Source organism: Rhodovulum bhavnagarense (assembly GCF_004343505.1).
GTDB lineage: Bacteria > Pseudomonadota > Alphaproteobacteria > Rhodobacterales > Rhodobacteraceae > Rhodovulum > Rhodovulum bhavnagarense.
In genome coordinates this window covers 57,004-106,548 of the sequence record NZ_SLXU01000010.1, presented here as the reverse complement: position 1 = coordinate 106,548, position 49,545 = coordinate 57,004, and the positions used below count along the sequence as shown (strand labels likewise).

Sequence of the window (49,545 nt, the reverse complement as noted above, 5' to 3'; positions counted from 1 at the left end):
CGAACGGCCATCCCCAAAGCCGGCTCGACGAACTGCTCCCGTGGAATTTCCGGCCGTCAAGCTGAAAGCCGGGTGACCGTCAGACGACGCTTACGGGCCATCCGCGCCACGTAATGGAAGTAATAGGCCAGCGTGTAGCTGGCCCGCGTGGCGGTGACATAAACGTTGCGCGCCGCGGTCAGATCCTCCGTCACCGCGGCGGCTAGTTCCGGGCGCAGCAATTGCAGCGAGCGCCCGACGATGTCCAACTCGTTGCGCGCCACCCTGGCCTGCGCCGCGCCCATCGGCCCTGCGGCGGCCATCCGGCGCAGCCAGGTCTCGCCGCTGTCGCTGTCGTGCCGTTCGACCAGGGCGGTACGGAAGGCGGCGCGCAACGCGTCGAAACTGTCGAAGCCCAGGTGCCGGGCCAGCCGGACCAGCGTGTTGGGGCTGACCCCGATCTTTTTTGCGCTGGCGCGGATCGGGTCCAGGCCGAAATCGTTGCCATTGTCGACAACATATTTGGCCGCCGCCTGCATGCGGGGCGGCAGAGTCTCGATCTCATCGACAAGGCGCGCGCACAGGCGCAGTCGCAGCGTGGCATCCATGATGAAACACGGACATTTGTTTTTCAAACTTCCAATGAAAAACCTTTGTGTCTTCGCGATCCTATGGGGGATCGGACAGGAAACGCGGAACACCCCCCATGACATACGAAACCCTCCAATGCGAAACCCACGGCCCGGTGGCCGTGATCAGGTCCAACCGGCCCGACCGGCTGAACGCCTTGGTGACAGGGCTTTATGCCGAAACCCTCGCAGCCCTCGATGCGTTCGCAGAGGACGACGCGATCCGAACGATCGTTCTGACCGGCGCGGGCCGAGCGTTTTGCGTCGGTGAAGACCTCAAGGAACACGCCGCCCGTAGCCTCTTGCGTGAACCCGGTCGATGTTGCCGGCGGCACCGATGCCGATCCGGGGCTTTTTGCGACCTGCGCCGAGGTGATCCTGCAGGATGCCGGTGTCGACCTTCTGCTGACCGTAGGCATGTTCGGGGGCTATGCTGAACGTTTCGATACCTCGCTGGGCAAGGCGGAACAGGCCGCGGCGCGGCGGTTGGCCGATATCGCCGCCAAGACGGGCAGGCCCCTGATCGTGCACAGCGTCTATGCGGGGCTTGGCACCGCGCCGCTGATCCTTCACGCCGAGCGCGGCGCGACAACGCACCAGATCGCCGCATGGAGCGGGCATGAATCCCTGAAAGAGGTTGAGCGTTACACGAAGAGGGTAAACCGGCGCCGCTTGCTGACACCGAGTCCTTCGGTCCTGGAGACTGGGGAGTTCTTCTGACCAGTTTCATCGACCGACCGCCTTTTAGGGGGCCCACCACGTTGTGGTGGGCCCTCTTCGTATTCAGAACCTCACGTGGAGGTTCGCGATCAAATCAGAAAGCGCGAGGTTACCGAAACAGGATGATCGTCAGATCGAAGCCCCAACCGCCGCCATTTTCGACGTGCCCGCAACAATCTCCGGCCGTTACAAAATGGCCACGTGCAAGCGAATTTCTTATCCGCGATTCCACGCCCAACAGCGGCCCTCACGGCACGGAAGAGGGGGAGCATTGTCTAATGGCTGAATGGCCTTAGACAAAAACGGCAGAAAACCGTTGTTTTTAAATAGACTTTAGAGGGGAGTGGCGCGCTGGGGAGGATTCGAACCCCCGACCCCTTGATTCGTAGTCAAGTACTCTATCCAACTGAGCTACCAGCGCGTGGGAGCTTTCGTCTATCGCCGCGGGCGGGGCATTGCAAGGGGAGAATTTGCATTATCGCAGCACGGCCGGATTCACCCTGGCGAAAGGGTCGCGCCGAGCAGGGTCGCGCCCTTTGGCAGGCGGATGGCAAAGACGGTGCCCTCGGCCCCGGTGCGCACGAGTTCAAGCCGCCCGCCATGCCCGCGCACCAGCTCGGCCGAGATTGCAAGGCCCAGACCCGTGCCGTCCTTGCGCGTGCCGCCCTGGAACGGCTGGAACAGGTGTTCGCGCGCCTTGGGCGGCAGGCCGGGGCCGGTATCGGCGATGCGGATGGTCCAAGTATGTTCGTCTTCGTCGGCCTGGATCGCGATCTCACCCGGCCGGGCGCTGGCGGCGATCGCTTGCCGGGCATTGCGCAAAAGGTTCGACAGAATACGGTATAACTGTTCTGGATCGGCTCGGAGCGTCAGGCCGGCAGGCACATCCTCGGCAAAGCTGATATCGGCATCTGCCGCCGCCATCCTCTCGGCCTCTACCGCCTCGGCCACGATCGGGGCTAGCGAAAGGCGTTCCAAGCGCGGCGGGGGTTCCTGCGCGCGGCCGAACGTCAGTGTCGTCTCGCAAAGATTCACCGCCCGGCTGATCGAGCCGACAAGCTTGGGCGCGGCGCGCATCACCGAAGGATCGTCGCTCATTTCCATCCGGTCCGCGAAAAGCTGCGCAGTGGACAGGATATTGCGCAGGTCGTGGCTGATCTTGGCAACCGCGCTGCCCAGTTGGGCCAGCCGGTCCTTCTGGCGCAGCGCGGCGGTCAACTCGGTCTGAAGGGTTTGCAGCGTCGTCTCGGCCTCGCGCAATTCGCGCACGCTTGCCCGCGGCGTGATGATCCGTCGGTTATCCTCGGGTGCCTCGGCATAGACCTGCATCGCCCGGACCACCCGCTTGATCGGAACGACCAGCAAACGCCGCACCGCCAGAAACAGCAACAGCGCCGTCAGGACCGAGATCACCGCCGACAGCAAAAGAATGCGCAGGCCGTATTCGATCATTGCCGCACGCAATGGCGCGGTGTTCATCGTGACCTCGATCAGTTGTCCACCCTCGCGCACCGGCGCGCCGATCACACGGATGATGCGCGGGGCCGGATCGACGAGCCGGTGCAACGCGTCGGAAACCAGCTCGAGGGGGCCTGCATCGCGCAGGTCGAAACTGTCGCTGATCGCCTCCGGGATCGGCGAGGACAGCATCAGTTCGCGCGCCTCGTCGCGGCGCAGCACGACGTTGTAGACGCCCGCATTTTCCAAAAGTTCTGACTCGAGCCCCTCCTCGATCATCTCGTCCGTGGTCAGAACCGCAAGCGAGGCGATCTGCGCCCGTTCCAGCCGCGACAGCAGGAAATCGACGCGGAACCGCGCAACCGAGGGCACGAAGATCAGCACCTCGGCAAGCATGACGAAGGCGACAGTCAAGAGCAGGAAACGCCCGGAGAGTGAATTCAGCACCATCGTCGCCTCAATCGCCCGCAGGCTAGGGCAAGAGGGTCTGAACCAGCCGCACCCCCCGTTTCACCCACGGGTTTTCAAACAGTTTGGGAGAAAAATAGGCACCCACGACGCGCTTGTTAACCTCGGAAAGCGTCGGATAGGGCGCAACCATGCCGGCAATGGCACTCATTGTCATTCCATTGGCAAGGGCCAGCGCCCACGGGGCGATCAATTCCCCGGCCTCGGGCCCGGCGATAGAGACGCCGATCGGCCGCCCCTTGACCACCATGACCTTGATAAGCCCCTTGGCCTGGCCGGTGGCGATCACCCGGTCATTCCCGGCGAAATCGAACCGGGCAACGCTCAGCGCGCTGCCATGCGTTTCGCGCGCCTCGGCTTCGGTCGGGCCGATCTGGGCAAGCTCGGGCTCGGTATAGGTGACGCGCGGAATGTGATCAACCCGCGCGCGGGCGGGCAGTCCCAACAGGATCGGGCGGATCACCACCCCCGCCTGATAGCCCGCCAGATGGGTGAATTGCGCGCCACCCGCCGCGTCACCGATGGCATGGATGCGGCGGTTGGCGGTGCGCAAGTCGGGACCTAGAATGAGACGCCCCTCTCGCATCGTCACCCCCGCGGCATCTAGGTTCAGCCGCTCCAGCGCCGGTTTGCGCCCGACCGCGACCAGAAGGTGCGACCCGGCAAACACCCCGCGCCCCGTCTCGACCGTGATCGCTCCCTCGCCTCCGCCGACGCGCGCAACCTGCGCGTCCTCCACGATCTCGACCCCCTCGGCGCGCAGGCGCTCAAGCACCAGCGCGCGCAACTCGGGGTCTTCGCGCCCAAGCGCCTTGCCCCTCTCGATCAACGTCACCCGCGCCCCCAGCCGGGCATGGGCCTGTGCCATTTCCACCCCGACGGGGCCCGCCCCGACGATCAGTAGGTGATCGGGGCAGTTGCGCAGATCGAACAGCGTCTCGTTGGTCAGGAAAGGCACCTCACCCAGGCCGGGGATGGGCGGGACCACCGAACGCGCGCCGGTGGCGATGACGTAGCGGCGGGCGCGAATCACATCGTCGCCGACGGCCAGTGCCCGGGGGCCCGTAAACCGCCCCCAACCCAGGATGACCTGCACGCCCAGCTCTTCGAATCGGTCCACGCTGTCATGGGGTGCGATGGTGGCGATCGCGTGTCGAACATGTCCCATCACGGCCGCGTAGTCCACTTCGGGCGCCATGCCCCGGATACCACAGCCCCCCGCACGCATGGTTTGCGCAGTCCTTGCAGCCGCCAAAAGCGCCTTTGACGGCACGCAGCCATGGTTCAGACAGTCGCCGCCCATCTTGTGGCCCTCGACCAGCACCACCCGCGCGCCCATCTGAACCGCCCCCGCAGCCAGCGACAGCCCGCCCGAACCCGCGCCGATGATACAAAGATCGGTTTTGACAATCGCCATCGTCTACCTCTCCTGCCGGATCGCCCTGACCAGGATCGGCAGCGCCGCAAGCGCGGCCAACGCCAGCAAAGGCCCCAGGATCCGCGGCTCGAAGATGAGGCCCAGGTCAGGCCGCGCGCCGCGGGCAAGAACCTCGCCAAGCCCTGCCCCCACCCACGTGTAGACAAGCGCGCCCGGCATGATCCCGAAAAAGGTGGTGAACGCGAATCGTCCCAGCGACACGCCAACCAGCGCGGGCAAAAGGTTGGCGACGAAGAACGGCACCACGGGCACCAGCCGGATCACGAAAAGCACGGATAATTCATTCGCGCGCAGCCCCTCCCTGAGGCGCCTGATACGCCCCTCGCCTGCATCGATGCGAGCGGATAGCCGCGCTCCCAGCCCCCAGCGCGCAGCAAGAAAGATCACCACCGCGCCAAGGCTCGCCGCCGTGACGTTGTAAAGAACCCCGGGGAACACCCCGAACAGGAACCCCCCGGTCAGCGTGGCCACCATCGCCCCCGGGAGCGAAAACGCCACGATCACGACATAGGCCAGCACGAATCCCAGCACCGCCCCCCCGTAATTGGCATCCCGAAACGCCAAGAGTATCGCGCGATTCTCGGCCAGCGCCTCGAAAGATAACCGCTCGCGCAGCATGATCGTCCCGAACAGCGCAACGGCAAGGATCACGATCAGTGGCAACCGCTGCCAGATCCCGCTCCCGTCATGTCGCCGCGTATCGTCCATCGCCCCCTCGCCTCTCGGCCTGCGCGCTTTCGCCATAAGATGCAGCCCGCAGGCCCTTTGGAAAGGGCACTCACGCCGGGTTCATCGGAAATTGAGACATGACCTCCCGCCACGCCTGCCGCGCCGACGTTTCGCGCTGGCCCTCCGCTCCAGTCGCAGGCGCGATTCAAGAAAAGCACCGCTGACGAATTGACTTCGCCCTGCCAAGCCCCTAGTAAGCGGGCTTCGAACACAATGGGGCCGTCGAATCCGCACAAGGGTCAGGCCTGATCTGACGGAGCGAAGCGCGATGAAACGCACCTTTCAACCCTCGAACCTGGTCCGCAAGCGGCGCCACGGTTTCCGCGCGCGCATGGCCACCAAGGCCGGCCGCAAGATCCTGAACGCCCGCCGCGCCCGCGGCCGGGCCAAGCTGAGCGCGTAACTCCAGCGCCAGCGTTTGCGATCATGACATCGCCGGGCGCAGGTGAGGTATCCGACAGGCCGGACACCGCACCTGTCGTACCGGCGATGTATTCTGTGCAGATACTGCGAAAGCGCAGCGATTTCCTTCGCGCGGCCCATGCCCGGCGGCAGGGAATGCCAGCGTTCATGCTGCAGGCCCGCCAGCGTGCCCCGGACGAGGCCATCGGTATCCGCGTCGGGTTCACCTGTTCGAAAAAGGTCGGCAATGCGGTCGCGCGCAACCGCGCCAAGCGACGCTTGCGCGAAGTCGCGCGTGCCGTGCTCCCGATCCACGGGCGGCCGGGCTGGGACTATGTGCTGATCGGCCGCCGCGACACCACCGCAACGCGTGACCTCGCCCGGATGCAGGATGACCTGCGCCGCGCCCTCGCCAAGGTCCACGGAAACAGCACATGACCCCGCTCGCCCGCCTTTTGGCCCTGCCGATCCGCGCCTACAGGCTGGTGTTGAGCCCCTGGATCGGGTTCAACTGCCGCTATCAGCCCACCTGCTCCGCCTATGCGCTGGAGGCGCTGGAAAAACATGGCGCGATCCGGGGCGGCTGGATGGCGGCCAGACGCATCGCGCGCTGCAACCCCTGGGGCGGCTGCGGCTACGACCCGGTACCCGATCCCAAGGACAAGCGCTGATGTTCGACAATACCGACGACATCCACCCGATCTTCGAAGGCGCGCCATCCTCCACCGAGTTCAAGAAGCTGCGCAAGCGGATAGTGCGCCAGACCCGCGAGGCGATCGAGCACTACGGCATGATCGAACGCGGCGCGCGCTGGCTGGTCTGCCTGTCGGGTGGCAAAGACAGCTTCACCCTGCTCGCCGCGCTGCACGAGCTGAAATGGCGCGGTCTCTTGCCCGTCGACCTGCTGGCCTGCAACCTCGACCAGGGCCAGCCGGGTTTCCCCGCAACCGTCCTTCCCGAGTTCCTGACCCGCAGGGGCGTGCCGCACCGGATCGAGTACCAGGACACCTATTCCATCGTGATGGACAAGGTGCCCCAGGGCCGCACCTATTGCGCGCTCTGCTCACGGCTGCGGCGCGGCAACCTGTACCGCATCGCGCGCGAAGAGGGCTGTTCGGCGGTGGTGTTGGGCCATCACCGCGACGACATCCTCGAAACCTTCTTCATGAACCTCTTCCACGGCAGCCGGCTGGCCACCATGCCGCCGAAGCTCGTGAACGAGGAGGGCGATCTTTTCGTCTACCGCCCGCTGGCCCATGTGGCCGAGGCCGATTGCGCCCGCTTCGCCCGCGCAATGAACTACCCAGTCATCCCCTGCAACCTGTGCGGCAGCCAGGACGGGTTGCAGCGCATGCAGGTCAAGGCATTGCTCGACCAGTGGGAGGCCAACCACCCCGGACGCCGGCAAAAGATGTTCCGCGCCCTGATGAACGCGCGCCCCAGCCACCTGCTCGACCCCAAGCTCTTCGATTTCGCGGGGCTTTCGCGCGGCACGCCACCGGTGGAGAACGATCAGACAAGCCCCTGATGTTTCTCCGGTCGTCCCGTCAGGATGATGGGTATTTTTTCCAAGAAGAAAGGCCATGGACCTTCTTCTTGGCTCAAATACCCCCGGCACGGAGGGCGCCAGGCGCGCGCAATGCAGGCAAGGGAGGGCGTAAGCCCCATGCGTCGGGAAAACAGCTTGACCTCGCGGGCCGCGTTCTGTTGAACCAACCCGACCTTCCTCAGGCAAAGGCTGGCGGCCCGTCATGGACGATCAGAACAAGAATCTCATCCTCGCAACCGCGCTCAGCTTCCTGGTGATCCTGGGCTGGTTCCTGCTGTTCCCGCCCCCCGAACAGGAGCCCGCCATCGAGACCGTGGCCCAGATCGACAGCGCGGAACCTCAGGTTGCCGCTGTTCCGGGTGTGGCGCCGGCGCCGCCTGCCGCGCGCACCGGGGCGTCGCCTGGCGAGACCACCGCGCCGGGCGCGAGGGCGCCCCGACTGGTGATCGACACGCCGCGGCTGACCGGCTCGATCTCGCTTTTGGGGGGGCGGATCGACGAACTGGCGCTGAAGGATTACCGCGAGACCATCGAAACCGGTTCAGACCTCGTCAATCTGCTGTCTCCGGTCGGCAGCGCGCAACCTTATTACGCGCTTTACGGATGGGCGCCGGCGGGCCAGCTCGCCTATGAGGATGTACCGGGTGCAAACACGGTCTGGGCGGTCGAACGCGGCGAGCGACTGGACGTGGACAGCCCCGTCACCCTAGTCTGGACGAATGGCGATGGTCTGACCTTCCGCCGTACCATTCGGGTGGACGAGAATTACCTTTTCACCATCGAGCAGAGCGTCGATAACGCGACCGGCGAGACCGTGCGCCTTGCCCCCTATGGCATCGTTGCGCGCCACGGCGAACCCGAGACCAGCCGGTTTTTCATCTTGCACGAGGGCGTCGTGCGCCAGACCGACAAGGAATTGTCGGAAATCGATTACAAGGGCTTGCGCAAGCTTGACTATGTCGATCGCGAGGCCGCCCTGGCCGAGATCGCGCCGGTAGAAGAAAACGGCTGGATCGGCTTTACCGACAAGTACTGGATGACCACGCTGATTCCTGCACCGGGCCAGCGTTTCACCAGCGTCACGAAATTCGTCGAAAGCGCGAATATCTACCAGGTCGAGTCGCGCATGCCGCTCGTCACGGTCGCCCCCGGCGCGCAGGCCAGCACGCGAAGCATGTTGTTTGCCGGTGCCAAGGAATGGGAAACGATCCGCAATTACGAGCGTGAAGAAGGCATATTCCGGTTTATCGATTCCATCGACTGGGGGTGGTTCTTTTTCTTCACCAAGCCGATTTTCTGGCTGCTCCACTGGCTGAACGGGGCCTTTGCCAATCTCGGCATACCCGGTTCGATGGGCTGGTCGATCATTGGTCTGACGCTGATCATCAAGGCGCTGCTGCTGCCCTTGGCCTACAAGTCCTACAGTTCCATGGCCAAGATGAAAGAGCTTCAGCCCAAGATGGAAGAACTCAAGGAGCGCTGCGGTGACGACCGCCAGAAGCTTCAGCAAGAGATGATGGCACTCTACAAGAAAGAGCAGGTAAATCCGGCAGCGGGCTGTTTGCCGCTCTTGGTGCAGATCCCGGTCTTTTTCTCCCTCTACAAGGTCATCTTTGTAACGATCGAATTGCGCCACGCGCCTTGGATTGGCTGGATCAAGGATCTCTCGGCACCGGACCCGTCCTCACTGTTCAACCTGTTTGGCCTGCTGCCATGGGCTGCGCCGGTTCCCGGGTCGTTCCTGGCCTTGATCTTCATCGGTGTGTTCCCGCTCTTGCTGGGGATATCGATGTGGTTGCAGCAAAAGCTGAACCCGACCCCGACGGACCCGACCCAGGCGATGGTCTTTGCCTGGCTCCCATGGGTATTCATGTTCATGCTGGGCGGGTTCGCAAGCGGCTTGGTGCTGTACTGGATCGCGAACAACGTGATCACCTTTGTCCAGCAATACGCGATCATGCGCAGCCATGGTTACAAGCCGGACGTGTTCGGCAACATCAAGGCGGGGTTCAATCGCCGCAAGGCCGGGGCCGACCGGAAATGACGGCACGCCCGGCAGTGCCACGGCACCCATCCATCGCGGGCCATTGCGCGCAACCGACGTGCGCCATCGGAACCTGTCGGGTAGGCATGGCACCGGGCGGCTTTCGGATACTGACCCGAAAGGCGCACGCCGCCCTGCCCCTCATGCTGGAGTCGTCGTGAACACCCTGCCCTTTCCCCTTGCCTCTCCCCCCGACGCGCTGGCCGCGGAGCGAGGAAGAAAGCTGTTCGCCGGGCCTGTCGATTTCCTCAAGGGCGTGGTCGCCATGGAGGGTTTACCCCCCGATGACCGGCCCGAGATCTGCTTTGCCGGCCGGTCCAACGTGGGCAAGTCGTCGCTTATCAATGCGCTGACAAACCGCAAGGGGCTGGCCCGGGCATCGAACACGCCGGGCCGGACGCAAGAGATCAACTATTTCACCCTCGGCGACGGCCATTACATGGTGGATCTGCCCGGCTATGGCTATGCAGAAGCCCCCGTCGCGGTGGTCGAGAAATGGCAGCGCCTGTTGCGGACCTATCTGGCCGGGCGAGCCACGTTGCGCCGGGCCTTCGTTCTGATCGATGCGCGCCACGGCATCAAGCCGGTGGACGAGGATATCATGGCGCTTCTCGACACGGCGGCGGTCAGTTTCCAGGTGGTTCTGACCAAGGCCGACAAGATCAAGGACAAGGACCGCGAGCGCGTTCTGAAACAAGTGCGCGAGAAACTTGCCGCACACCCCGCCGCCTATCCCGAACTGGTCCTGACCTCGTCGGAAAAGGGCGAGGGAATCGCCACGCTGCGCACGATCATCGCCGGGATCGACTGACCCTCAGACATGTTGTCCGCCATTGACCTCGATCTCGGCGCCGGTGACGTAACTGGCCTCGTCCGAACAGAGGAAATGGATCACGTTGGCCACCTCTTCGGTCCGGGCCAGGCGGCCCAGCGGCAATTCCGCGACGATGCGGTCGGTCTCTGGCCCGGGCGGGATACCCTCGACCTCGCCGGGGGCGATGGCGTTCACGCGAACCCCCAGCGGGCCGAAATCATGCGCCATCTCGCGGGTCAGCGCGGCAAGGGCCGCCTTCGAGGTGGCATAGGCCGCACCCGCCACCGGATGAACACGACTTCCCGCGATCGAGGTGACGTTGACGATCGCACCACCGGCCGCCACCAATTCATCCTGCAACCCGCGCGCCAGGACGATCGAGGCAAAGAAATTCACGTTGAACACCTGCCCCCAACTGCGCATGTCGGTCTCAAGTGCGCTCAACCGCGCGCCCTCTTCGTCGCGGGGCAAGATCGCGGCGTTGTTGACCAGCGCATGCAGCTTGCCCGCCTTCAGCTTGCCGCGAACGACCTCTATCCCCTTCAGCGTCGCGGCCGGGTCGGACAGGTCGATCTGGATGTGATCCTCCGCGCCCCCGGGCCAGGGACAGCGCGGATCGAAGGGACGGCGCGAACAGGTCAGCACACGCCACCCCTCGGCCGAGAACCGTTTGACCGTCGCATGCCCGATACCCCGGCTCGCCCCCGTCAGCAGCAGAATCTTGCTCTCCATCACGCGACCTCCTTTCGAGCGCACCCTATGCGGACCCGTGGAAAAGACAATCACTCTTGGCACAGGCGTCCGCAGGGGATAACACCGGCTGTCAGAAAACGGACAGACCGGATGAAAAAGCAGACCGCCATGAACCGCGACTGGATCGCCACGGCCCGGACCCTGTCCGAGGCGCTTCCCTATCTTCAGCGCTATACCGGCGCCATCGTCGTGATCAAGTTTGGCGGCCACGCCATGGGCGACGACGCGGAAATGGAAAGCTTTGCCCGCGACGTGGTGCTGATGCGCCAAGTGGGGGTAAACCCGGTGATCGTCCATGGCGGCGGTCCGATGATCAACGAGATGCTGGCGCGCCTTGGGGTCCAATCGCATTTCGTGAACGGCAAGAGGGTGACCGATGCCGCCACCGTCGAGGTGGTGGAAATGGTGCTGTCGGGCCGCGTGAACAAGCGCATCGTGCAGGCGATCAACGACCAGGGCGGGCGCGCGGTGGGGCTGTCGGGCAAGGATGCCGGGCTGATGACCTGCGTGCAGACCAATCCCGATCTGGGTTTTGTCGGCACGCCGACCGAGGTCAACCCCGCCGTCCTGCGCCAGCTGTTCGAGGCCGGGATGATCCCGGTCGTCGCCCCCCTGGGCGCCGGCGGCAAGGGCGAAACATTCAACGTCAACGGCGATACCGCCGCGGGCGCCATCGCCGCTGCGCTCAAGGCCGACCGGTTGCTTCTTCTGACGGATGTCGCGGGCGTCAAGGATGCGGGCGGCGAGGTCGTGACCGAACTGACTCCGGATCATATCCGCACCCTTACCGAACAGGGCGTTATCGCGGGCGGCATGATCCCCAAGACCGAAACGGCGCTTTCGGCCATTGAAGGTGGGGTGCGCGCGGTGGTGATCCTGGACGGGCGCGCGCCCAATGCCTGCCTGCTGGAACTTTTCACGGATCACGGGGCGGGCTCCCTGATCCGCACCCCACGGACCTAGGCAGCGGAGACGAGCTGTGACAGGATATACTGGCGCCCAATCCCGCAGAGCCCCGCAATGACCCTGCGTCTGATCCTCGTCCGCCATGCAAAGTCCGGCTGGGACGATCCCCTCCAGGACGACCATGATCGCGTTCTCAACCCCCGCGGTCGCGACGCCGCGCCCCGAATCGGAACCTGGCTGGCCACGCGCGGCTACCGCCCGGCAGAGGTTGTCAGTTCGACTGCGCGGCGGACACTGGAAACCTGGGAACGCATGGCGCCGCTCCTGGGCGAGGGGACGGTGATGCGGCGCGATCCGGGCCTCTACCATGCCGGTGCCGAGCGGATGCTCGAGACCCTGAACGGTTGTGCTGTCAGCCCCGTGCTGATGCTGGGGCACAATCCCGGTATCGCGGATTTCGCCGCGCGGCTCTTGCGCAAACCGCCCGACAGCCCCCGCTTCGCCCGATACCCGACCTGCGCCACGCTGATTGCCGATTTCGACACCGATGACTGGAGCATGGTCGCATTCGGCACCGGCACCGTCATCGACTTCATCACCCCGAAAGACCTCGAGGGCTGACGCCGCTTCTTCTTGGTCCAAATACCCGATCGTCCGGCCGCACCCGCGGCCGGACACCGAATTTTCGCAGGAAATTCGTCCTTCAGTCAGACCCGCCAGGCGTGCCGGTAAAGGTGATCGTGACATCCTCGTCGCGGGCGATGAACTGGCAGGCCAGCCGATAGCGCGGCGGCATGTCCTTGACCTCGGCATTCTCGATCTCTTCGGCGGTGATCTTGCCCAACTCCTTCAGCGTCGTCTTTTCCTTGTCGGTCAACATGATCGCCTTTTTCTTCTCGGGGTTGTCATAGCTCACCTCGATCAGGCACGAGCCGCAATTGCCATCGCGGCATTCAAAGGGAATCGGGATCCTGTTGTCCTCGGCAAGAGCCAGGATGGTCTTGGTATCGCCCGCCACGGCGTAGACCGCCTTGTCCTTGTGCATCATGGGGGAGGTGAAGGTCACAATTGCCATATCGCGTCTGTCCTTGTCTGGCCGCCCGGCCGGGGCGGCGGGATGGGTTCGAACCGGTTGCACGTCTCCATCCCGGAAAAAGCACGGACCATGCCACGCGCCCCCGGCAGGCGAAATCGGACCAGTGGTGGGAAAGACGACATTTCAGAAGGAACAAAAACGACAAGGGGCGCCGCGACCGACGCCCCTGCCCCGCCGCCGATGGCACGGGTTCAATGCCCCAGGATCTGGCTGAGAAACAGCTTTGTGCGCTCCGATTGCGGGTTGTTGAAGAACGGTTCAGGCTCGTTCTGTTCGACGATCTGGCCCTGGTCCATGAAGATCACCCGGTTCGCCACCTGCCGGGCAAAGCCCATCTCGTGGGTGACGCAGATCATCGTCATGCCTTCCTCGGCCAGTTCGATCATGGTGTCGAGCACCTCCTTGATCATCTCGGGGTCCAGCGCAGAGGTCGGTTCGTCGAAGAGCATGATCTTGGGCTTCATGCACAGCGAGCGCGCGATCGCCACCCGCTGCTGCTGACCGCCTGACAACTGGCCGGGATACTTCAGCGCCTGTTCAGGGATCTTGACCTTTTCGAGGAAATGCATGGCGGTTTCCTCGGCCTCCTTGCGCGGCACCTTGCGCACCCAGATCGGGGCCAGCGTGCAGTTTTCAAGGATGGTCAGATGCGGGAACAGGTTGAAGTGCTGGAACACCATGCCCACCTCCGAGCGGATCTTGTCGATGTTCTTCAGATCGCTCGTCAACTCGATCCCGTCCACCACGATCTGTCCTGCCTGGTGTTCCTCCAGCCGGTTGATGCAGCGGATCAGGGTGGATTTCCCCGAACCCGAGGGGCCGCAGACCACGATCCGCTCGCCTTCGTAGATCGTCAGGTTGATATCGCGCAGCACGTGGAACGCGCCATACCACTTGTTCATGTTGGTAATCTGGATCGCGACATTTTCCGAGACCGACATTTTAGACCGGTCGATCGCGCGTTCTGTTGCAAGTTCGGACATGACGATAGCCTCCTCAGCGGTGCCCGGTCCGGAGCTTACGCTCCAGGTACATCGAATAGCGGGACATGGAGAAACAGAAGACGAAGAACATCAGCGCGATAAAGCCATAGAGCTCCCAAACGATGCCGTTCCAGGCGGTGTTGGCGCGGATCGCGTTGGACAGCCCCAGCGGATCGAGCAGCCCGATGATCGAGACCAGCGTGGTGTCCTTGAACACCCCGATAAAGGTGGACACGATACCGGGGATCGAGATCTTCAGCGCCTGCGGCATGATGATCAGTCGCTGCGCCTTCCAGTAATCGAGGCCAAGCGCATCTGCCGCCTCGTACTGGCCCTTGGGCAGCGCGGCCAGCCCGCCCCGTATTACCTCGGCCATGTAGGCCGAGGCAAAAAGCGTCACCATGATCATCACCCGCAAGATGATATCGAAACTGGTGCCCGGCGGCAGGAAATAGTTCAGCAGTACCGAGGCCACGAACAAGAGCGTGATCAGCGGCACGCCGCGGATGAACTCGATGAAGCCGACGCAAATCGCGCGCAGGATAAGAAGGTCGGACTGTCGCCCCAGCGCCAGCATGACCCCGATCGGCAATGACGCGGTGATCGCGACCAACCCGATGGTGATCGACAGCATGAAACCGCCGAACCTGCGGCTTTCCACCGGGATCAGACCGACACGCCCGACCTCCTTGACCACCGAGGCGATGCGATTGTCGACCGTGGCGAGCCGCGCCTCAAGATCGCCGCGCGCGGCCCCGGTCGCGTTGGCAAGCTGCGCAAGCAACGTCTCGCGAGTGGTCCGGTTCTCGGGCAATGCCTCCAGCCCCGCGAGCAGGGTGCGCGCGCGGCTCAGTTCCTCGTTGCGCACCAGCCGTTGCTTTTCCAGCGCGGCAAGCGCGTCTCGTGGGCCGCGCAACTCATGGATCGCGGACAACACGGCGGTGCGTGCCGCCTCGGTTTCAGCCGCTTCAAGGGCCGACACCAAGGCATCCTTTTCGGCCTCTGCCCTGCCAACCGTCTGGCCCAGGGCCGCGATCTGCGCATCAAGCGCGGCGATCTCGCCGGGCAAGATCTCGACCTTGTCGCGCATGTCGGCGCTGACATCGGGGATGCGTTGATTGGCGATCATCGCCGTGACCGCGTCATTGACCGGCATCACGGCATAAAGCCACCACAAGATCGCCACCAGAGCAGCGACCGGAACCGCCAGCAAGCCCGAGACATGGCTGGAAAGGACGCGCGTAACGACGTAAGCCAGCCCAAGGCCCGCAACCACCAGAAGCGGCACCCACACCGTCCCGCCCCATAACAGCCAGGGCACGACGAAGGGCGCAAAAGGCGAAAGCCACAGCATCTTGCGCGGCAACGCGGTAAAGAGGATCGGCGCCAGCGCGACAAGCGTCAGCCCAAAGGCGAGGATCGGTCGCCAGTAAAGTTCCGAAGGGTAAAAACCAAAGACAAGCTGGAGGTAACGCTCGCGGATGACGGCCCAGCAACCGCCCTCTGCCGCCATCCCATAAGCGGCATCGACCTGTGCGCGGCATTCCTGCAACGAATTGGCCGTCCAGCTTGAATGGATCAACCATGGCAAAATGGCCGCGAAGACCTGGTAGATGAAAACCAGCGAAACCAGCGTCAGGATCGTGTTCAGCCAGTTGGAAAACAGGTTTGCCCTCAACCAGCCGACGATGCCTATGGCCGTGCCCGGTGGCGATTGTTCACCCAGCATTTCGGTGCGGACGTAAGACAGGTTGCTCATCTTACCTCTCCACCAGTTTGACGCGGTCGTTGTACCAGTTCATCACCAGCGAGATGATCAACGATATCGTCAGGTAAACCAGCATCAAGAGCAGAACGCATTCGAGTTCGCGCCCGGTCTGGTTCATCGTGATCCCCCCCAGTGTTCCGGTGATGTCCATATAGCCCACCGCGATCGCCAGGGACGAGTTCTTGGTCAGGTTCAGATATTGCGAAATCAGCGGCGGGATGATGACGCGCATCGCCTGTGGCAAGATCACCAGTGACATGATGCGCTTGGGGCGCAGGCCCAATGCCGCGGCGGCCTCGCTCTGACCCCTTGAAATCGCCAGGATACCGCCACGCACGATTTCGGCGATAAAGGCCGCAGTGTAGAAGCTTAGCGCCAGCCACAATGCGATCAGCGACGTCCGCATGTGAATACCGCCCTGGAAATTGAACCCTTTCAACTCGGGCTTGCCCACGTGGAAACCCAGTGCGATCAGCACCGCCAGCACCGGCAGAACGATGACGACCAGCCGCAGGTACCAAGTGGTCGGGCGGATGCCCGTTTCATTCTGGATACGATCCGCGCGTTTGCGGATCACCCCCGAAACGAAGAACGACACCACCAGCACGGCGACGATGACCAGGAATTCAAGACTGACGTTGAACGCACCAAGGACCGACAAATCGCCCAGCGGGCGACTGAACAGCGGCTCTGGGATGTAAAAGCCCCGGTTGGTTAGCGCCACGCTGTCGCCGAACAGCATCGAGGCTTCGGGATTTTCCCCTCGAAAGGCCCGCGGTTGTGGCAGGCTTTCGATCAGGATCGCCATGACAAAGACGATCCACAACAAAACCGGAACGTTGCGGAACATCTCGACATAGACGGTCATGATGCGTGCCACCAGCCAGTTCGTGGATAGCCGCAACACCCCGATCAATACACCCAGCACCGTTGCCAGCGCACAGCCCAGCACCGCGACCAGCAATGTGTTCAACAGCCCCACGACCGAGGCGCGCAGGTGGCTGTCCTGATTGTCGTACTCGATCAGGCTCTGGTTGATATCGTATTGTGCGGATTCGGTGAGAAATCCGAACTGGATCGGTTTGCCCAGATCGGCAAGGTTTTGCGCGGTATTATTTATGATCCACGCGGCCATCAACATGAAGGCCATCAATGCGACCACCTGGATCGTCATCGATCGGTAGCGCGTATCATATATCAGCATGCTCAGCCGAAACTCAGCTTTCGGCGAATTGGAAATCGTCGACATCAGGGTTCTCCCCCGTGGCTGTCGGACCGGCGGTCGAATAAAAGAAACGTCCTGCGTCCGCCCGTGGCGGCGCATCCGGTTCCGCGCGAATTGCTTTGTCTCGGGCGTTCGAAACAACAAGGGCGCGAAGCGGTGCTTCGCGCCCTTGCCGTTGTCTTAGCGGAACGGCGGGGCGTACATCAGGCCGCCGTTGGTCCACTGCGCATTCAAGCCGCGCGCCAGGCCGACCGGAGTGGTCTCGCCGATATATTTCTCGAAAATCTCGCCATAATTGCCACCGGCCTTGATCGCCTTGACGGCCCAATCCGCCGGCAGGCCCAGCATTTCACCCATGTTGCCCTCGGTGCCGAGCAGGCGGTTGATCTCGGGGTTGGAGGTGGGCGCAGCCGCCATCTCATCGATATTGGCCGAGGTGACGCCAAGTTCTTCGGCGGCAATCAGCGCGTTCAGCGTCCAACGGGCGATATCGGCCCACCCATCGTCACCGTGCCGGACCAGCGGGCCCAGGGGCTCTTTCGAGATGATTTCGGGCAGAATCGCGTAATCGCCCGGATTCTCGAACGTGGCGCGGGTCGCGGCCAGGCCAGAGGCGTCGGTCGTGTAGACATCGCAGGCACCGGCAAGGAACTGCTGCTGCGCCTCGGCATTGGTCTCGATCGGAACCGGCTCATAGCTGATATTGTTGGTGCGGAAGAAATCCGCGAGGTTCAACTCTGTCGTGGTACCGGTCTGGATGCAGACCGTCGCGCCATCAAGTTCCTTGGCCGAGGTCACGCCCAGCGCCTTGGGAACCATGAACCCTTGACCGTCATAGTAGTTCACGCCGACAAAGGTGAACTTGAGGTCAACATCACGGGTCAGGGTCCAGGTGGTGTTGCGCGACAGCGCGTCGATCTCGCCCGAGGCCAGCGCGGTAAAGCGCGTCTTGCCGGTCAGCGAGACGAACTCGATCGCGCTCGGATCGCCCAGAACAGCCCCGGCCAGCGCCCGGCAATAGGCAACGTCAAAACCGCTCCATTCGCCGTTGGCATCGGGCGCGGCGAATCCGACAAGACCGGTATTGATCCCGCAGTTCAACTTGCCACGGGCCTTGACATCGTCCAGCGTCGCGGCGCCCGCCGCGCCAGCAAGCAGACCGGCAACAGTCAGCGCGCCGAGAATTACCGATTTTTTCATATTTACCTCTTCCTGATGCTCCGCCCGTGCGGACGGTTTTAATTATCTCCTGCCCGTCAGGGCATGGGACGACGCGAGAGACAGGCAACGCCCCGATCGATGCCGCAAGTTTGGGCAAAATCCCGCCAATCCGTCAAGGCTGCACTGCCCCGATGGACGTCGGAAGTCAGATCGTCGGATGTGGGAAACAAAATGTCTAGATTTTAGGCAATCCGGCCCACCCCTCGGGCATCAGGCGGATATCCGCGCAAGATCGTAAAAACGTCTCGCATGCAGGAAATCGCGCCGTTTCAGTCCGGCGGCCTCGGCGGCCTCGGTATCGACACCCCATTGTTCTTCCTGCCAAGTCTCGTCGATCCGCGAAATTTCCCAAAGCCGCTCGATCGGGGCGACGGCATGGATCGCAGCAAGCCCGATAACCAAGGACCCGGACAACCCCACAAGATCGTACAGCGCCGTAAGGCAAAATATGTCCTGTCCCGACACCTGTGCGCGCAGGGCGGCAAGGGTCGCATCCGGCTGAGGACAGGGCAAAACACCGCAGATCACGTTCAGCCGCGCGTCCAGCGCCGTTCCCGCCCAATCCAATAGCGGGTCCCAGGCCTGCGCCTGACGCGCGGCCAGTTCCGCGGGCGTATCGGCACGGTGACACAGCAGATCGCTTTCACCATAGGCCGCGATCAAGGCCACGACCTCGGCCTTTTGAGTGGCCACCTTGTCAAGCGCCGCATTGACCGAGCGGGTCACCGGCATGGTCAACGGGTTTATGAGATCGCCTTGTGCATCCCATTCGGTGGCGGCGGCCTCGGCCATGGCGCGGGTCGGCACCACGAAGGCTGCCTTGGCCGGCGTCTTGACCGGCCGCCCGTCCAGATGAACGGTGAAACCGCCCTCGGTGCCGACCACCTCCGTCGTCTTCCAAAAACGTTTGGGCGCCCATTCGACCATGTCTAACCCTCCCAAAATTCCGCAAGCGCAGGGCCAAGCGCGGCGAAATCGTCGATCACGCGATCCACACCGGCGGCGTGCAACGCTGACACCGGGTGATAGCCCCAGGCCACCCCGATGGTGCGATAGCCCGCGGCCCGGCCCATCTCGATATCGAAACTCGTGTCGCCGATCATCACCGCGCGGCCCGGCGCGACCCCGGTCTCGGCCAGCGCAGCCTCCAGCATCGCGGGATGGGGCTTGGAGGGATGTTCGTCGGCGGTATGCGTCGTCTGGAAATATCCCTCCAGCCCGTGCGTCTCGACCATGTGGACGAGCCCACGCCGGGCCTTTCCCGTGGCCACCCCCAGCAAAACCTCGTCACGCATATGCAACGCATCCAGCGCCGCGCGCGCCCCTGGAAACAGCGCCGCCGCCGCCCCGTCAGTGCTGCGCATCGCAAAGAACGAGTCGCGATAGGCTGTCACGGCATCATCCAGCCGGTCAGGAACCAGCGCAGGGGCCAGGCGCGCCATCGCCTGCGGCAGCGACAACCCGATGATCGACAAGATCTCGGGCCGCGCGGGTACCGGCAGGGCCAGCGCCTCGAACGCATGTGTCATTGCGCGCACGATCATGTCCTGGCTGTCGACAAGGGTGCCATCGATATCGAACACCGCCAGCTTGAGGTCGGTCATTCCAGGTCCTCGAACGGGTCGGCGGGCACATCGGCCGCATTCCAGCCCAGCATGTCCCATGTGCGCTGCATATGCGGCGGCAGGGGCGCGGTCAGGCGCAAGGTCGCGCCCGTGACCGGATGGGCCAGCACAAGGTGACGGGCATGCAGGTGCAGCTTGCGGCTGATCTCACCGCCCAGCTGCGCGCCCCAGCCCTCGCCCAGGTTTTCCTGACCCGAACCACCGTATTTCCCATCGCCCACGACGGGGTGACCGATCTCGGCCATATGCGCGCGCAACTGGTGGGTGCGCCCGGTAACGGGCACAAGCGCGCACCAACTGACCCGCCGCCCCAGTGAGGACAGCACCGCGTAATCGGTTACCGCCCGTTTTGCCCCCGGCGTCGTATCCACGGCGCCGGGATGCACGCAGCGCATCTTTTCGCCCTCGCCGCCAGCGCCATGGCCCGGCGCCTTGACCAGCCCGAAGCGAATCGTCCCCATCGCGGGGCTGGGCGTGCCCGCCACGGCGGCCCAGTAGATCTTGCGCGTTTCGCGCGCGCGAAACGCGGCGGTAAGCGCATTCGCCACCGCCCGCGTGCGCGCCAGCAGCAAGACACCAGAGGTATCCTTGTCCAGCCGGTGAACCAGCCGGGGCTTTTCGTCGAGGTCGAAGCACAGCGCCTCGGCCAGCCCATCGACATGACGCGCCTGGCCGCTACCGCCTTGCACAGGCAGGCCCGGCGGCTTGTTCAGCGCGATGATGTGGTCGTCGCGATAAAGCACGCATTCGCGGATCATCGCCGCGTCGGCCTCTGAAACGCGGGGACGGTCGTGCAGGGGCGCCGCGCTCGCGGGCAGGGGAGGGATTCGGACGCTTTGCCCCTCTTGCAACCGGGTTGCGGTTTTGACCCGCCCGCCATCGACTCGGATTTCACCCTTGCGGCACATCTTTTCGATCCGGCCCTGCGGGATATGGGGGAACCGGCGACGGAACCAGCGGTCGAGTCGTTGATCGCCTTCGCCCGCCTCGACCGTCAAGGTTTGCACGCCACTCACGTTATTTGCCCCCATAAAACCGGCATCAAGCCCACCGCGGCGGAACCATTGAGATAGGTCGCCGGGTGACGCCCCGCCGCCCGCACGCTGCTCGCCTGGGTGATCCTTGGAAATGTCATTGTCCGTGCTGTGTCGCCTCGGGCTTCGGGTGTCAACCATCCTGCCGCTTTGCGCGCAGTTTGGTGAAATAGTCCAGCCGCCTCTTGAGTTCGCGCTCGAATCCGCGTTCGACCGGGATGTAATAAACGCCCCGTTTCATCGCCTCGGGGAAATAGTCCTGCCCGGAAAAACCAGCCTCGGTATCGTGATCGTATTCATAGCCCACGCCGTAGCCCTGATCCTTCATCATCTGCGTCGGCGCGTTCAGGATGTGTTTCGGCGGCGGCTCTGACCCGCTGCGCCGGGCCGCAGCACGAGCATTCTTGTAGGCGGCGTAACCCGCGTTCGATTTCGGCGCCAGAGCAAGATAAAGAACGGCCTGCGCCAGCGCCAACTCGCCCTCTGGACTGCCCAGCCGTTCATAGACAGCCCAGGCATCAAGGCATACTGTTTGTGCCTGCGGGTCTGCCAGGCCGATATCCTCGATCGCCATGCGGGTGATCCGGCGGGCCAGAAAGCGGGGGTCTTCGCCCCCTTCCAGCATCCGGGAGAACCAGTAGAGCGCGGCGTCCGGGTCGGACCCCCGCACGGATTTATGCAGCGCCGAGATAAGATTATAGTGCGCCTCGCCCGACTTGTCGTATTGCGCGGCGCGCCGTTGCAGGCGGCGCGCCAGGTCGGTGGGCGACAACGCCCCCTCGACCGTCCATGCCGCGACCTGCTCGACCAGGTTCAACAGCGCCCGGCCATCGCCATCGGCCATTTCCAAAAGGCTATCGCGCGCCGGACCGGTCAGCGGCAGCGCATGGCCCAGTTCGTGTTCGGCCCGTTGTGCCAGAAGCTCCAGATGCGCAAGATCCAGTCGTTCGAGTACCAGCACCTGTGCGCGCGACATCAGCGCGGCGTTCAGCTCGAAACTGGGGTTCTCGGTGGTCGCACCGACCAACAGGATCGTGCCATCCTCCATATGCGGCAAGAATCCATCCTGCTGGGCCTTGTTGAAGCGGTGGATTTCATCCACGAACAAAAGCGTCCCCTGACCGTTGGCTTGGCGCATCCTCGCGGCCTCGAACACCTTTTTCAGGTCCGCCACCCCGGTAAAGATCGCGCTGATCTGAACGAAATGCAGGTCGGTCTCGTCGGCCAAAAGCCGCGCGATGGTGGTCTTGCCGACGCCCGGCGGCCCCCAGAAGATCACCGAGGACAACGTCCCCGAGGCCAGCATCACGCCCAGCGGCGCATCGCGGCCAAGGATATGATCCTGCCCGATGACATCGGCCAGGCGTTTGGGCCGCAAGCGGTCGGCCAGCGGTCGGTGGCCCGACGGAACATTGGAACCATTGCTCTGATCGAAAAGGTCAGCCATGGGCCAACCCTATCCCAGCCGGCCTAGACACGGAAGCGCAGCACGCCACGCCGTCCACCGCGCAGGTATTCGATCTGCCAGTTTGGGCTCTGAACTGTCGCCGCCCGTTCGACATCGCCGGTATCGTCAATCTCTCGATCATTGATCCGCAACAGGATATCCCCGGCCCTCAGTCCGACACGCGCACCCACGCTACCCGGATCGGCAACCAGGACACCCGCGCTGTTCGCAGGCAGATCGTAATCCTGCACCACGGCAGGGTTGATGTTGATCGCACTGAGCCCCGCGAGAACCCAGCGGCGCCCGATCGTTACTGGATCGCGGGCAGGGATTTCGGGGGGCGCGACCAGGGCCAGGCGCACGGTACGGTCCCGGCCGCCGCGCAGATAGGTCAGAGGCAACACGCCGCCGGTCCCCTCGGCCGCCAGGCGGAAAAGCATCTCTTGCGGGGTGTTGACCGGCGTTCCGTCCAGATCCAGCACCACGTCGCCGACATCCAGCCCGGCCTTGGCAAAGGGACTTTGGGGATGAACCGCAGTCAGAACCAGGCCGCGCGGCCGTCCCATGCCCAGCGCATCTGCCAGCGCGGCATCGACGGGCTGGCCCGACACCCCAGCCCATGGTCGCTGGAACCGGTCATGCCCGGCCTCGGCCTGTTCGACGAAACGGGCAACCAGGTTCGCCGGGATTGCAAAACCAATGCCGTTCGACCCGCCCGAACGCGACAGGATCGCGGTGTTGATCCCAACCAGCTTTCCGGCCATGTCTACCAGCGCGCCGCCCGAATTGCCCGGATTGATCGCCGCATCGGTCTGGATGAACAATCCCCGCCCGCCACCGATAGACAGGCCCGACCGTGCCAGCCCCGACACGATACCGGAACTGACCGTCTGGCCGATGCCGAAAGGGTTGCCGATGGCCAGCACCAGGTCGCCGACCTCGACCATATCGGACTCGCGAAAACTTAGCGCGGGCAAGTCGCGCGCGTCTTTGAGGCGCAGGACGGCAAGATCCGCCTCTTCGTCACCCAAAAGAACCTCGGCGTCATATTCGCGTCGATCATTCAGAACCACGCGGATCTCGGTTGCCTGGCCGACGACATGGTAATTCGACACGACCAACCCATCAGGCGACACGATCACGCCCGAGCCCAGGGAATTTTGCACACGCGGCTGAACCCGCCCGAAATCGCGGAACAACTCCGAGAAAAAAGGGTCCGCGGCAAATGGGCTTACCCGGTCGGCAACGATCCGGCGGGCATAGATATTGACCACGGCCGGGGCGGCCATGCGCACCACGGGCGCAAAGCTGAGACCGATCTCGGCCTGGCTGGCGGGCACGCGCGGCTCTGCGCCGGCGGGCGGGCCCAGCAGGCAAAGGCAAAGGATCACGGCAAGACGGGTCATCGACGGTTCCTTTCCGGGACGCTGCCCAGATATGGAAAGCGGCCGATCGTGCGTCAACGGTGCGAAATGCCCCCGCCCCGAAAGGCGGGGGCCGTGGCACTCAGTGCAGGTTCGACGCAAAGTTCATCGACACCACCTGGTTGTTGATGCCGTCGATTTCCATCACCGGGCCCATGGCCGTCATGTCGATGCCAACCCTCTTGTTCCACAGGTGCCAATTGGCATTCAGCAATGTCAGGCATTGGGTCGCGCCCAAGCTGCGCGCGGCCTTGGCCAGTTCCTGCACAAGGTTGAAATAGATCGGACGACGCTGCATGAGCGGTACCTTCTGGCTGACGAACAAGCGCGAGCTTTCCCAGACGGTTTCCGCCACCGGTGCCTCGGCATAAAGCAGGTTGGAAGGTATGGTGTCCAGCAAGCCAAGCTGCGCATCGCGGATCATGTAGGTATAGATGCCGCAACGCGCGGTGGTGGGCGTCAGGCGGTTGCCGGCCAGAACCTCGCCCAATTCGTCATGAACGACGACCCAGCGGCTGGCCGGCGTGTCGTACTGATCGTACTCCATGCCCAGCGCCTCTGGCAGTTTCCACTTGTTACGCTCGATGAAAAGTTCGCGCCTTGCGCGCAACATGTTCGCGAATAACTCGCCATGGTTGTGAAGATTTTCGAAAGAAAGGGTAGTGGTCTGCATTTGAGCCTCCTGCAGGGTTGGTGGTGGGTAAAAAACCTTGCGGAAGGCGTTTGCTCTTCAGAGCAGTCCGTAATCCTTTGCGCGCTGAATCGCTTCGGCAGTGGTGCGCGCCATGAGACGCTGACGGGCAGATGTCAGGCGAGCCTTGAGCGCACTTTCCGAAATCCCCAGCTTGCAGGCCGCGGCCGCATGCCGGTCGCCATCCGCAATGCACTTCAGCGCCTCGATCTGAGCCTTGGTCAGCTCTTGCGGTGGCTCGGTCATGTCATGAAGCCGACGAACGAGGGCCTGGATCCTGTTGATCTCTGCATCCTCGAATTCCCGATCTGCTCGTGCCACACTTGCAATGGTTCTGGAGGAAATCTCCCCCCAGGAGATCGTCACGCCGAACCTCAACCCGAATCGTTCAGCTTCCGCGAGGATGCCGAACGGGTCGGGAATGTCTTTGTTGCTCCACCGGGTCGCGCCGGTGGTTGAAAAGCCCCACGCGACCATGGGATCGCGAAGGACGTAACCGTTTTCGGTGTAATGCGTCAGCCATTCTGGGCTGTAGCTTTGAAAAGTCATCAACGGTGAGGTGAACCGGATATGAAGGCCGATATTGTAGCCCATCGGGGCCAGTGCCTCCAAAGTCTTGAGTTCGCGATCGAAGACAGATTTTTCAAACATGGTTTTTTTAGACCGTTGAGCAGTGTTTTCGTCAACCTAAAATTGCATCAGGCGCGATTTGGGCCATGAAAGGCGAGCACGCCCTCGTCCCCGTGCCGGGAACAAGAAGGGGCCCCGCCATTCCTGGCGGAGCCCCTTTCCATCCAGCGGTGGCCGTGATCAATCCTCGGCAGCCTCTTCGGCGGCAAGGCGCGCGCGGTCGGCCGCGCCCTTGGCTTCGGGATCACGGTCCACGAATTCGACGATGGCCATCGGCGCCATGTCACCATAGCGGAACCCGGCCTTGAGAACGCGGGTATAGCCACCCTGCCGTTCGGCATAACGGGGGCCAAGAACCTCGAACAGCTTGGCAACCAGGACATCCTGCTTGAGCTGGGCGGCAGCCTGTCGACGGGCATGCAGGTCGCCGCGTTTGCCCAGCGTGATGAGCTTGTCAGCAATTCGCTTGAGTTCCTTGGCCTTGGGCAGCGTGGTCTTGATCTGCTCATGCTCGATCAGCGAGCCGGCCATGTTGGCAAACAGCGCCTTGCGGTGCTCGTGCGTGCGGTTCAGGCGGCGATAGCCGCGGGCGTGACGCATGTGTTTTCTCCTTCTTTGCCCTCTACGGGCGATTTTGCTTTGTCTGGCCGGCGATGCGTGTCACCGGCTCTCCTTGGGGCGGGTGCCCGGTGTTGTGGCGATGGAAACCCCCACCCTGCGCCAGATGGGCAGGATGGGAACCCACCGAATCTCAGAACTGGTCCTCGAATTTCTTGGCCAGGTCCTCGATATTTTCCGGCGGCCATTCCTCGACATCCATGCCGAGGTGCAGGCCCATGCCGGACAGCACTTCCTTGATCTCGTTCAGCGACTTGCGGCCGAAGTTCGGCGTGCGCAGCATCTCGGCCTCGGTCTTCTGGATAAGGTCGCCGATATAGACGATATTATCGTTCTTGAGGCAGTTGGCAGAACGCACCGACAGTTCGAGCTCATCAACCTTCTTGAGAAGGAGCGGGTTGAACTCCAGCCCGTCATCCTCTGCCTCGCGGCCAGCGGCCTCGGGCTCGTCGAAGTTGACGAAGATCGACAACTGGTCCTGAAGGATGCGCGCGGCAAAGGCCACCGCGTCCTCGGGAGTGACAGAGCCATCGGTCTCAATCTTCAGCGTCAGCTTGTCATAGTCAAGAACCTGGCCCTCACGGGTGGGCTGAACGTCGTAGGCCACGCGTTTGACCGGCGAAAAGATCGCGTCGATCGGCATCAGCCCGATCGGCGCATCCTCGGGGCGGTTCTTGTCGGCAGCGACATAGCCCTTGCCGGAGTTGACGGTCAGTTCCATGAACAGATCCGCACCGTCGTCGAGGTGACAGATCACGTGATCACGGTTCAAAACCTCGATACCGGCCGTTTCCGAGATATCGCCGGCGGTCACGACCGACGGACCCTTGGCCTGGATCGACAGCCGCTTGGGCCCCTCGACCTCCATCCTGAGGGCAACGCCCTTGAGGTTGAGCACCACGTCGGTCACGTCTTCGCGGACTCCGGCGATGGACGAAAACTCGTGCAGAACGTTGTCGATCTGGACACTGGTGATCGCGGCACCCTGCAAAGAGCTCATCAGAACGCGGCGCAACGCGTTGCCCAGGGTCAGACCGAAACCCCGTTCAAGCGGTTCGGCGATGACGGTGGCCTGGCGCGCGGGATCGTTGCCCGGCTTGATCTCAAGCTGGGTCGGCTTGATCAATTCCTGCCAATTCTTGTGGATCATGCCTGTCTCCTCAATTCCTGCCCGCCGCCCATGTCCATAGCGGCAGACGCCCGAGGGAAAATACGACGGACTCGGGCCGCGACACGTTCACGGCCCGAGCCAAGAATCCCGGTCAGACCCGGCGGCGTTTCGGCGGACGGCAGCCGTTATGCGCGATCGGCGTCACGTCACGGATGGACGTGATGTTGAAGCCTACGGCAGCCAGGGCGCGAAGCGCGGATTCGCGGCCCGAACCGGGCCCCTGCACCTCGACCTCAAGGGTCTTGACGCCATGTTCCTGCGCCTTGCGGCCAGCGTCCTCGGCGGCCATCTGCGCGGCATAGGGCGTCGACTTGCGCGAACCCTTGAACCCCATGGTGCCCGCAGAGGACCACGCGATCGCGTTGCCCTGAACGTCGGAAATCAGGATCTTGGTGTTGTTGAAGGACGAATTCACATGCGCCACACCTGCGGCGATGTTCTTGCGTTCCTTGCGGCGGATACGGGTCTTGTCACGTGCCATTGGTCCTGCCCTCCCTTACTTCTTCTTGCCGGCGATGGGTTTCGCCGGGCCCTTGCGGGTGCGGGCGTTGGTATGGGTGCGCTGGCCGCGCACCGGCAGGTTGCGGCGATGCCGCAGGCCCCGGTAACAACCGAGATCCATGAGACGCTTGATGTTCATCTGCACCTCGCGGCGCAGGTCGCCCTCGACGGTGAAATTCGCGTCGATATGTTCGCGGATGGCCAGAACCTCGGCATCCGACAGCTCATTGACGCGACGGGTCGCATCGATGCCGACGGCCTCGCAGATCGAGCCGGCGGCGGCCGGGCCGATACCGTGAATGTAGGTCAGGGCGATGGGGACGCGTTTCCCGGTCGGGATGTTGACGCCAGCGATACGTGCCAAACGTATGTTCCTTTTTGTTGCGATTCCGTAGTTCCGGAACCTTTTTTCACAACTGAGGCCCGAAAGCATCCTGCCTTCGGGCCGCTTTGCCTCTGCCGGCGATTGGCCTGCGGCCTGCGGCAAAAGGTCGGGTCTCTGTCGAGACGCTGTGCCTAGGGCGATTCTTGCCCGGCGTCAAGGCACATCACGCCTTGTCAAGCACCGCGTTGATGGCACCCGCGACATCGTCGATCTCGGCCAGCCCGTCCACACCCGAAAGCTGGCCCTTGGCATAGTAATAACCGATCAACGGCGAAGTCTTCTTGTAATATTCCATCAACCTCTGGCGCAGGCTGTCCTCGTTGTCGTCGGCGCGGCGCTTGAACTCGGTTCCACCGCACTTGACGCACTTGCCATCCGCGGGGATCGGCCGGGTGATGTCGTTATAGACCTCGCCACAGCCCGCGCAGGTCGAACGCGCGGTGATCCGGCTGACCAGCGCCTCGTCATCGACCCGCATCTCTATAACCGCGTCCAGCCTGGCGCCGTGACGATCCAGAAGGGCCCCCAGCGCATCGGCCTGGGCCAACGTGCGCGGGAACCCGTCAAAGATGAAGCCACCCGCATCGCCCGCGTCCAGCTTTTCCTCGATCAGCCCGATGACGATCTCGTCGGTCACCAACTCGCCCCGCGCCATCACCTCGGCCACGCGCTTGCCCATTTCAGTGCCCGATTTCTGCGCCTCGCGCAGCATGTCGCCGGTCGATAACTGCACCATGCCACGCTCTTCGACAAGCTTGCGGGCCTGGGTTCCCTTGCCAGCCCCCGGGGGGCCCAGAAGAATGATATTCATCGACGCGCGGGTCCTTTTCTCTTGGTCTTGCGTTTCCGGCCGAGTTGGGATTTCTCGATCAGCCCCTCATACTGGTGCGCCAGCAGGTGAGACTGGATTTGCTGGATCGTATCCATCGTCACCGACACGATGATGAGCACCGAGGTACCACCGAAATAGAACGGTACGCTCAACTGCGAACGAAGTATTTCCGGGAACAGGCAAACCAGCGCAAGATAGCCAGAGCCGAGCACCAGGATACGGTTGACAACGTAATCCAGATATTCCTGCGTCCGCTTGCCCGGCCGGATGCCGGGCACAAAACCATTCTGGTTCTTCAGGTTCTCGGCCACATCCTCGGTCTTGAAGGCGACGTTGGCCGTATAGAAATAGGTAAAGAACACGATCATGATCGTGAAGAACGCCAGGTAAAGCGGCTGACCAGGCCCGAAATAGGCCATGACCGTCGACATCACCGGCCCTGACTGACTATGCGAGAAGGTCGATATCGTCGTCGGCAACAGCAGCAGCGACGAAGCAAAAATCGCCGGAATGACACCCGCCGGGTTAACCTTGATCGGCAGGTGTGACGATCCCCCATCGTAAACCTTCATGCCGACTTGCCGGCGCGGGTACTGGATATGGATCTTGCGCAGGGCGCGTTCCATGAACACCACGAAGGCGATCAAGACCACGATCATCGCGAACACCCCGATGATCACCGCGGGCGACACCGCGCCCGACCGCCCCTGGCTGAGGAACTGCGCCAGTGCCGCGGGCACCTCGGCGATGATGCCGACGAAAATGATCAGCGAAATGCCGTTTCCGACACCGCGCGCGGTGATCTGTTCGCCCAGCCACATCAGGAACATGCATCCACCCACGATGGTAATCACCGTCGAGGCGCGGAAATACCAGCCCGGATCGGATGCAAGGCCGCCGGCCTCCAGGCTGACGGCCAGTCCATAGGCCTGGAAAGTCGCCAGGAACACTGTGCCGTAGCGGGTATACTGGTTGATCTTCTTGCGCCCCTGTTCGCCCTCTTTCTTGAGCTGCTCAAGCTGGGGCACCATCGCCGCCAATAGCTGGACGATGATCGAGGCCGAGATGTAGGGCATGATACCCAGGGCAAAGATACCCATCCGGCCCAGCGCGCCGCCGGTGAACATCGACAGGATGCCCCCCAGCCCGGCCGAGGCCTGCTCCATGAAATCGCGCAGCGCAGCACCGTCGATTCCGGGTACCGGAATATAAGTGCCCAGCCGGTAAACGATCAGAAGCCCGAGGGCGTAGAAAATCCGCTGACGCAGCTCGGTGGCCTTGCCGAAGGCCCCCCAGCTCATGTTTGCAGCCATTTGCTCTGCTGCTGATGCCATGCTGAGCCTCTATTCAGGACAACGCCGCCGAGACCGTTTTCCGGCTCGGCGGCGCAAAGGGAAAACTAGGGGTGGTGTAAGCGGCACGAGGCCCGCGAACAATCCCTTATTCGGCCGCGGCCGCCGAGGGTGCGATCTTGAGCGTGCCGCCCGCCTTTTCGACCATGTCGATCGCCGATTTCGAAGCACCGGTCACGTCCAGGTCAAGCTTGGCCGAAAACTCGCCCTTGGCCAGGACGCGTACCCCGTCCAGCTTGCGGCGCACAAGGCCCGAAGCCACCAGCGCATCCTCGGTGATCGGTGCCTTTGCATCCAGCTTGCCAGCATCGACGAATTTCTGGATCAGGCCAAGGTTGACCACGGCGAATTTCTTGCGGTTGGGCTTGTTGAAGCCGCGCTTGGGAAGCCGCTGGTAAAGCGGCATCTGCCCGCCCTCGTAGCCGTTGATGGCCACGCCCGAACGCGACTTCTGACCCTTGATACCACGGCCGGCCATCTTGCCCTTGCCAGAGCCGGGACCACGGCCGACCCGCTTGGCCTTTTTCGCCGCGCCTTCGTTGTCGCGCAATTCGTGAAGTTTCATATCGCTTCTCCTGACGCCGGATGTGACCCCCGAAGCGGATGGGACCAACCACGGCATTTTTCGATGTTATATACTGCGGCCCGCCGGACCACCGGGCGCGTATAACGGCCGCCTGTCATGGAATCAAGCCCCGTCGCGAGACCCGGCACGCCGCAACTGGCCTGCGCCCTTGGGCACGCATCGGGCACGCGAAACCGCACGCCGCGCGCTTGCCGCTTGGCCTTGCGACCGATTTGTGGCATCGGACAGGGCGACCGTCCGGGCCATCACCGCCCGAACCGGCGCCAGCATCAGCGATCGAGACGTGTTTTGAACGACATCCCCCAGAAGAACGGAACCGATACCCCGTCAAATGAGCGCCCTGTGGGAAATCCGCCAGGCACGGGGCCGCACCGGGGGTCGGGGACGACGATGCCCACGGCCGGGCCCGCGCGACTGAAACTGCGCCATGTCGTCCTGATGATCACCTTCCTCGCCTGGGTGGTCGTGCCATTCATCGGGGCCGCCTATTACCTTTTCAGTATCGCCAATGATCAATACGCCTCGCGCGTGGGGTTCGCGGTGCGTACCGCCGACACCGGGTCGGCGATCGAACTTCTGGGCGGGATCAGCGAGTTGTCGAGCGCCAACTCATCGGATACCGACATTCTTTACGAATTCATCCAGTCGCCGCAGATCGTGCGCGCAGTGGACGAAAGGCTCGGCCTTGCCGGGATCTATCGCCGTGACAACGATCCGGTTTTCGCACTCGGCGAAGACACGCGGATAGAGGCGCTTTCGGCCTATTGGCGGCGCATGGTCAAGGTATTCTACGACCGCTCCAGCGGTTTGATCGAGGTGCGGGTGCTGGCCTTCGACGCTGCAAGCGCCCATGCCATCGCTGTCGCGATCTTCGAGGAAAGCAACGGCATGATCAACGAGCTGTCGGCCATCGCCCAGGCCGACACGCTCCGCTATTCCGAACAGGAACTGGCCCGAGCGCAGGACCGGATGAAACAGGCCCGGCAGGCATTGACGAGTTTCCGCAACCAAAGCCGGATCGTCGATCCCACCGCCGATATCCAGAGCCAGATGGGTCTGATTACCTCGTTGCAGGCGCAATTGGCAGAAGCGATCATCGAACGCGACCTGTTGCTTGAAAACGCGAGCACCAACGATCCGCGCCTTGCCCAGATCGAACGCCGGATCGAGGTGATCCGCGACCGGATCGAGCGCGAACGCGACCAGTTCGTCGAAAGCGGCGAACGCAAGGATGACGCCTTTTCCCGCCTGCTGGAGGAATACGAGGCCTTGTCGGTCGATCTCGAATTCGCCGAACGCGCCGCGATCTCGGCACGTACCGCCTATGACCTTGCCCTGTCCGAGGCACAACGCAAGTCGCGCTATCTTGCCTCCTATATACCACCCACGCTGGCCGAGACCCCGGAATATCCGCGCCGCATCGTTTTGCTGGCGATCCTTGGCGCGGGGCTGGCGATCTCGTGGGCGATCGGGGCCCTGATCTACTATTCTTTGCGCGACCGGCGATGATCGAACTGCGCGAGCTTTCCAAGACCTATGTCCTGAACGGCCGGCACAAGGTGGTCGCCGACCGGATCTCGGCGGTTTTCCCGCCCCGGACCGCGGTCGCGGTACTCGGGCGCAACGGGGCAGGAAAATCAAGCCTTCTCAAGATGATCTCGGGCGCGATGGACCCCGATTCGGGCGAGGTCATCCGCCACGGCACCGTATCCTGGCCGGTCGGCTTTGCCGGATCGTTTCATCCCGAACTGACCGGGCTGCAAAACACACGCTTTATCGCGCGCGTCTATGGGGTCGACACCGACGAACTGGTTGCATTCGTGCGGGATTTTGCCCAGTTGGGCCAGCATTTCGGCCTGCCGGTGCGCACCTATTCCTCGGGAATGCGCTCGCGGCTGGCCTTCGGGGTGTCGATGGGTATCCCTTTCGACACCTACCTCGTGGATGAAATCACGGCCGTGGGCGATGCCTCGTTCAAGAAGAAAAGCGACGAGCTGTTCCTTGCCCGGTTGGAAACGGCCGGCGCGATCATGGTCAGCCACGCCTTGCCACAGGTCAAGCGGCTATGTACCGAGGCGGCCGTCCTGGAGGGTGGAAGGATGCGCTACTTTCCCGACATCAACGAGGGCATCGCCTATTACCAGTCCCTGATGTGAGATTGAGGCGGGACAGCCCCGTCTTCAGGTGATCACATCCGGCGCCAGGCGTCCCGTTTTCGCGCCGATACCCGCGATAGCGTCAGCCGCGGCCACGATATCGGACAGCGCCGTTTCGGGCGCGAGGTCCAGCCGGGTCGGGTCGTCGACGAAATCCTCAAGATAGACGCGCAGGGTCGCGCCCTCGGTGCCCGTGCCCGACAGCCGGAACACCGCCCGCGCGCCGCCCTCGAAACCGATGCGCAGACCCTGCCCCGCGCTGTGGCTGCCATCCACCGGATCGTCATAGGCGAACTCGTCGGCCTCGGTCACGCGCCGCCCGGCAAAGCTCTGCCCCGGCAGGACGGCCAGGCAACCGCGCAGATCGCCCATCAGCGCATCGGCCACGGTCTTGTCCAGCGCCTCGTAATCGTGGCGCGAATAGTAGTTGCGCCCGAATTCCCGCCAATGCGCCTGCATCGTCTCCGCGACCGAACGCCCGCTGGCCGCCAGGATGTTCAGCCACAGCAGCACCGCCCAGAGCCCGTCCTTCTCGCGCACATGGTCCGATCCGGTCCCGGCGCTCTCCTCGCCGCACAGCGTTGCCCGCCCCGCATCAAGCAGGTTGCCGAAGAATTTCCACCCGGTCGGCGTTTCATAGCACGCCAGCCCCCGCGCCGCCGCCACGCGGTCCACCGCCCGCGAGGTCGGCATCGAGCGCGCCACCCCCTTCAGCCCGTCCGCATAGCCCGGCGCCAGATGCGCATTGGCCGCCAACACCGCAAGGCTGTCGGACGGTGTCACGTAGACCCCGCGCCCCAGGATCATGTTGCGGTCGCCATCCCCGTCCGAGGCCGCGGCGAAATCCGGCGCGTCGGGTCCCATCACCAGATCGACCAGCGGTTTCGCCCAGATCGGGTTGGGGTCCGGGTGCCCGCCGCCGAAATCGGGTTGCGGCACCGCGTTCATCACGCTGCCCGGCGCGGCGCCCAGCCGGTCCTCCAGGATCGCCTTGGCATAGGGGCCAGTGACCGCGTGCATCGCATCGAAACGCAGGGTGAACCCACCTGCGATCAGCCGCGCGATGGCATCGAAATCGAAAAGACGCTCCATCAGAGCCGCATAGTCGGCAACCGGGTCCACGACCTCGACGATCATGTCGCCAAGCCGCGTCTCGCCCGTGCGGGACAGGTCGACATCACGCGATTCAACGATATCGTAGGCGGTGATGGTCCTTGTCGCCTCGAAGATGCGGTTCGTCACATCCTCGGGTGCGGGGCCTCCGTTGGGCATGTTGAACTTTATCCCGAAATCGGCGTCGATCCCGCCGGGATTGTGGCTGGCCGACAGGATGATGCCGCCATCGGTCTGGCGTTGCCGGATCAGGTTCGACGCGGCGGGCGTGGAAAGGATCGCCCCCTGCCCCACGATTACCCGCGCAGCGCCCCCCGCCGCCGCCATGCGCAGGATCACCTGGGCAGCACGATCGTTGAAATAACGCCCGTCACCGCCCAGGATCAGCGTCTTGCCTTGCACGCCGCCAATCGCTGTCCAGATCGCCTGGACGAAATTCTCAAGATAGTGCCTCTGCATGAAGACCCGCGTTTTCTTGCGCAGACCGGATGTGCCGGGCTTTTGCCCCTCGATCGGCGTGGTTGGAACGGTCAGCTTTTCCATGTGGGGGCTCCTATCGTCCGTTGTCCTGCATTGCGCGGGCAGTCCGGGCCAGGGCATCGCATTGCCCAAGCGCACCGGGCGCCGGCCCGATCCGGCGGCGCCAGTTGGGATGGCTGTCTATCGTACCGGGCAGATTGGCCTGCGCCTCGCGCCCGAGGATATCCTCGATCTGCACCGCCACAAGGCGGGCGGGTGACGCGGCCAGCAGGCGGTACAGCGCGTCCACATCCGCCCCGCCGGTGCGCGCGGCCAAATCCCGCGCATCGTCCAGCCGCTGCGCCCGCGCCGCGCGTGCCGCGTCAGATGTCAGGTGGCCCAGCCTTTCGTGCCAGTCGATGTCGATTCCCTCACGCCAGCCGGAATAGGGGGGCAAGTCATGGGTGCCAAAACTGGCCATGACCGCCTCGGGCCAGGCGCCGGGTGAATGATCGAACATCGCAAGCCGACAGCCAAGCACACCGGCCCCCGCCAGATCCGCCTGCAACCCATCGGGCACAACGCCCAGATCCTCGCCCACCAGGACCGCACCCGCCCGCGCGGCCTCGATCCGGGCGACGGCCAGCATCGCAGCCCTGGGCATGGCGACATAGGCCCCCGGCGCCCCTTTGGGGACCCAAAAGGCACGGTCGAACCCAAGGATATGATCGATCCGCAGCGCGCCGGCGAATTTCAGTTGGGCGCGCAGGATCTCGGCCAGCGGCGCAAACCCGCGCGCGGCCAGCCGGTGCGGGATCATTGGCGCCAACGTCCAGCTTTGGCCCTGGGGCGCAAAGGGGTCGGGCGGCGCCCCCAGCGAAACCCCGCGCGCGAAAAGATCGGGATCGGCCCAGGTCTCGGCCCCGGCCGGGTGGGTGCCCACGGCCAGATCCAGATAGAGGCCCTGCGCCATCCCCTGTGTCCGCGCAACGTCCCGGATCGCGCCCAGTTGCGTCTCGGCACGATATTGCAGCCAGGCATGAAAGGCGATCTCATCGGCATGTTCGACGGCAAAACGGCCCACGGCGGGGCCGTCGACTGCATGAAATTCGACGGGCCAGCCAGTCCAGTACTCGCCGAAATGCCGTGAAAGCGCCTGGTGAATGGCAAAGCGCTCAAGCTCTGCCCCACCGGCACGGCGAAAGACCGCCAGCGCGGCATGATCATCTGGGGAAAGGTGCGCGAATTCCGACCGAAGACAGGCCATCCGGGCAGCAATGGCAGGGGCATGATCGACCAGCACCCGACCCGGCAGCGCAGTCTCTTGCGGGCAGGCGATATGGGCCACGTTGAAACGGCGTCGCGACGAGGGCGAATAGGGGCTGATCGCCGTCGGATCGCCCGGGAAACCGGCATGGATCGGATTGATCCCGACAAAGCCCGCCCCCTGCGACGCGATCCCGGCAAGGGCCAGATGCAGATCGGCATAATCGCCCAGCCCCCCGCGGGCCTCATCGCGCAACCCGTAAAGCGGCAGCATCACCCCCCAGCCGCGCGGCGGCAGGGGCAGTGCGGCAGGCGCAGCCAAAAGCGTGGTCTCCTGCCCGTCGAAAATCAGCCGATGCAGGCCTAAAGGCAGTGGCGGCAGAGCCAGGCGGTCCCCGGCGCGGCCTTCGTGCTGGGTGCCATCCTCCAGTTGCAGGTGCCACTCCCCGCCCCGGACGGGGCGCAGATCGGGCGCGTTGCCCGGCTCTGCCACCGCCCACGCTGGCAAGGCGCGCCCGGACGTTTCGGCCTGCCATGCGGCCAGCGTTCCGGCGGCCTCGGCCTCGGTTTCAGCCGCCAACCCCATCGCCGATAACAGCGCGCGGGCGGTCTCTGGCCCGGTTGGGTGGGCCACACCCGCAAGATCACGATAGACTGGCAAAACGCCCGCCGCGCGCGCCAGCGCCCCAAGCGCGCTCATGACGCCGGCTCCAGCACCAGAACGACGACCGCCTCTGCGGGCATGTCCAGAATGCCCGTCACCGGGGCGGTGCCCAGACCAGGGCGCGAGGTATCCAACCGCAAACTCCAGCGCTGGTTTCCGGGGGCCTCGGGCACGCTGACCGCAACCGCCTCGCCGGCATTGAACACCGCGAAGATCGCGTATTCCAGCGTGGCATATTCCGGCGTACCAGACGCGGTGCGCATTTCGACAGCCAAAAGCCGCAATTCGGGGTCTTCCCAGTCGGCCCGTCGCATCGCGGCACCGTCGGCGCGACGCCAGAACAGGTCCTCGATCCGGTCGAGCGCGCGTTCGCGCGAATGCAGGAACAGCTTTTGGCGCAGGATCGGATGCGCCTTGCGCAGGGCGATCACCCTGGCGGTAAAGGCGAGAAAGTCATCATCCACCGCCTGCCAGTCGATCCAGGACGTCGCGTTATCCTGGCAATAGGCATTGTTGTTGCCCTGCTGGCCGTGGCCCAGCTCATCGCCCGCCAGGATCATCGGCACCCCTTGCGACAGCATCAGCGTCGCCATCATGTTGCGCCGCCGTCGCGCCCGCGCCGAAAGGATCATCTCATCTTCGGTCGGGCCTTCATGCCCGAGATTGTCGGAATAGTTCGCGTTATGCCCGTCGCGCCCTTCCTCGCCATTGGCCAGGTTGTGCTTTGACAGGTAGCTGACGACATCGGCCAGGGTAAACCCGTCATGGGCCGTAACGAAATTGACCGACGCGGTCGCGGGCCGCCCGGAATGGTCGAATTGCGGCGCCGAGCCCATGATGCGCCCCGCAAGGTCCGGCGCGCGCCCCGGATCGCCGCGCCAGAATCGCCGCACGCCGTCGCGGAACTTGTCGTTCCATTCCGAAAACGGCGCGGGAAAGGCGCCAAGCTGATAGCCGCCGGGGCCGATATCCCAGGGCTCGGCAATCAACTTGACCCGGTTCAGCACCGGGTCCTGCCGGATGGCCTGAAAGAACGGCGCGCGCGGGTCGAATCCGTGCGGCATCCGTCCCAGCGTGGCAGCCAGGTCAAAACGAAAGCCGTCCACATGCATCACCTCGACCCAGTAGCGCAGGGAATCCATCACCATGCGCAGCACCATCGGGTGGTTCGTGTTCAAAGTGTTGCCGGTGCCGGTATCGTTGACATAATGCCGCCGGTCGTCGGCGAGCCTGTAATAGGACGCGTTGTCGAGCCCGCGAAAACAAAGTGTCGGGCCAAGCTCGTTGCCCTCGCCGGTATGGTTGTAGACCACGTCGAGGATCACCTCGATCCCGGCGGCGTGCAACCGCGCCACCATCCGCTGGAACTCTGCTATATCGCCGGTTTCCATGTAGCGCGGGTCGGGTGCAAAGAACCCGATGGACTGGTATCCCCAGTAATTCGTCAGCCCCTTTTCGACAAGGAACCGATCGTTGAGGAAGGCATGAACCGGCAAAAGCTCGATCGCGGTGATGCCAAGGCGGGTGTAATGGTCCAGCATCGGATCAGAGGCCAGCGCCCGAAACGTGCCCGGCGCGGGCACTCGCGGATGGCGGAAGGTCAGGCCCTTTACATGGGCCTCGTAAATGACGGTATCGGTCAAGGGTGTGCCCGGCGGGACATCGCCCGCCCAGTCGAAACCGGGCGCAACCACGATGGAACGAGGCGCATGGGGGGCGCTGTCACGCTTGTCATAGCTCAGATCGGCGCGGGGGTTACCCACCTCGTAGCCCATCAGCGCGTCGTGCCAGGCCGGGTGCCCGCTGATCCGCCGCGCGTAAGGGTCGATCAACAGCTTGTGCGGATTGAACCGATGCCCCTCGTCGGGGCGATAGGGACCATGCGCGCGATAGCCGTAATGCTGTCCCGGACGCAGGCCGGGAATATAGCCGTGCCATACATGGTCCGTCCGTTCCGGCATGTCGAAATTCGCGATCTCCCTGCGCCCCGTCTTGTCGAACAGGCACAGGATCATGCGGCTGGCATGTTCCGAGAAGACGGCGAAATTCACGCCCTCGCCGTCGAACCGGGCGCCCAGCGGTTCGGGGCGCCCGGCCTGCATCTTGACCGGCAGGATCATGTCTGGGCCAGCATCCCGGCATAAAGGGCCGCATAGGCCGCCGCCGAGGCCCCCCAGCCGACAGGCGCGCGCATCCCGTTGCGCTGAATCCGTTCAAGAACCTTGGGCTGCGCATACAGGTCGCACAACCTGTCCAGTGCGGTGCCCAGGGCCTGCGCCGTGACCGGGGTGAATTGTATCCCCGTGGCCACGCCGGCCGCCAGTGCGGCGGGATTGGCGTCGATCACGGTGTCCGCCAGCCCCCCGGTGCGTGCCACCACCGGCACGGTGCCATAGCGCAGCCCGTAGAGCTGTGTCAGGCCGCAGGGTTCGAAACGCGAGGGCACGAGGATCGCATCGCCCCCCGCGATCAGCCTGTGGGCCAGCGCCTCGTCATAGCCGATCCGAACCGCCACACCCGCGTACCGGTCGGCGGCCGCGCGCCAGGCCTCTTCCAGCGCGGGCTCGCCCGACCCCAAAAGCGCCAGGCGTCCGCCGCGGGCCAAAAGGCCCGGCAGCGCCTCAAGCAGAAGGTCCAGACCCTTTTGGCCGGTCATCCGCGAGACCACGACGCAAAGCGGCCCGTCGCCCTCGGGCAGGCCGGTCTCTGCGATCAGCGCGCGACGGGCGGCAGACTTGCCGCGCGGCTGTTTATAGGGGGCAATATCGGGATCGGTGGCGGGGTTCCAGATCCCCTCGTCAATCCCGTTCAGCACGCCAAGAACATCCGCACCGCGCGCCCGGATAACACCATCCAGCCCTTCGCCGAACTCGGGCGTTCTTAGCTCCCGCGCGTAGGTCGGGCTGACGGTCGTGACCTTCCAGGCATAGACCAACCCCGCCTTCAACGCCGAGACCTGGCCATAATATTCCATCCCCTCGGGCTGGAACGCCCATCCAGGCAGGCCCAGCCGCTCGGTCCGTTCGGGCGGCATCAGCCCGTGAAAGGCGATGTTGTGAACCGTCATCACCGTCGGCAACTCGAAACCGCCGGCCTTGAGGTAAAGCGGCGTCAGCCCCGCTTGCCAGTCATGGGCCTGCACGACATCCGGGCGCCAACCCTCTGCGCCCTCGGCCCCGATCCGCGCGCCCATCCATGACAGCGCCGCAAAACGCATATCGTTATCGGCCCAGTCCCGCCCGGCCGCATCCAGGTAGGGGCCGCCCTCGCGGTCATAAAGGTGGGGCGCATCCAGCACGAAAAGTGACAACCCCACCGCCTTGCCTGCCAACAGTCGCGCGGGTCCGCCAAAGAGATCGGGCACATCCAGGACGCGGTCGAAATCGCGCGCCGCCGCCAGAACGGCCGGATAGCCGGGCAACAGAACCCGCATCTCGACACCCTCGCCGGCCAGCGCGGCAGGCAATGCGCCCACCACGTCGGCCAGCCCCCCGGTCTTGATCAGCGGGGCGCATTCGGATGCGACGGAAAGAACACGGATCACGACCCTGCCCTCCGGTCCAGCATGTTCTGGGTAATCAGCGTGATCCCCCCTTCGCTGACGCGGAACCATTTCGCATCTTCCTCGGGGTCTTCGCCCACGACAAGACCGCGGGGGATTACCACGCCGCGGTCGATCACCACGTTTCTCAACCGGGCATGACGCCCGACCGTCGCATAGGGCAGCACCACCGCGTGATCGAGAACCGCGTAGGAGTTGGTGTTCACCATCGTGAAAAGCAACGAGTTGCGCACCTCTGTCCCCGAGATGATACATCCCCCCGACACCATGGACGACACTGCGGAACCGCGCCGATCCTCTTCGTCATGGATGAATTTCGCGGGCGGCACGCTTTCGGAATAGGTCCAGATCGGCCAGTTGCGGTCCCACAGGTTCAACTCGGGTGTGAAATCGGTCAGGTCGATATTGGCCTTCCAGAAAGCATCCACCGTGCCGACATCGCGCCAATAGACCGGGGCGTCAGGATGATCCTTGACGCATGACTCTGCAAAGCGGTGGGCGATCGCGCGGCCCTGGCGGACCACTTGCGGGATCAGGTCCTTGCCGAAATCGTGGCTGGACGCGGAATCTTCGGCATCGCGCACCAACAATTCGCGCAGGAATTTCCAGTCGAAGACATAAATCCCCATCGACGCGAGACAGTGATCGGGATCGCCGGGCATCGCCGGCGGATCGGCGGGTTTCTCGACAAAGTCGGTAATGCGATCGTTCTCGTCGACCTGCATCACTCCAAAGGCGCCTGCATCCGCCCTGGGCACGGTCAGACAGCCCACGGTGACATCGGCCTTGTTCGCGACATGCTGGCGCAGCATGATCTCGTAATCCATCTTGTAGACGTGATCGCCCGCAAGGATCAAAACGTAGTCCACGCCGTAGCTGTCGACGATATCGATATTCTGCGTCACCGCGTCGGCCGTGCCGAGATACCACTGGTTTTCCGCCACCCGCTGACTGGCTGGCAGGATGTCCAGGTATTCGTTGCGTTCCGCGCGGAAAAAATTCCAGCCGCGCTGGCAATGGCGGATCAGGCTGTGCGCCTTGTACTGGGTGGCGACCGCCATCTTGCGGATACCGGAATTGAGCGCATTGGACAGCGCGAAATCGATGATCCGCGTCTTGCCACCGAAATAGACCGCCGGTTTCGCCCGGTGATCGGTCAGTTCTTTCAGGCGGCTGCCACGGCCACCGGCCAGCACAAATGCCATCGTTCGGCTGGACAGCCTGCTATAGCGCGTTTCCATGGACAGTCCTCCCTCAGGGTCACGCCTCTGGCACCAGGAATAGCACCGAGAGCGGCGGCAAGGTCAGCAGAGCCGAGGCAGGAAAACCATGACTGGGCGTATCTGTTGCGCCGACGCCACCGAGATTGCCACGCTCGCCCCCGCCATAGGCCGCAGAGTCGGTATTGAGCACCTCGCACCAATGCCCCGACCACGGCAGGCCGATGCGTATATCCCTGCGTTCAACCGGCGTAAGGTTGCATATGACGGCCACCGGCGGATCGTCGCCCCCCCCCTGGCGCAGCCACGCATAGACACAGATATCGCCCGCCCCCGCCTCTATCCAGCGAAACCCGTCGCCCTCGCAATCCTTGGCATGCAGGGCGGGGGTGTCGCGGTACAGCGCATTCAGATCGCGCACCAGTCGCTGGATGCCCGCGTGGCGCCCGGCCCCCAGCACGCCCCAGTCCAGCTGACCGCGATAATCCCACTCCCCGCGCTGCGCGAATTCCTGGCCCATGAAAAGCAGCTTCTTGCCGGGATGCCCCCACATGAACCCGTAATAGGCGCGAAGGTTGGCAAATTGTTCCCAATCATCGCCGGGCATCCTGGACAACATGCTGCCTTTGCCGTGGACAACCTCGTCATGGCTGATCGGCAGGATGAAGTTTTCCGAAAAGGCGTAGAGCAGCCCAAAGGTCAGTTGGTGATGGTGAAACTTGCGGTGGACCGGCTCGCGCGCAAAATAGTCCAGCGTGTCGTTCATCCAGCCCATGTTCCACTTGTAACCAAAGCCAAGCCCACCGGCATCGACCGGCTGCGAGACACCCGGAAAGGACGTGCTTTCCTCGGCCGCGGTCAGGATGCCCGGCACCTCGCCATAGACCAGCGTGTTCATCCGTTGCAAAAGCGAGATCGCCTCAAGGTTTTCGCGCCCGCCATGGATGTTGGGTATCCACTCTCCCTCGGGCCGGGAATAATCGCGGTAGAGCATGGACGCCACGGCATCGACCCGCAGCCCGTCGACATGGTGTTCCTCAAGCCAGTAAAGCGCGTTGGAGAACAGGAAATTGGCGACCTCGGTCCGGCCGCAATTGTAAATCAGGGTGTTCCAGTCACGGTGGAACCCCTCGCGCGGGTCGGCGTGTTCGTACAGTGCCGTGCCATCGAACCGGGCCAGCCCATGCGCGTCAGAGGGAAAGTGCGCGGGCACCCAGTCGAGGATCACGCCCAGACCCTTGGCATGGGCAGCGTCGATCAGGTCGCGGAATTCATGCGGGGGGCCGTGGCGGACGGTGGGCGCGAACAACCCAACCGGCTGATAGCCCCAGGACCCGTCGAAGGGATGTTCGGAAATCGGCAGGAACTCGATGTGGGTGAACCCCATGTCGTGGACGTAATCCACCAGTTCCTCGGCGGCCTCGCGATAGGAAAGCGGGCGGTTGCCGTCCTCGACCCGGCGCCGCCACGATCCCAGGTGCACCTCGTAGATCGAGATGGGCGCGGTCCGGGCATTGTGCGCCGCCCGCGCGGCCATCCATTCGCCATCGTGCCAGCCATAGCCCGCGATGTCGCGCACCATGCTGGCGGTGGCAGGCGGGTGTTCGGCCCCGAAGCCCACCGGGTCGGCCTTGAGCGGTTGCAGCACCCCGTCCGCGCCCAGGATCTCGTACTTGTAGACCTCGCCCTCGCCGATGCCGGGCAGAAAGATCTCCCAAACTCCCGTCGCGCCCCGGCGCCGCATCGGGTGGCGCCGTCCGTCCCAGCCGTTGAACGGCCCCACGACCGAGACGCGCCGGGCATTCGGCGCCCACACGGCGAAATGGGTGCCCGCCACGCCCTCGTGCTCGCGGACATGGGCGCCCAGCACCTGCCACAGCCGGTGATGCGTGCCCTCGCCCAACAGGTATTCGTCCATCTCGCCAATGACAGGACCGAAGCGGTATGGATCATCGAAATCCCAGACATGGCCCTCGCCATTGGTGGCGCGCAAACGATATGGCCCCTCCCCCGGCACAGGGCCGGAAAACAGGTCGGGCGCACCGGGGTGGCGGGCTAGGGGGTAGGTGGCGTCATGTGCCAGCACCTCTAGCCCGGCGAGACCGGGATGAAACACGGCCACATGCCGGCTCCCGCCATGGAAATGCGGCCCCAGCACCGCGAAAGGATCGTCATGCGTTCCCGTCTGAAGACGGTGCGCCGCCTCGGACATGGGGAAAGGACTGTCATGCGGGGCGGCGTGAGACGGGTTCATACCCCTAGCCTAGGGAAGAGCCGGGTGGTTGCATAGCCTCGTCAAGCCCGGACCTGACGGCCACAACGTCCCAGATGTCGGCCATGTAACCCCGGATCGTGCGGTCGGACGAAAACCAGCCCGACCGCGCGGTGTTGCAGGCCGCCATCCGCCGCCAGGCATCCGCATCGGCAAAGGCCGCGTCGGCCCGGCGCTGCGCATCCCAGTAGGCGGTGAAATCCGAGCAGACCAGGAAGTAATCCGCACCCGACAGATTCGCCACGACCCCGCGATAGCGGTGCCTGTCGCGCCGCGAAAAGGTGCCGCGCGAAATCTCCATCAGGGCACCGGACAGCCTGGGATCGGCCGCGATGGCCTGCGCGGCATGTTCGGGTACCGCGCGCCGGGCCTCGACCTCATCCGCGGTCATCCCGAACAGGAAGAAGTTGCGCGCCCCCACGCGATCGCGGATCTCGACATTCGCGCCATCCAGCGTGCCGATGGTCGGCGCGCCGTTCAGGGCAAATTTCATGTTGCCGGTGCCAGAGGCCTCCTTGCCCGCGGTGGAAATCTGCTCGGACAGGTCGGAGGCGGGGATCAACCGCTCGGCCAGGCTGACATTGTAGTTGGGTAGGAAGATCACCTTCAGATACCGGTTCGTCTCGGGATCGGAATTGATCACGGCGGCCACATCGTTGATCAGGCGGATGATCTCCTTGGCAAAGAAGTATCCCGGCGCCGCCTTGCCGGCAAAGATCTTGACCCGCGGCACCCAGTTGCCCTGCGGGTTGGCCTTGATGTCGCGCCACAGCGCGATGGCCTCCAGGATGTTCAGGTGCTGGCGCTTGTATTCGTGGATGCGCTTGATCTGGACATCGAACATCGCGTCGGGATCGACCTGCACCCCGTGCTCGGCCGCCAGCCAGTCCGCCAGATCGGCCTTGTTGGCGCGTTTGGCCGCGGCATAGGCGTCCAGAAAGGCCGGATCGGTCAGACTGGGCTCCAGCCGTTCCAGCTGTTCCAGGTCGTCGACCCAGCCTTCGCCGATGGTCCTTGTGATCAGACCGCTCAGCCGCGGGTTGGCCGACAAGAGCCAGCGCCGCGGCGTCACGCCGTTGGTCTCGTTCACGATGCGGTCCGGGTGCAGGCGGTGCAACTCGGCAAAGACCGTCTTTTTCATCAGATCGGTATGCAGTGCCGAGACCCCATTGACCTTGTGCGCCATGACGAAGGCCAGTTCGCCCATCCGCACCTCGCCATCGCCGGTCAGGCTGACGCTGCGCGAGGGCTGTTCGGCGGCGTGGGCGGCGTCGATCCGCTCGATCAGCTGCATGTGGCGCGGCAGCAGGCTGGTCATCAGATCCTCGGACCAGCGTTCCAGCGCCTCGGGCATCAGGGTGTGGTTGGTATAGCTCAGGCAGCCCCGCGCGGTGGCGATGGCCTGATCCAGCGGCATCTCGCGTTCGTCATGCAACAGGCGCACCAGTTCCGGCCCGGCAATCGCGGGGTGGGTATCGTTCAACTGGATCGCCGCGCGTTTCGGCAGATCGGTCAGCGCGCCGCCCTCGGCCTCGAACCGGCGCAGGATGTCGCGCAGGCTGGCCGCGGTGAAGAAATATTCCTGCTTGAGCCGCAGCTCCTTGCCCTGCTCGGTCGTGTCGTCGGGGTACAGCACCCGCGAAATCGTCCGCGCCAGCGCCTCGGGCTCTGCCGCCGCCGCGTATTCGCCGCGGTTGAACCGGTCCAGGTCAAAGCCATGCAGTGGCTGCGCCGACCACAGCCGCAGGGTATTGGCCCAGCGCCCCCGCCAGCCGATGACGGGCGTATCATAGGCCTGCGCCATCACCGCCTCCTGGCCGTGCCAGACGGGCTTGCCGCCCTCCTCGACCACCTCGCCGCCGAAACACATCTTGAAACGCACGTCGCGGCGCTCGAATTCCCAGGCGTGGTATTGCGTCAGCCAGTCTTCGGCGGTCTCGATCTGGCGACCTTCCTCAAACGACTGGCGGAACAGGCCGTGTTCATAGCGGATACCATAGCCGAAGGCCGGCACGCCCAGCGTGGACAGCGATTCCATGAAACAGGCCGCCAGCCGCCCCAGACCGCCATTGCCCAGCGCCGCGTCCGGTTCGTCCTGGATCACCGCGACCGGGTCCAGGCCAAGGCCGGTCAACGCCTGCTGCGCCTCGTCCTCCAGACGCAGGTTGACGATCGCATCTTCCAGAAGGCGGCCGATCAGGAATTCCATCGACAGGTAATAGACCCGCTTGGCCCCGACCGCGCGCGTCGCGCGGGACGCGGCGTGCCAGTTCTCGATCAACCGGTCGCGCACGGCCAGCGACAGCGCGATGCGCCAGTCATGTTGTGTCGCATGGTCGGCATCGCTGCCCAGCGAATAGGTCAGGTGACGCAGGATACTTGTGCGCAGGTCGACGTCAGTCACGGGGCAGCCTCCAGGATGTCTGGAACGGTAATGTCTTGCGGGATATGTGCGGAAAACCAAGGGGGCTGCAAGCGCGGGCTGGCATTTCACGACGGATCGTGACGGCAGTGCCGTATTTGAAGGCATCCGGGGGATGATTTGTGATCATCCTGCCCTAGGCTGGATGAACAGGCGACTCGCGGCAAAGGCCGAAAGGACTGGCGATGAAACTGACGGTGAACGGAACCGAACACGAGATCGACGTCGAACCGGAAATGCCCCTGCTTTGGGTGTTGCGCGACGTGCTGGGGCTGACCGGCACGAAATATGGCTGCGGCATCGCGCAATGCGGCGCCTGCACGGTGCATGTGGACGGGGTCGCGGTACAGTCCTGCCAGGTCGCGGTGGGCGATGTCGCGGGCGCCGTTACCACGATCGAGGGGCTGGGCACGCCGCAGGCCCCCCACCCGGTGCAGGCCGCCTGGATCGAACACCAGGTCGCGCAATGCGGCTATTGCCAGTCGGGCCAGATCATGACCGCCGCGGCGCTTTTGGCCGAAACGCCCACCCCCGACGACCGGCAGATCGATGATGCCTTCTGGGGCAACCTGTGTCGCTGCGGCACCTATCCGCGCATCCGCGCGGCGGTCAGCGCGGCGGCGCGAAAGTTGCAGGAGGGCTGAGCGATGGGAAAAGGGGCCATGATCGCACGACGCGCGTTCCTGATGGGATCGGTCACGGTGGCGGGCGGCTTTGCGGTGGGGTGGTATTCTCTGAACCAGCCCTATGCCTTTCCGCTAGCCGATGAATTGCCGCGCGGCATCACCCCGCTGACCGCCTATGTCCTGATCGACGCGGGGGGGGTGACGCTGATCACCCCGCGGGCCGAGATGGGACAGGGCGCGACCTCGATCCAGGCCGCGCTGCTGGCCGAGGAACTGGACGTGCCGTGGGACGAGATCCGCACCGATCCAGGTCCGCCCGCACCGGCCTATTTCAACGCAACCATTATCGGCGAGGGTATGCCCTTTGCCGCAACCGATACACGGTGGCGGGCCGAGGCCATGCGCGGCCTTGGTGCGACGATGGGCAAGCTGATGGGGTTCCAGATCACCGGTGGATCGTCCACCGTGCCCGATGCCTATGATCGGCTGCGTCTGGCCGGCGCCGCCGCGCGCCAGATGCTGGTAAGTGCCGCGGCTGCCCGGCTGGGCCTGCCAGAGGACCAATTGACCACCCGCGAAGGCGCGGTGATCGCCCCGGACGGCACGGCCCTGCCCTATACCACACTTGCCCCCCATGCCCGCCGCGTGCCCCGCCCGCGAAAGGTGACGCCGAAAGATCCAGCCGACTGGCGGCTTTTGGGCAAACCGATGCAACGGCTTGACATCGCAGCGAAATCTACGGGCACGGCGCGTTTTGGCATCGATGAGACCGCGCCGGGCATGGTCCATGCCACGGTGCGCACCAATCCGCGCCGGGGCGGCGGGGTGAACGGGTTCGATGCCGGCGCGGCCGAGGCGATGCGCGGCGTATTGAAAATCGTGCCGGTTCCAGGCGGGGCGGGCGTGATCGCCGACAATACATGGCGCGCGATGCAGGCGGCCGCGGCAATCCGTTTTGACTGGGCGCCGTCGCCCTATCCCGCCACGACCGACGGGCTGTTCGACAGCATCGCCGCGGCCTTTGTCCACGATGCCCGCGACAGCCGCCTGCGCGATGATGGCGAGGTGGACAAGACCCTTGAACGCGGCGCCGATGTCAGTGCCGAATACCGCGTGCCCTTCCTTGCCCATGCGCCGCTGGAACCGATGACCGCGCTGGCATGGTTGACGAGCCGCGGCCTGGAAATCCGCGCCGCCACCCAGATCCCGCGTTTCGCGGTCAAGACCGCCGCGCGGCTGACCGGCCTGCCCGAGGACCGGATCGTGCTGCGCGCACTGCCGATGGGCGGCAGTTTCGGCCGCCGGCTGGAGGACGACTATATCGCGCAGGCCGTGGAACTGGCGCGCGCCATGCCGGGTCGGCCGGTGAAACTGACCTGGACCCGCGAAGAGGACATGACCCACGATTTCCCCCGTCCCGCCGCCATCGCGCGCGGGCGCGGCCGGGTGGAGGACGGGCGTGTAACCGCGCTGGACCTGTCGATTTCCAGCCCCTCGGTCAGCGCCTCGCAACTGGGGCGGTTGGGATTGAACCCGATGGGCGCGGATACCAGCATCGTCAACGGGGCCTGGGACCAGCCGCTGGCGATTCCGCATTACCGCGTCACCGGCTATCGCGCGCCCGAAACCGTGCCGGTCAGTTCCTGGCGCTCTGTCGGAGCCTCGGGCAATGCGTTCTTCCACGAATGCCTGCTGGACGAATTGATCTACGCGGCGGGCGCCGACCCGCTGGAGGAACGGCTGCGGCTGTGCACGCACGCCCCCTCGCGCGCGGTGCTGGAGGCCGTGGGCGAGATGTCGAACTGGGGCCGCCCCCTGCCCTCCGGTGCCGGGCGCGGGCTGGCCTTCTGCCTGTCCTTCGGCGTCCCCTGCGCCGAGGTCGTTGAGGTCAGCCAGACGCCCCGCGGCCTGCGGATAGACCGCGCCTTTGCCGCGGCCGATGTGGGCCGTGTCCTGGACCCTGTGAATATCGAGAACCAGATGCAGGGCGGCGTGATCTGGGGGCTGGGGCACGCCATGCGAGCAGAACTGACCTATGCCGATGGCCGCCCCGAACAGGAAAATTTCGACACCTACCCGGCGATGCGGATCACCGAATGCCCCGAAATCAAGGTGCGCGCCCTGGAAACCGGCGACACCGTGCGCGGCATCGGCGAGCCCACGGTGCCCCCCGCCGCCCCCGCGCTGGCCAACGCGATCTTCGCCGCGACCGGTCAAAGGGTGCGCGAGATGCCGTTGACACGGGAAGTGACCTTCGCCTGACGCGGTCGACTCAGGCCCGCGATCGGGGGCTTTGCAACGCTTTCACGCCCCCCCCCGATCCGGGCGGGCGTGCCACCTTGCCCTGCCCGCGCCCGGTGCGGGTGGGGGCGGCGCACAGATCACCAAGCACCTATCGCGAGACCCCACACGGATTGCCCCAACGCCCGTGCAAGTTTCACCCCGCCAGGACCACTTGCCGCTGGCGGCCCAGGCCCTCTATCCCAAGCTCCATCACGTCACCGGGCCGAAGAAAGCGCTGTGGCCTCATCCCCATGCCCACGCCCGACGGCGTGCCGGTCGCGATCAGGTCGCCCGGCACGAGCTGCATGAACTGGCTGAGGTGGCTGACGATCTGCGCCACCGTGAAAATCATGTCCGCGGTCGTGCTGTCCTGCACCTGCACGTCATTCAGCGCCAGCGTCAGCCGCAAATCCTGTGGATCGGCCACTTCGTCGGCGGTAACCATCCAGGGGCCGACGGGGCCAAAACCCGGCAACGACTTGCCCTTGATCCACTGGCCGCCCCGATCCATCTGGTAGGCGCGCTCTGACAGGTCATTGACCACGCAATAACCCGCGACATGGGAAAGCGCCTCGGCCTCGGACACGCGGAAGGCCGCGCGCCCGATCACCACGCCCAGTTCGACCTCCCAATCGGCCTTGTCTGCGCCTGCCGGCAGAATGACCGGGTCATCGGGCCCGGCCAGCGCCGTGGTGGCCTTGGAAAACACGATTGGCTCTGTCGGCTTTGCCATTCCGGCCTCTTCGGCATGACGGGCATAGTTCAGGCCGATGCAATAGAAATTCGGCACCGCCGCAAGGCAGGGGCCGATGCGCGTGCCGGGCGCAATCACCGGCATCGACGAAAGTTTCAGCGCACGCACCGCATCCAGCGATTCGGGCACCATGGAGAACGCATCGAAATCGGGAACATGGCCCGAGATATCGCGGATCTGCCCATGGTCATCCATCACTGCGGGCCGTTCCATCCCCCGCGGCCCCACGCGCATCAATTTCATCGTCTTGCTTCCTTCTTGCCGGTTCCC

The 49,545-nt window shown here is 64.2% G+C and carries 45 protein-coding genes, 1 tRNA gene and 1 pseudogene; 14 read left to right on the top strand and 33 right to left on the bottom strand.

Annotated features, from left to right (window positions below; translation table 11 throughout):
- Window positions 1-56: 56 nt before the first annotated feature.
- Entirely contained in the window at window positions 57-587 is a 531-nt protein-coding gene (locus tag EV663_RS10965; RefSeq protein WP_132951846.1) for a MurR/RpiR family transcriptional regulator, read from the bottom strand.
- A gap of 98 nt (window positions 588-685) precedes the next feature.
- On the opposite strand from EV663_RS10965, the pseudogene EV663_RS16060 reads away from it, so the two are divergent.
- Window positions 686-895: pseudogene (locus tag EV663_RS16060) on the top strand (enoyl-CoA hydratase-related protein); the annotation flags it as partial.
- Window positions 896-914: 19 nt separating this feature from the next.
- A complete protein-coding gene (locus tag EV663_RS15850; protein WP_243697944.1) occupies window positions 915-1,328 on the top strand; it encodes a hypothetical protein in 414 nt (137 codons plus the stop codon).
- Between the two features lie 344 nt (window positions 1,329-1,672).
- Here the strand turns inward: EV663_RS15850 and EV663_RS10950 are convergent.
- The 4 genes from EV663_RS10950 to EV663_RS10935 form a co-directional block, all read right to left on the bottom strand.
- Window positions 1,673-1,749, bottom strand: a tRNA-Arg gene (locus EV663_RS10950).
- 74 nt (window positions 1,750-1,823) lie between these two features.
- Complete coding sequence (locus EV663_RS10945; protein ID WP_132951843.1) at window positions 1,824-3,233, bottom strand: sensor histidine kinase; 1,410 nt, start codon at window positions 3,231-3,233, stop codon at window positions 1,824-1,826.
- A gap of 25 nt (window positions 3,234-3,258) precedes the next feature.
- A complete protein-coding gene (locus EV663_RS10940; protein WP_132951842.1) occupies window positions 3,259-4,671 on the bottom strand; it encodes a dihydrolipoyl dehydrogenase family protein in 1,413 nt (470 codons plus the stop codon).
- Between the two features lie 3 nt (window positions 4,672-4,674).
- On the bottom strand, window positions 4,675-5,400 hold the full coding sequence (locus EV663_RS10935) for a TVP38/TMEM64 family protein (protein ID WP_132951841.1): 726 nt from the start codon (window positions 5,398-5,400) through the stop codon (window positions 4,675-4,677).
- A gap of 289 nt (window positions 5,401-5,689) precedes the next feature.
- On the opposite strand from EV663_RS10935, the gene rpmH reads away from it, so the two are divergent.
- The 6 genes from rpmH to yihA all read left to right on the top strand — a co-directional run bounded on the left by rpmH (window position 5,690) and on the right by yihA (window position 10,227).
- Entirely contained in the window at window positions 5,690-5,824 is a 135-nt protein-coding gene (gene rpmH / locus EV663_RS10930) for a 50S ribosomal protein L34 (RefSeq protein WP_132951840.1), read from the top strand.
- 23 nt (window positions 5,825-5,847) lie between these two features.
- Complete coding sequence (gene rnpA / locus EV663_RS10925) at window positions 5,848-6,261, top strand: ribonuclease P protein component (protein ID WP_132951839.1); 414 nt, start codon at window positions 5,848-5,850, stop codon at window positions 6,259-6,261.
- Complete coding sequence (gene yidD, locus EV663_RS10920) at window positions 6,258-6,494, top strand: membrane protein insertion efficiency factor YidD (protein WP_132951838.1); 237 nt, start codon at window positions 6,258-6,260, stop codon at window positions 6,492-6,494. The genes rnpA and yidD overlap by 4 nt, the downstream gene beginning before the upstream one ends.
- Window positions 6,494-7,351, top strand: a complete 858-nt coding sequence (gene ttcA, locus EV663_RS10915) for a tRNA 2-thiocytidine(32) synthetase TtcA (protein ID WP_132951837.1) — start codon at window positions 6,494-6,496, stop codon at window positions 7,349-7,351. Before yidD ends, ttcA begins: the two co-directional genes overlap by 1 nt.
- A 223-nt stretch (window positions 7,352-7,574) precedes the next feature.
- Window positions 7,575-9,416, top strand: a complete 1,842-nt coding sequence (gene yidC, locus EV663_RS10910) for a membrane protein insertase YidC (RefSeq protein WP_132951836.1) — start codon at window positions 7,575-7,577, stop codon at window positions 9,414-9,416.
- 157 nt (window positions 9,417-9,573) lie between these two features.
- Window positions 9,574-10,227, top strand: coding sequence for a ribosome biogenesis GTP-binding protein YihA/YsxC (gene yihA, locus EV663_RS10905; protein ID WP_132951835.1), 654 nt, complete (start codon window positions 9,574-9,576; stop codon window positions 10,225-10,227).
- A 3-nt stretch (window positions 10,228-10,230) separates the two neighbouring features.
- Here the strand turns inward: yihA and EV663_RS10900 are convergent, their stop codons facing one another.
- Window positions 10,231-10,962: an SDR family NAD(P)-dependent oxidoreductase gene (locus tag EV663_RS10900; protein ID WP_132951834.1), complete on the bottom strand. Its 732-nt coding sequence runs from the start codon at window positions 10,960-10,962 to the stop codon at window positions 10,231-10,233.
- Between the two features lie 111 nt (window positions 10,963-11,073).
- On the opposite strand from EV663_RS10900, the gene argB reads away from it, so the two are divergent.
- Both argB and EV663_RS10890 read left to right on the top strand, forming a co-directional pair.
- The gene (argB, locus tag EV663_RS10895) at window positions 11,074-11,946 is read left to right on the top strand and encodes an acetylglutamate kinase (RefSeq protein ID WP_132951833.1); all 873 of its coding nucleotides are present in this window, start codon (window positions 11,074-11,076) and stop codon (window positions 11,944-11,946) included.
- A 57-nt stretch (window positions 11,947-12,003) separates the two neighbouring features.
- Window positions 12,004-12,510 carry a SixA phosphatase family protein gene (locus tag EV663_RS10890; RefSeq protein ID WP_132951832.1) on the top strand — a complete coding sequence of 169 codons (507 nt, stop codon included), beginning with the start codon at window positions 12,004-12,006 and terminating at the stop codon, window positions 12,508-12,510.
- 82 nt (window positions 12,511-12,592) lie between these two features.
- On the opposite strand, the gene EV663_RS10885 is transcribed toward EV663_RS10890, so the two are convergent.
- The 19 genes from EV663_RS10885 to rplO form a co-directional block, all read right to left on the bottom strand.
- Window positions 12,593-12,964, bottom strand: a complete 372-nt coding sequence (locus EV663_RS10885; protein ID WP_132951831.1) for a 2Fe-2S iron-sulfur cluster-binding protein — start codon at window positions 12,962-12,964, stop codon at window positions 12,593-12,595.
- Between the two features lie 212 nt (window positions 12,965-13,176).
- Window positions 13,177-13,968 (bottom strand): amino acid ABC transporter ATP-binding protein, encoded by a 792-nt coding sequence (locus tag EV663_RS10880; RefSeq protein ID WP_132951830.1) that lies wholly within the window; start codon window positions 13,966-13,968, stop codon window positions 13,177-13,179.
- A gap of 13 nt (window positions 13,969-13,981) precedes the next feature.
- Window positions 13,982-15,727 (bottom strand): amino acid ABC transporter permease, encoded by a 1,746-nt coding sequence (locus tag EV663_RS10875; protein ID WP_132951829.1) that lies wholly within the window; start codon window positions 15,725-15,727, stop codon window positions 13,982-13,984.
- Window position 15,728: 1 nt separating this feature from the next.
- Window positions 15,729-16,985, bottom strand: coding sequence for an amino acid ABC transporter permease (locus EV663_RS10870; protein WP_132951828.1), 1,257 nt, complete (start codon window positions 16,983-16,985; stop codon window positions 15,729-15,731).
- A gap of 156 nt (window positions 16,986-17,141) precedes the next feature.
- A complete protein-coding gene (locus EV663_RS10865) occupies window positions 17,142-18,161 on the bottom strand; it encodes an amino acid ABC transporter substrate-binding protein (RefSeq protein ID WP_132951827.1) in 1,020 nt (339 codons plus the stop codon).
- 231 nt (window positions 18,162-18,392) lie between these two features.
- Window positions 18,393-19,109, bottom strand: coding sequence for an ATP12 family chaperone protein (locus EV663_RS10860; RefSeq protein WP_132951826.1), 717 nt, complete (start codon window positions 19,107-19,109; stop codon window positions 18,393-18,395).
- Window positions 19,110-19,111: 2 nt separating this feature from the next.
- Complete coding sequence (locus EV663_RS10855; RefSeq protein ID WP_132951825.1) at window positions 19,112-19,786, bottom strand: HAD-IA family hydrolase; 675 nt, start codon at window positions 19,784-19,786, stop codon at window positions 19,112-19,114.
- Window positions 19,783-20,823: an RluA family pseudouridine synthase gene (locus tag EV663_RS10850; RefSeq protein WP_132951824.1), complete on the bottom strand. Its 1,041-nt coding sequence runs from the start codon at window positions 20,821-20,823 to the stop codon at window positions 19,783-19,785. Before EV663_RS10850 ends, EV663_RS10855 begins: the two co-directional genes overlap by 4 nt.
- A gap of 151 nt (window positions 20,824-20,974) precedes the next feature.
- Window positions 20,975-22,288, bottom strand: a complete 1,314-nt coding sequence (locus EV663_RS10845; RefSeq protein ID WP_132951823.1) for a replication-associated recombination protein A — start codon at window positions 22,286-22,288, stop codon at window positions 20,975-20,977.
- A 23-nt stretch (window positions 22,289-22,311) separates the two neighbouring features.
- Window positions 22,312-23,694, bottom strand: coding sequence for a trypsin-like peptidase domain-containing protein (locus EV663_RS10840; RefSeq protein WP_132951822.1), 1,383 nt, complete (start codon window positions 23,692-23,694; stop codon window positions 22,312-22,314).
- 100 nt (window positions 23,695-23,794) lie between these two features.
- Window positions 23,795-24,385, bottom strand: a complete 591-nt coding sequence (locus EV663_RS10835; RefSeq protein WP_132951821.1) for an acyl-homoserine-lactone synthase — start codon at window positions 24,383-24,385, stop codon at window positions 23,795-23,797.
- 57 nt (window positions 24,386-24,442) lie between these two features.
- Window positions 24,443-25,054 (bottom strand): helix-turn-helix transcriptional regulator, encoded by a 612-nt coding sequence (locus tag EV663_RS10830; RefSeq protein WP_132951820.1) that lies wholly within the window; start codon window positions 25,052-25,054, stop codon window positions 24,443-24,445.
- Window positions 25,055-25,213: 159 nt separating this feature from the next.
- Complete coding sequence (gene rplQ, locus EV663_RS10825; RefSeq protein WP_132951819.1) at window positions 25,214-25,633, bottom strand: 50S ribosomal protein L17; 420 nt, start codon at window positions 25,631-25,633, stop codon at window positions 25,214-25,216.
- A gap of 151 nt (window positions 25,634-25,784) precedes the next feature.
- Window positions 25,785-26,801, bottom strand: coding sequence for a DNA-directed RNA polymerase subunit alpha (locus EV663_RS10820; RefSeq protein ID WP_132951818.1), 1,017 nt, complete (start codon window positions 26,799-26,801; stop codon window positions 25,785-25,787).
- Between the two features lie 112 nt (window positions 26,802-26,913).
- Window positions 26,914-27,303, bottom strand: coding sequence for a 30S ribosomal protein S11 (rpsK, locus tag EV663_RS10815; protein ID WP_132951817.1), 390 nt, complete (start codon window positions 27,301-27,303; stop codon window positions 26,914-26,916).
- A 15-nt stretch (window positions 27,304-27,318) separates the two neighbouring features.
- Window positions 27,319-27,687, bottom strand: coding sequence for a 30S ribosomal protein S13 (gene rpsM / locus EV663_RS10810; RefSeq protein WP_132951816.1), 369 nt, complete (start codon window positions 27,685-27,687; stop codon window positions 27,319-27,321).
- A 184-nt stretch (window positions 27,688-27,871) separates the two neighbouring features.
- On the bottom strand, window positions 27,872-28,519 hold the full coding sequence (locus EV663_RS10805) for an adenylate kinase (RefSeq protein WP_132951815.1): 648 nt from the start codon (window positions 28,517-28,519) through the stop codon (window positions 27,872-27,874).
- On the bottom strand, window positions 28,516-29,874 hold the full coding sequence (secY, locus tag EV663_RS10800; protein WP_132951814.1) for a preprotein translocase subunit SecY: 1,359 nt from the start codon (window positions 29,872-29,874) through the stop codon (window positions 28,516-28,518). Before secY ends, EV663_RS10805 begins: the two co-directional genes overlap by 4 nt.
- Window positions 29,875-29,980: 106 nt before the next feature.
- A complete protein-coding gene (gene rplO / locus EV663_RS10795; RefSeq protein WP_132951813.1) occupies window positions 29,981-30,457 on the bottom strand; it encodes a 50S ribosomal protein L15 in 477 nt (158 codons plus the stop codon).
- 411 nt (window positions 30,458-30,868) lie between these two features.
- Between rplO and EV663_RS10790 the strand changes: the two genes are divergently transcribed.
- Both EV663_RS10790 and EV663_RS10785 read left to right on the top strand, forming a co-directional pair.
- The gene (locus EV663_RS10790) at window positions 30,869-31,987 is read left to right on the top strand and encodes a KpsE/RkpR family capsule polysaccharide export protein (RefSeq protein WP_132951812.1); all 1,119 of its coding nucleotides are present in this window, start codon (window positions 30,869-30,871) and stop codon (window positions 31,985-31,987) included.
- On the top strand, window positions 31,984-32,634 hold the full coding sequence (locus tag EV663_RS10785) for an ABC transporter ATP-binding protein (RefSeq protein ID WP_132951811.1): 651 nt from the start codon (window positions 31,984-31,986) through the stop codon (window positions 32,632-32,634). The genes EV663_RS10790 and EV663_RS10785 overlap by 4 nt, the downstream gene beginning before the upstream one ends.
- A 24-nt stretch (window positions 32,635-32,658) precedes the next feature.
- On the opposite strand, the gene EV663_RS10780 is transcribed toward EV663_RS10785, so the two are convergent.
- Genes EV663_RS10780 through EV663_RS10750 form a run of 7 tightly spaced genes read right to left on the bottom strand, consistent with a single transcriptional unit; the run spans window position 32,659 to window position 45,594 of the window.
- The gene (locus EV663_RS10780; RefSeq protein WP_132951810.1) at window positions 32,659-34,290 is read right to left on the bottom strand and encodes an alpha-D-glucose phosphate-specific phosphoglucomutase; all 1,632 of its coding nucleotides are present in this window, start codon (window positions 34,288-34,290) and stop codon (window positions 32,659-32,661) included.
- 10 nt (window positions 34,291-34,300) lie between these two features.
- The gene (locus EV663_RS10775; protein WP_132951809.1) at window positions 34,301-36,172 is read right to left on the bottom strand and encodes a 4-alpha-glucanotransferase; all 1,872 of its coding nucleotides are present in this window, start codon (window positions 36,170-36,172) and stop codon (window positions 34,301-34,303) included.
- Window positions 36,169-38,256 (bottom strand): glycogen debranching protein GlgX, encoded by a 2,088-nt coding sequence (gene glgX / locus EV663_RS10770; protein ID WP_132951808.1) that lies wholly within the window; start codon window positions 38,254-38,256, stop codon window positions 36,169-36,171. The genes EV663_RS10775 and glgX overlap by 4 nt, the downstream gene beginning before the upstream one ends.
- Entirely contained in the window at window positions 38,253-39,680 is a 1,428-nt protein-coding gene (gene glgA, locus EV663_RS10765; RefSeq protein ID WP_165910180.1) for a glycogen synthase GlgA, read from the bottom strand. The genes glgX and glgA overlap by 4 nt, the downstream gene beginning before the upstream one ends.
- The gene (gene glgC, locus EV663_RS10760; RefSeq protein WP_132951806.1) at window positions 39,677-40,939 is read right to left on the bottom strand and encodes a glucose-1-phosphate adenylyltransferase; all 1,263 of its coding nucleotides are present in this window, start codon (window positions 40,937-40,939) and stop codon (window positions 39,677-39,679) included. The genes glgA and glgC overlap by 4 nt, the downstream gene beginning before the upstream one ends.
- Window positions 40,940-40,958: 19 nt before the next feature.
- Window positions 40,959-43,172 (bottom strand): 1,4-alpha-glucan branching protein GlgB, encoded by a 2,214-nt coding sequence (gene glgB / locus EV663_RS10755; RefSeq protein ID WP_425057139.1) that lies wholly within the window; start codon window positions 43,170-43,172, stop codon window positions 40,959-40,961.
- A 4-nt stretch (window positions 43,173-43,176) separates the two neighbouring features.
- Complete coding sequence (locus tag EV663_RS10750) at window positions 43,177-45,594, bottom strand: glycogen/starch/alpha-glucan phosphorylase (RefSeq protein WP_243697943.1); 2,418 nt, start codon at window positions 45,592-45,594, stop codon at window positions 43,177-43,179.
- Between the two features lie 203 nt (window positions 45,595-45,797).
- On the opposite strand from EV663_RS10750, the gene EV663_RS10745 reads away from it, so the two are divergent.
- Together EV663_RS10745 and EV663_RS10740 are read left to right on the top strand one after the other, a co-directional pair.
- The gene (locus EV663_RS10745) at window positions 45,798-46,256 is read left to right on the top strand and encodes a (2Fe-2S)-binding protein (RefSeq protein WP_132951804.1); all 459 of its coding nucleotides are present in this window, start codon (window positions 45,798-45,800) and stop codon (window positions 46,254-46,256) included.
- Between the two features lie 3 nt (window positions 46,257-46,259).
- Complete coding sequence (locus EV663_RS10740) at window positions 46,260-48,500, top strand: xanthine dehydrogenase family protein molybdopterin-binding subunit (RefSeq protein WP_132951803.1); 2,241 nt, start codon at window positions 46,260-46,262, stop codon at window positions 48,498-48,500.
- A gap of 175 nt (window positions 48,501-48,675) precedes the next feature.
- Here the strand turns inward: EV663_RS10740 and EV663_RS10735 are convergent, their stop codons facing one another.
- Window positions 48,676-49,518 (bottom strand): fumarylacetoacetate hydrolase family protein, encoded by an 843-nt coding sequence (locus EV663_RS10735; RefSeq protein WP_132951802.1) that lies wholly within the window; start codon window positions 49,516-49,518, stop codon window positions 48,676-48,678.
- Window positions 49,519-49,545 lie beyond the last annotated feature (27 nt).

Excerpts from the sequence above, each read along its gene's own strand:
- EV663_RS10965 (WP_132951846.1), bottom strand. The coding sequence starts at position 587 with ATGGATGCCACGCTGCGACTGCGCCTGTGCGCGCGCCTTGTCGATGAG.
- EV663_RS10940 (WP_132951842.1), bottom strand. The coding sequence starts at position 4,671 with ATGGCGATTGTCAAAACCGATCTTTGTATCATCGGCGCGGGTTCGGGC.
- EV663_RS10935 (WP_132951841.1), bottom strand. The coding sequence starts at position 5,400 with ATGGACGATACGCGGCGACATGACGGGAGCGGGATCTGGCAGCGGTTG.
- rpmH (WP_132951840.1), top strand. The coding sequence starts at position 5,690 with ATGAAACGCACCTTTCAACCCTCGAACCTGGTCCGCAAGCGGCGCCAC.
- rnpA (WP_132951839.1), top strand. The coding sequence starts at position 5,848 with ATGACATCGCCGGGCGCAGGTGAGGTATCCGACAGGCCGGACACCGCA.
- yidD (WP_132951838.1), top strand. The coding sequence starts at position 6,258 with ATGACCCCGCTCGCCCGCCTTTTGGCCCTGCCGATCCGCGCCTACAGG.
- ttcA (WP_132951837.1), top strand. The coding sequence starts at position 6,494 with ATGTTCGACAATACCGACGACATCCACCCGATCTTCGAAGGCGCGCCA.
- yidC (WP_132951836.1), top strand. The coding sequence starts at position 7,575 with ATGGACGATCAGAACAAGAATCTCATCCTCGCAACCGCGCTCAGCTTC.
- EV663_RS10900 (WP_132951834.1), bottom strand. The coding sequence starts at position 10,962 with ATGGAGAGCAAGATTCTGCTGCTGACGGGGGCGAGCCGGGGTATCGGG.
- argB (WP_132951833.1), top strand. The coding sequence starts at position 11,074 with ATGAAAAAGCAGACCGCCATGAACCGCGACTGGATCGCCACGGCCCGG.
- EV663_RS10890 (WP_132951832.1), top strand. The coding sequence starts at position 12,004 with ATGACCCTGCGTCTGATCCTCGTCCGCCATGCAAAGTCCGGCTGGGAC.
- EV663_RS10885 (WP_132951831.1), bottom strand. The coding sequence starts at position 12,964 with ATGGCAATTGTGACCTTCACCTCCCCCATGATGCACAAGGACAAGGCG.
- EV663_RS10880 (WP_132951830.1), bottom strand. The coding sequence starts at position 13,968 with ATGTCCGAACTTGCAACAGAACGCGCGATCGACCGGTCTAAAATGTCG.
- EV663_RS10875 (WP_132951829.1), bottom strand. The coding sequence starts at position 15,727 with ATGAGCAACCTGTCTTACGTCCGCACCGAAATGCTGGGTGAACAATCG.
- EV663_RS10870 (WP_132951828.1), bottom strand. The coding sequence starts at position 16,985 with ATGTCGACGATTTCCAATTCGCCGAAAGCTGAGTTTCGGCTGAGCATG.
- EV663_RS10865 (WP_132951827.1), bottom strand. The coding sequence starts at position 18,161 with ATGAAAAAATCGGTAATTCTCGGCGCGCTGACTGTTGCCGGTCTGCTT.
- EV663_RS10860 (WP_132951826.1), bottom strand. The coding sequence starts at position 19,109 with ATGGTCGAATGGGCGCCCAAACGTTTTTGGAAGACGACGGAGGTGGTC.
- EV663_RS10855 (WP_132951825.1), bottom strand. The coding sequence starts at position 19,786 with ATGACCGACCTCAAGCTGGCGGTGTTCGATATCGATGGCACCCTTGTC.
- EV663_RS10845 (WP_132951823.1), bottom strand. The coding sequence starts at position 22,288 with ATGGCTGACCTTTTCGATCAGAGCAATGGTTCCAATGTTCCGTCGGGC.
- EV663_RS10840 (WP_132951822.1), bottom strand. The coding sequence starts at position 23,694 with ATGACCCGTCTTGCCGTGATCCTTTGCCTTTGCCTGCTGGGCCCGCCC.
- EV663_RS10835 (WP_132951821.1), bottom strand. The coding sequence starts at position 24,385 with ATGCAGACCACTACCCTTTCTTTCGAAAATCTTCACAACCATGGCGAG.
- EV663_RS10830 (WP_132951820.1), bottom strand. The coding sequence starts at position 25,054 with ATGTTTGAAAAATCTGTCTTCGATCGCGAACTCAAGACTTTGGAGGCA.
- rplQ (WP_132951819.1), bottom strand. The coding sequence starts at position 25,633 with ATGCGTCACGCCCGCGGCTATCGCCGCCTGAACCGCACGCACGAGCAC.
- EV663_RS10820 (WP_132951818.1), bottom strand. The coding sequence starts at position 26,801 with ATGATCCACAAGAATTGGCAGGAATTGATCAAGCCGACCCAGCTTGAG.
- rpsK (WP_132951817.1), bottom strand. The coding sequence starts at position 27,303 with ATGGCACGTGACAAGACCCGTATCCGCCGCAAGGAACGCAAGAACATC.
- EV663_RS10805 (WP_132951815.1), bottom strand. The coding sequence starts at position 28,519 with ATGAATATCATTCTTCTGGGCCCCCCGGGGGCTGGCAAGGGAACCCAG.
- secY (WP_132951814.1), bottom strand. The coding sequence starts at position 29,874 with ATGGCATCAGCAGCAGAGCAAATGGCTGCAAACATGAGCTGGGGGGCC.
- rplO (WP_132951813.1), bottom strand. The coding sequence starts at position 30,457 with ATGAAACTTCACGAATTGCGCGACAACGAAGGCGCGGCGAAAAAGGCC.
- EV663_RS10790 (WP_132951812.1), top strand. The coding sequence starts at position 30,869 with ATGCCCACGGCCGGGCCCGCGCGACTGAAACTGCGCCATGTCGTCCTG.
- EV663_RS10785 (WP_132951811.1), top strand. The coding sequence starts at position 31,984 with ATGATCGAACTGCGCGAGCTTTCCAAGACCTATGTCCTGAACGGCCGG.
- EV663_RS10780 (WP_132951810.1), bottom strand. The coding sequence starts at position 34,290 with ATGGAAAAGCTGACCGTTCCAACCACGCCGATCGAGGGGCAAAAGCCC.
- EV663_RS10775 (WP_132951809.1), bottom strand. The coding sequence starts at position 36,172 with ATGAGCGCGCTTGGGGCGCTGGCGCGCGCGGCGGGCGTTTTGCCAGTC.
- glgX (WP_132951808.1), bottom strand. The coding sequence starts at position 38,256 with ATGATCCTGCCGGTCAAGATGCAGGCCGGGCGCCCCGAACCGCTGGGC.
- glgC (WP_132951806.1), bottom strand. The coding sequence starts at position 40,939 with ATGGAAACGCGCTATAGCAGGCTGTCCAGCCGAACGATGGCATTTGTG.
- glgB (WP_425057139.1), bottom strand. The coding sequence starts at position 43,172 with ATGAACCCGTCTCACGCCGCCCCGCATGACAGTCCTTTCCCCATGTCC.
- EV663_RS10745 (WP_132951804.1), top strand. The coding sequence starts at position 45,798 with ATGAAACTGACGGTGAACGGAACCGAACACGAGATCGACGTCGAACCG.
- EV663_RS10740 (WP_132951803.1), top strand. The coding sequence starts at position 46,260 with ATGGGAAAAGGGGCCATGATCGCACGACGCGCGTTCCTGATGGGATCG.
- EV663_RS10735 (WP_132951802.1), bottom strand. The coding sequence starts at position 49,518 with ATGAAATTGATGCGCGTGGGGCCGCGGGGGATGGAACGGCCCGCAGTG.